60 protein-coding genes (2 of these 60 cut by a window edge) are annotated in these 57,671 nt (G+C 39.4%); 35 read left to right on the top strand and 25 right to left on the bottom strand.

Features of this window, described 5'->3' with window-relative positions; genetic code table 11:
- The 9 genes from nusA to BMW42_RS05285 all read left to right on the top strand — a co-directional run.
- Positions 1-1,354, top strand: the 3' portion of a protein-coding gene (gene nusA, locus BMW42_RS05245) for a transcription termination factor NusA (RefSeq protein WP_035266021.1). 131 nt of this gene lie to the left of the window's left edge; only the last 1,354 of its 1,485 coding nucleotides appear in the window; its start codon lies off the left edge, out of view; the stop codon is at positions 1,352-1,354.
- Between the two features lie 14 nt (positions 1,355-1,368).
- The gene (gene infB / locus BMW42_RS05250; RefSeq protein WP_035266024.1) at positions 1,369-4,083 is read left to right on the top strand and encodes a translation initiation factor IF-2; all 2,715 of its coding nucleotides are present in this window, start codon (positions 1,369-1,371) and stop codon (positions 4,081-4,083) included.
- A complete protein-coding gene (locus BMW42_RS05255) occupies positions 4,083-4,487 on the top strand; it encodes a ribosome-binding factor A (RefSeq protein ID WP_035266025.1) in 405 nt (134 codons plus the stop codon). The genes infB and BMW42_RS05255 overlap by 1 nt, the downstream gene beginning before the upstream one ends.
- A gap of 151 nt (positions 4,488-4,638) precedes the next feature.
- Entirely contained in the window at positions 4,639-5,229 is a 591-nt protein-coding gene (locus BMW42_RS05260) for a LemA family protein (RefSeq protein ID WP_092766659.1), read from the top strand.
- 24 nt (positions 5,230-5,253) lie between these two features.
- Entirely contained in the window at positions 5,254-6,324 is a 1,071-nt protein-coding gene (locus tag BMW42_RS05265; protein WP_092766774.1) for a TPM domain-containing protein, read from the top strand.
- Complete coding sequence (locus BMW42_RS05270) at positions 6,318-6,878, top strand: TPM domain-containing protein (RefSeq protein WP_092766660.1); 561 nt, start codon at positions 6,318-6,320, stop codon at positions 6,876-6,878. The genes BMW42_RS05265 and BMW42_RS05270 overlap by 7 nt, the downstream gene beginning before the upstream one ends.
- Positions 6,879-7,060: 182 nt before the next feature.
- Positions 7,061-7,531 carry a pilin gene (locus tag BMW42_RS05275; RefSeq protein WP_092766661.1) on the top strand — a complete coding sequence of 157 codons (471 nt, stop codon included), beginning with the start codon at positions 7,061-7,063 and terminating at the stop codon, positions 7,529-7,531.
- Positions 7,532-7,676: 145 nt separating this feature from the next.
- Positions 7,677-8,882: an O-antigen ligase family protein gene (locus BMW42_RS05280; RefSeq protein ID WP_171260679.1), complete on the top strand. Its 1,206-nt coding sequence runs from the start codon at positions 7,677-7,679 to the stop codon at positions 8,880-8,882.
- Positions 8,883-8,944: 62 nt separating this feature from the next.
- Positions 8,945-10,567 carry a PglL family O-oligosaccharyltransferase gene (locus BMW42_RS05285; protein WP_092766663.1) on the top strand — a complete coding sequence of 541 codons (1,623 nt, stop codon included), beginning with the start codon at positions 8,945-8,947 and terminating at the stop codon, positions 10,565-10,567.
- A 36-nt stretch (positions 10,568-10,603) separates the two neighbouring features.
- Here the strand turns inward: BMW42_RS05285 and bfr are convergent, their stop codons facing one another.
- The 6 genes from bfr to gmk all read right to left on the bottom strand — a co-directional run bounded on the left by bfr (position 10,604) and on the right by gmk (position 15,389).
- On the bottom strand, positions 10,604-11,068 hold the full coding sequence (bfr, locus tag BMW42_RS05290; protein WP_035264352.1) for a heteropolymeric bacterioferritin subunit Bfr: 465 nt from the start codon (positions 11,066-11,068) through the stop codon (positions 10,604-10,606).
- Positions 11,069-11,297: 229 nt separating this feature from the next.
- On the bottom strand, positions 11,298-11,492 hold the full coding sequence (locus BMW42_RS05295) for a bacterioferritin-associated ferredoxin (RefSeq protein ID WP_035264349.1): 195 nt from the start codon (positions 11,490-11,492) through the stop codon (positions 11,298-11,300).
- Between the two features lie 153 nt (positions 11,493-11,645).
- Positions 11,646-12,029, bottom strand: coding sequence for a RidA family protein (locus tag BMW42_RS05300; RefSeq protein WP_035264336.1), 384 nt, complete (start codon positions 12,027-12,029; stop codon positions 11,646-11,648).
- 76 nt (positions 12,030-12,105) lie between these two features.
- Positions 12,106-14,208, bottom strand: coding sequence for a RelA/SpoT family protein (locus BMW42_RS05305; protein WP_092766664.1), 2,103 nt, complete (start codon positions 14,206-14,208; stop codon positions 12,106-12,108).
- Between the two features lie 203 nt (positions 14,209-14,411).
- Entirely contained in the window at positions 14,412-14,693 is a 282-nt protein-coding gene (gene rpoZ / locus BMW42_RS05310) for a DNA-directed RNA polymerase subunit omega (protein WP_035264331.1), read from the bottom strand.
- A gap of 75 nt (positions 14,694-14,768) precedes the next feature.
- Positions 14,769-15,389, bottom strand: a complete 621-nt coding sequence (gmk, locus tag BMW42_RS05315; protein WP_035264330.1) for a guanylate kinase — start codon at positions 15,387-15,389, stop codon at positions 14,769-14,771.
- Positions 15,390-15,523: 134 nt separating this feature from the next.
- Between gmk and ispH the strand changes: the two genes are divergently transcribed.
- The 12 genes from ispH to rplS all read left to right on the top strand — a co-directional run bounded on the left by ispH (position 15,524) and on the right by rplS (position 26,282).
- On the top strand, positions 15,524-16,474 hold the full coding sequence (gene ispH, locus BMW42_RS05320; protein WP_092766665.1) for a 4-hydroxy-3-methylbut-2-enyl diphosphate reductase: 951 nt from the start codon (positions 15,524-15,526) through the stop codon (positions 16,472-16,474).
- A gap of 155 nt (positions 16,475-16,629) precedes the next feature.
- Positions 16,630-17,061, top strand: coding sequence for a pilus assembly FimT family protein (locus BMW42_RS05325; protein WP_092766666.1), 432 nt, complete (start codon positions 16,630-16,632; stop codon positions 17,059-17,061).
- Complete coding sequence (pilV, locus tag BMW42_RS05330) at positions 17,061-17,579, top strand: type IV pilus modification protein PilV (RefSeq protein ID WP_228143086.1); 519 nt, start codon at positions 17,061-17,063, stop codon at positions 17,577-17,579. Before BMW42_RS05325 ends, pilV begins: the two co-directional genes overlap by 1 nt.
- Positions 17,579-18,616 (top strand): PilW family protein, encoded by a 1,038-nt coding sequence (locus tag BMW42_RS05335; protein ID WP_035264319.1) that lies wholly within the window; start codon positions 17,579-17,581, stop codon positions 18,614-18,616. The genes pilV and BMW42_RS05335 overlap by 1 nt, the downstream gene beginning before the upstream one ends.
- On the top strand, positions 18,613-19,356 hold the full coding sequence (locus BMW42_RS05340; RefSeq protein WP_092766668.1) for a PilX N-terminal domain-containing pilus assembly protein: 744 nt from the start codon (positions 18,613-18,615) through the stop codon (positions 19,354-19,356). Before BMW42_RS05335 ends, BMW42_RS05340 begins: the two co-directional genes overlap by 4 nt.
- Positions 19,357-19,368: 12 nt before the next feature.
- A complete protein-coding gene (locus BMW42_RS05345) occupies positions 19,369-23,040 on the top strand; it encodes a PilC/PilY family type IV pilus protein (protein WP_143047398.1) in 3,672 nt (1,223 codons plus the stop codon).
- A 9-nt stretch (positions 23,041-23,049) separates the two neighbouring features.
- Complete coding sequence (locus tag BMW42_RS05350; protein WP_092766670.1) at positions 23,050-23,547, top strand: type IV pilin protein; 498 nt, start codon at positions 23,050-23,052, stop codon at positions 23,545-23,547.
- Positions 23,531-23,995, top strand: coding sequence for a type IV pilin protein (locus tag BMW42_RS05355; protein ID WP_171260680.1), 465 nt, complete (start codon positions 23,531-23,533; stop codon positions 23,993-23,995). Before BMW42_RS05350 ends, BMW42_RS05355 begins: the two co-directional genes overlap by 17 nt.
- A gap of 144 nt (positions 23,996-24,139) precedes the next feature.
- Complete coding sequence (gene rpsP, locus BMW42_RS05360; RefSeq protein ID WP_035264308.1) at positions 24,140-24,397, top strand: 30S ribosomal protein S16; 258 nt, start codon at positions 24,140-24,142, stop codon at positions 24,395-24,397.
- 18 nt (positions 24,398-24,415) lie between these two features.
- Entirely contained in the window at positions 24,416-24,964 is a 549-nt protein-coding gene (gene rimM, locus BMW42_RS05365; protein ID WP_092766671.1) for a ribosome maturation factor RimM, read from the top strand.
- A gap of 26 nt (positions 24,965-24,990) precedes the next feature.
- Positions 24,991-25,731, top strand: a complete 741-nt coding sequence (trmD, locus tag BMW42_RS05370; protein ID WP_092766672.1) for a tRNA (guanosine(37)-N1)-methyltransferase TrmD — start codon at positions 24,991-24,993, stop codon at positions 25,729-25,731.
- Between the two features lie 179 nt (positions 25,732-25,910).
- Complete coding sequence (rplS, locus tag BMW42_RS05375) at positions 25,911-26,282, top strand: 50S ribosomal protein L19 (RefSeq protein WP_004787066.1); 372 nt, start codon at positions 25,911-25,913, stop codon at positions 26,280-26,282.
- 60 nt (positions 26,283-26,342) lie between these two features.
- Here the strand turns inward: rplS and BMW42_RS05380 are convergent, their stop codons facing one another.
- The 7 genes from BMW42_RS05380 to BMW42_RS05410 form a co-directional block, all read right to left on the bottom strand.
- The gene (locus BMW42_RS05380; RefSeq protein ID WP_092766673.1) at positions 26,343-27,308 is read right to left on the bottom strand and encodes an esterase/lipase family protein; all 966 of its coding nucleotides are present in this window, start codon (positions 27,306-27,308) and stop codon (positions 26,343-26,345) included.
- Positions 27,309-27,465: 157 nt separating this feature from the next.
- A complete protein-coding gene (locus BMW42_RS05385; protein WP_092766674.1) occupies positions 27,466-28,443 on the bottom strand; it encodes a lipase family alpha/beta hydrolase in 978 nt (325 codons plus the stop codon).
- Between the two features lie 228 nt (positions 28,444-28,671).
- The gene (locus BMW42_RS05390) at positions 28,672-29,646 is read right to left on the bottom strand and encodes an esterase/lipase family protein (RefSeq protein ID WP_035264290.1); all 975 of its coding nucleotides are present in this window, start codon (positions 29,644-29,646) and stop codon (positions 28,672-28,674) included.
- A gap of 158 nt (positions 29,647-29,804) precedes the next feature.
- Positions 29,805-30,794 carry a lipase family alpha/beta hydrolase gene (locus BMW42_RS05395; protein ID WP_081403225.1) on the bottom strand — a complete coding sequence of 330 codons (990 nt, stop codon included), beginning with the start codon at positions 30,792-30,794 and terminating at the stop codon, positions 29,805-29,807.
- Between the two features lie 221 nt (positions 30,795-31,015).
- A complete protein-coding gene (locus BMW42_RS05400) occupies positions 31,016-31,999 on the bottom strand; it encodes an esterase/lipase family protein (protein WP_092766675.1) in 984 nt (327 codons plus the stop codon).
- Positions 32,000-32,281: 282 nt separating this feature from the next.
- Complete coding sequence (locus tag BMW42_RS05405; RefSeq protein ID WP_092766676.1) at positions 32,282-33,268, bottom strand: lipase family alpha/beta hydrolase; 987 nt, start codon at positions 33,266-33,268, stop codon at positions 32,282-32,284.
- 37 nt (positions 33,269-33,305) lie between these two features.
- The gene (locus tag BMW42_RS05410) at positions 33,306-34,346 is read right to left on the bottom strand and encodes a lipase secretion chaperone (protein WP_092766677.1); all 1,041 of its coding nucleotides are present in this window, start codon (positions 34,344-34,346) and stop codon (positions 33,306-33,308) included.
- A gap of 146 nt (positions 34,347-34,492) precedes the next feature.
- Here BMW42_RS05410 and truB point away from each other — a divergent pair, with 146 nt between their 5' ends.
- The 3 genes from truB to BMW42_RS05425 all read left to right on the top strand — a co-directional run bounded on the left by truB (position 34,493) and on the right by BMW42_RS05425 (position 36,785).
- A complete protein-coding gene (gene truB, locus BMW42_RS05415; protein WP_092766678.1) occupies positions 34,493-35,398 on the top strand; it encodes a tRNA pseudouridine(55) synthase TruB in 906 nt (301 codons plus the stop codon).
- A gap of 12 nt (positions 35,399-35,410) precedes the next feature.
- On the top strand, positions 35,411-36,178 hold the full coding sequence (locus BMW42_RS05420) for a sulfite exporter TauE/SafE family protein (protein ID WP_092766679.1): 768 nt from the start codon (positions 35,411-35,413) through the stop codon (positions 36,176-36,178).
- 148 nt (positions 36,179-36,326) lie between these two features.
- Positions 36,327-36,785: a hemerythrin domain-containing protein gene (locus tag BMW42_RS05425; RefSeq protein WP_035264279.1), complete on the top strand. Its 459-nt coding sequence runs from the start codon at positions 36,327-36,329 to the stop codon at positions 36,783-36,785.
- A 35-nt stretch (positions 36,786-36,820) separates the two neighbouring features.
- Here the strand turns inward: BMW42_RS05425 and BMW42_RS05430 are convergent, their stop codons facing one another.
- From BMW42_RS05430 to serA, 3 genes are all read right to left on the bottom strand, one after another.
- Positions 36,821-37,699 carry an EamA family transporter gene (locus BMW42_RS05430; protein ID WP_092766680.1) on the bottom strand — a complete coding sequence of 293 codons (879 nt, stop codon included), beginning with the start codon at positions 37,697-37,699 and terminating at the stop codon, positions 36,821-36,823.
- A gap of 113 nt (positions 37,700-37,812) precedes the next feature.
- Positions 37,813-38,682, bottom strand: a complete 870-nt coding sequence (locus BMW42_RS05435) for an EamA family transporter (RefSeq protein WP_092766681.1) — start codon at positions 38,680-38,682, stop codon at positions 37,813-37,815.
- A 135-nt stretch (positions 38,683-38,817) separates the two neighbouring features.
- Positions 38,818-40,050 (bottom strand): phosphoglycerate dehydrogenase, encoded by a 1,233-nt coding sequence (gene serA, locus BMW42_RS05440; protein WP_035264273.1) that lies wholly within the window; start codon positions 40,048-40,050, stop codon positions 38,818-38,820.
- Positions 40,051-40,402: 352 nt separating this feature from the next.
- Here serA and BMW42_RS05445 point away from each other — a divergent pair, with 352 nt between their 5' ends.
- The 3 genes from BMW42_RS05445 (at position 40,403) to BMW42_RS05455 (ending at position 42,914) form a co-directional block, all read left to right on the top strand.
- Positions 40,403-41,812 carry an FAD-binding oxidoreductase gene (locus tag BMW42_RS05445; protein ID WP_035264271.1) on the top strand — a complete coding sequence of 470 codons (1,410 nt, stop codon included), beginning with the start codon at positions 40,403-40,405 and terminating at the stop codon, positions 41,810-41,812.
- A 77-nt stretch (positions 41,813-41,889) separates the two neighbouring features.
- Positions 41,890-42,318 (top strand): hypothetical protein, encoded by a 429-nt coding sequence (locus BMW42_RS05450; protein WP_092766682.1) that lies wholly within the window; start codon positions 41,890-41,892, stop codon positions 42,316-42,318.
- A gap of 236 nt (positions 42,319-42,554) precedes the next feature.
- Positions 42,555-42,914 (top strand): hypothetical protein, encoded by a 360-nt coding sequence (locus tag BMW42_RS05455; protein ID WP_228143087.1) that lies wholly within the window; start codon positions 42,555-42,557, stop codon positions 42,912-42,914.
- A gap of 61 nt (positions 42,915-42,975) precedes the next feature.
- Here the strand turns inward: BMW42_RS05455 and BMW42_RS05460 are convergent, their stop codons facing one another.
- Positions 42,976-43,704: a YoaK family protein gene (locus BMW42_RS05460; RefSeq protein WP_092766683.1), complete on the bottom strand. Its 729-nt coding sequence runs from the start codon at positions 43,702-43,704 to the stop codon at positions 42,976-42,978.
- Between the two features lie 305 nt (positions 43,705-44,009).
- On the opposite strand from BMW42_RS05460, the gene BMW42_RS05465 reads away from it, so the two are divergent.
- Both BMW42_RS05465 and BMW42_RS05470 read left to right on the top strand, forming a co-directional pair.
- Entirely contained in the window at positions 44,010-44,891 is an 882-nt protein-coding gene (locus BMW42_RS05465) for a pirin family protein (protein ID WP_092766684.1), read from the top strand.
- A 171-nt stretch (positions 44,892-45,062) separates the two neighbouring features.
- Positions 45,063-46,286: a chloramphenicol efflux MFS transporter CraA gene (locus BMW42_RS05470; protein WP_092766685.1), complete on the top strand. Its 1,224-nt coding sequence runs from the start codon at positions 45,063-45,065 to the stop codon at positions 46,284-46,286.
- A 29-nt stretch (positions 46,287-46,315) separates the two neighbouring features.
- Here the strand turns inward: BMW42_RS05470 and BMW42_RS05475 are convergent, their stop codons facing one another.
- The 4 genes from BMW42_RS05475 to BMW42_RS05490 all read right to left on the bottom strand — a co-directional run bounded on the left by BMW42_RS05475 (position 46,316) and on the right by BMW42_RS05490 (position 49,453).
- A complete protein-coding gene (locus BMW42_RS05475) occupies positions 46,316-46,606 on the bottom strand; it encodes a DUF3817 domain-containing protein (protein WP_092766686.1) in 291 nt (96 codons plus the stop codon).
- A 267-nt stretch (positions 46,607-46,873) separates the two neighbouring features.
- Complete coding sequence (gene sodC / locus BMW42_RS05480) at positions 46,874-47,446, bottom strand: superoxide dismutase family protein (RefSeq protein WP_092766777.1); 573 nt, start codon at positions 47,444-47,446, stop codon at positions 46,874-46,876.
- A gap of 126 nt (positions 47,447-47,572) precedes the next feature.
- The gene (locus tag BMW42_RS05485; protein ID WP_035264258.1) at positions 47,573-48,682 is read right to left on the bottom strand and encodes an AI-2E family transporter; all 1,110 of its coding nucleotides are present in this window, start codon (positions 48,680-48,682) and stop codon (positions 47,573-47,575) included.
- 126 nt (positions 48,683-48,808) lie between these two features.
- Complete coding sequence (locus BMW42_RS05490) at positions 48,809-49,453, bottom strand: ParA family protein (protein ID WP_092766778.1); 645 nt, start codon at positions 49,451-49,453, stop codon at positions 48,809-48,811.
- 132 nt (positions 49,454-49,585) lie between these two features.
- On the opposite strand from BMW42_RS05490, the gene BMW42_RS05495 reads away from it, so the two are divergent.
- Entirely contained in the window at positions 49,586-50,053 is a 468-nt protein-coding gene (locus BMW42_RS05495; protein ID WP_092766687.1) for a Holliday junction resolvase-like protein, read from the top strand.
- A gap of 31 nt (positions 50,054-50,084) precedes the next feature.
- Here BMW42_RS05495 and BMW42_RS05500 read toward each other — a convergent pair whose 3' ends face one another.
- Positions 50,085-50,717, bottom strand: coding sequence for a class I SAM-dependent methyltransferase (locus tag BMW42_RS05500; RefSeq protein ID WP_035264378.1), 633 nt, complete (start codon positions 50,715-50,717; stop codon positions 50,085-50,087).
- 244 nt (positions 50,718-50,961) lie between these two features.
- Between BMW42_RS05500 and BMW42_RS05505 the strand changes: the two genes are divergently transcribed.
- Together BMW42_RS05505 and BMW42_RS05510 are read left to right on the top strand one after the other, a co-directional pair.
- Positions 50,962-51,528: a hypothetical protein gene (locus BMW42_RS05505; protein WP_171076732.1), complete on the top strand. Its 567-nt coding sequence runs from the start codon at positions 50,962-50,964 to the stop codon at positions 51,526-51,528.
- A gap of 79 nt (positions 51,529-51,607) precedes the next feature.
- The gene (locus tag BMW42_RS05510) at positions 51,608-52,045 is read left to right on the top strand and encodes a protease inhibitor I42 family protein (RefSeq protein WP_092766688.1); all 438 of its coding nucleotides are present in this window, start codon (positions 51,608-51,610) and stop codon (positions 52,043-52,045) included.
- Between the two features lie 49 nt (positions 52,046-52,094).
- Here BMW42_RS05510 and BMW42_RS05515 read toward each other — a convergent pair whose 3' ends face one another.
- Together BMW42_RS05515 and BMW42_RS05520 are read right to left on the bottom strand one after the other, a co-directional pair.
- Positions 52,095-52,670: a hypothetical protein gene (locus BMW42_RS05515; protein WP_092766689.1), complete on the bottom strand. Its 576-nt coding sequence runs from the start codon at positions 52,668-52,670 to the stop codon at positions 52,095-52,097.
- Positions 52,671-52,723: 53 nt separating this feature from the next.
- Positions 52,724-53,497: a class I SAM-dependent methyltransferase gene (locus BMW42_RS05520; RefSeq protein ID WP_092766690.1), complete on the bottom strand. Its 774-nt coding sequence runs from the start codon at positions 53,495-53,497 to the stop codon at positions 52,724-52,726.
- A 121-nt stretch (positions 53,498-53,618) separates the two neighbouring features.
- On the opposite strand from BMW42_RS05520, the gene BMW42_RS05525 reads away from it, so the two are divergent.
- From BMW42_RS05525 to BMW42_RS05535, 3 genes are all read left to right on the top strand, one after another.
- Complete coding sequence (locus BMW42_RS05525; RefSeq protein ID WP_092766691.1) at positions 53,619-54,881, top strand: hypothetical protein; 1,263 nt, start codon at positions 53,619-53,621, stop codon at positions 54,879-54,881.
- Positions 54,882-55,186: 305 nt separating this feature from the next.
- On the top strand, positions 55,187-55,927 hold the full coding sequence (locus BMW42_RS05530; RefSeq protein WP_092766779.1) for a TetR/AcrR family transcriptional regulator: 741 nt from the start codon (positions 55,187-55,189) through the stop codon (positions 55,925-55,927).
- Between the two features lie 70 nt (positions 55,928-55,997).
- A complete protein-coding gene (locus BMW42_RS05535) occupies positions 55,998-56,951 on the top strand; it encodes a 2-hydroxyacid dehydrogenase (RefSeq protein ID WP_035264243.1) in 954 nt (317 codons plus the stop codon).
- A gap of 111 nt (positions 56,952-57,062) precedes the next feature.
- Here the strand turns inward: BMW42_RS05535 and BMW42_RS05540 are convergent, their stop codons facing one another.
- A protein-coding gene (locus BMW42_RS05540) for a hypothetical protein (RefSeq protein ID WP_143047399.1) crosses the window boundary here: on the bottom strand, positions 57,063-57,671 show its 3' portion. It continues 24 nt past the right edge of the window; only the last 609 of its 633 coding nucleotides appear in the window; its start codon lies beyond the right edge, outside the window — the gene reads right to left on this strand; its stop codon occupies positions 57,063-57,065.

Raw genomic sequence — 57,671 nt, forward strand, 5'->3', positions numbered from 1 at the left:
TTCTGAAGAAGCACAGTTGCGCGTTGAAATCGATCGTAAGACTGGTGAATACCGTACTTTCCGTCAATGGACTGTAGTAGCAGATGAAGATCATGAAATGCCTGCATGCCAAGACGCGATTTCTGATGTGGATCCAGCGAAATGGTCAATCGGTGATGTGCGTGAGCTTGAAGTAGAATCAATTGAATTTGGTCGTATTGCAGCTCAAATCGCGAAGCAAGTTATTGTTCAGAAAATTCGTGAAGCTGAACGTGCGCTTATTGCAGATGCATATGAATCTAAAGTTGGTGAGTTAATTTACGGTGAAGTAAAGAAACAAACTAAAGATGGTTTCATTATTGACCTCGGTGAGAATGCGGAAGCATATCTTGCACGTGAAGAAATGATCGCAAAAGAAATTTTACGTCCTAAACAGCGTGTAAATGCGATTTTATTTAACGTAAACCGTGAAGGTCGTGGTGCGCAGCTACAACTTTCTCGTGCTAAGCCAGAAATGTTAATGGCCTTGATGAAAAAAGAAATTCCAGAAATTTCTGAAGAAATCATCGAAATTAAAGCTGCTGCACGTCAACCGGGTGTTCGTGCTAAAATTGCAGTGAAAACGAACGATCATCGTATTGATCCAGTTGGTGCATGTATTGGTATGCGTGGAACACGTATCCAAGCTGTACAGCAAGAATTGAACGGTGAACGTATTGATGTTGTAGTTTGGTCAGATGATCCAGCTCAATATATCGCAAGTGCTTTAGAGCCAGCAGATGTATCGGGTATTGTGATTGATGAAGAAGAACGCACAGCAGATATTATTTTTGCTACAAGCGATCAATTGGCGCGTGCAATTGGTTCTCAAGGTCAAAACGTACGTTTAGCTTCTGAGTTAACTGGTTACAAGCTCAATATGATGCTTGAAGAAGAGTACCGTGCTCGTCAACAAAATGAAGCACAGCAATATCTCGATATGTTTGTAGGTCGTCTTGATATTGAAGAAGACCTTGCGATGGCATTGGTAGAAATGGGCTTTACTTCACTTGAAGAGATTGCTTACGTTCCAGCTGAAACATTTGATGAAATCGAATTAGATGCAGAAACGGTTGAGCTTTTACAAAGCCGTGCGAAAGAAGTTGCATTAGCAGATGCACTGAAAGAGCAAGAAAATATTCAAGAACCGAGCGAAGAGCTTCTAGCGATGGAAGGAATGAGTTCAGAGCTTGCTTATGCATTAGCGGCTCGCGGTGTAATCACAGTAGATGATTTAGCAGATCAGGCAACTGATGATATCTCTGATATCGAAGGTTTAGGTGCTGAGAAAGCAGGTCAATTGATCATGAAAGCACGTGAATCATGGTTTAATTAACGAGGAGGTCATACATGACGGATAAGTCAATTAAAGAGTTAGCAGTCAGCGTAGGTCTTCCAGTTGAAAAACTATTAGATCAGGTGCGAGATGCTGGGTTGCCTCAATCTAAGGCAGAAGACACAATCTCAGTAGAACAGCAAGACCGTTTAGTCGCTCATTTGAAAAAAGCGCATGGGCAAGACAGCGGCAGCGCAGGAAAAATCACGTTGAAACGTAAAACTACGAGTACTGCAAAAGTAGCAAGTACATCAGGTAAAGCTAAAACTATTAACGTAGAAGTTCGTAAGAAGCATACGTTCACTAAGCCAGATCCTGAACAAATTAAAGCTGAAGCATTGGCAAAAGCAAAAGCTGAAACTGAAGCAAAAGCACAGCAAAAAGTTGAAGTTAAACCAGCTCAAGCTGAAGAGAAGGCGCAACCTGCAGTAAGTAAAGCGAAAGCGAACTTAGATGCAATGCGTGCTGCAGCGAAACAATCGAGTGAGAAGCAAGAAGTTGCTAAAGCTGCGGTTGTGGTTAAGCGCAAGTCAACAAATAAACCGATTGTTAAACAAGCAACTAAGCCAACTGAAACTGCAGAACAGAAAAAAGCACGTGAAGCTGAAGCTGCTAAATTAAAAGCAGTCGAAGAAGCAGCACGTCGTAAAGCAGCTGAAGAAGCACAACAACGTACGCTTGAACAAATGCGTCAGATGGCTTCTAAGTACTCTAATGAAGATGCAACTGCAACGATTCGTGTGGTCGATGATTCTCCATTGGCTGCTGGTCTTGTTGGTCAAGCATACGAAGATTCATTCGCGAAAGAAGACCGTGACATTAAGCGTGGTAATAACACACCAGGTGCACGTTCTCCTAAGAAAGGTGGTCGTCGTGGTCAAGAAGAGCAATCTTTCCGTGACAACTCTCATAAACGTGGTTTGAAATCAAGCCAAGCTAATAAACATGGTTTCGAGAAGCCAGTTAAAAAGCAAGTTTATGATGTTGAAATCGGTGCAACTATTGTTGTTGCTGACCTTGCTGCAAAAATGGCGATTAAGGTTCGTGAAGTAATTAAAACACTCATGAAAATGGGTGAGCTTGTCACTCAAAACCAATCAATCGACCAAGATACAGCAGTTCTAGTGGTTGAAGAAATGGGTCATAACCCAGTTCTAGTATCAGATACTCAAGCGGAAGATAACTTGCTTGAGGCGGCTGAAGAAGCACGTGGTGCACAAACAACGCGTCCACCAGTGGTTACTATCATGGGTCACGTTGACCATGGTAAGACATCGCTTCTTGATCGTATTCGTCGTGCGAAAGTAGCGCAAGGTGAAGCGGGCGGTATTACACAGCATATCGGTGCTTATCACGTTACAACGGATAAAGGTATTATCACGTTCTTGGATACTCCGGGACACGCAGCATTTACTGCGATGCGTTCACGTGGTGCGAAAGCAACTGATATCGTTGTATTGGTGGTCGCAGCTGATGATGGTGTTATGCCACAAACAGCGGAAGCGATTGACCATGCTCGTGCAGCAGGTACGCCAATCATTGTTGCAATCAACAAGATGGATAAAGAATCTGCTGATCCAGATCGCGTATTGAATGAATTGACAACTAAAGAAATCGTGCCTGAGCAATGGGGTGGTGATGTCCCTGTAGCGATGGTTTCTGCGCACACCGGTGCAGGTATTGATGAACTTCTTGACTTGATCTTGATCCAATCTGAACTTCTAGAGCTTAAAGCTTCTGAAGAAGGTGCGGCACAAGGTGTTGTAATCGAAGCACGTGTTGATAAAGGCCGTGGTGCGGTTACTTCGATTCTTGTTCAAAATGGTACATTAAAAGTAGGTGACCTTGTTCTAGCTGGTGCATCTTATGGTCGTGTACGTGCGATGACTGATGAAAATGGTCAACGTATTAAGTCTGCAGGTCCATCGATTCCAGTTGAAATCTTAGGTCTTCCAGAAGCGCCAATGGCAGGTGACGAAGTTCTTGTTGTAAATGATGAGAAGAAAGCACGTGAAGTGGCTGATGCGCGTATGGATCGTGAACGTCAAAAACGTTTAGAGCGTCAATCTGCAATGCGTCTTGAAAACTTAATGGCTTCAATGGGCAAAAAAGACGTGCCGATTGTGAATGTTGTTCTGAAGACAGATGTTCGCGGTACATTGGAAGCGCTTCATGTTGCATTGGCTGAACTTTCAACTGATGAAGTGAAAGTGCGTGTCATTGGTTCAGGTGTTGGTGCGATCACTGAGTCTGATGTGACACTTGCAGAATCTTCAGAAGCATTCTTATTAGGCTTTAACGTTCGTGCAGACAATACAGCGCGCCAAAAAGCCGACGCAGATGGTATCGACATTCGTTACTACTCAATCATTTACCAATTGATTGATGATGTGAAAGATGCAATGAGTGGTAAGCTTGCACCAGAACATCGTGAAACAATTCTTGGTGTGGCTGAAGTACGTGAAGTATTCCACTCGAGTAAGTTTGGTGCTGCAGCAGGTTGTATGGTTCTTGAGGGCTTATTACACCGTAATAAACCAATTCGTGTCTTACGTGATGACGTGGTTGTGTTCCAAGGTGAACTTGAATCACTTCGCCGTTATAAAGAAGTGGTTGAAGAAGTTCGTGCTGGTATGGAATGTGGTCTTGCAGTCAAAGGCTATAAAGACATCAAAGTGCTCGATAAAATCGAAGTCTATGATGTTCAATTAATTAAACGGAGTCTTTAATGGCGGGTAGTCAACGTCTTAAGCGTATGGCGGACACGGTTCAGCGTGAATTGTCTGAACTTATCCGTCAGGAGCTGAAAGATCCACGCTTAGGTGGTCTTGTGACCATCTCAGCGGTGAAAGTGAGCCCAGATTTAGGCTATGCTGAAGTTTATGTTACTGTCATGGGACGTGAACTTGGTGATGAGCAAAGTGAAGCAGCAAATAAAGATACTCTAGATGTTTTAAATAAAGCATCAGGTTTTCTGCGTCATGAGCTGAGTCGTCGTATTAAGACACGTATCACACCTCGTTTACGTTTCCATTATGATAAAACTAATGCATACGGAAACTACATGTTTGGTCTAATTGCTGAAGCTGTGAAGGACTTACCTCCAGCTGACGATAAAAAAGACGAAGAGTAATTTCAAACAAAAAGCCACCTTAGGGTGGCTTTTTTTATCTTAATGTTTTTATATAAATTAAAGCCATAAAATAAATGCTACATTCAATTTTGAATTTGCGTATACAATATTTTTAATTAAACAAATACAAATAAATAATGAGGTTGATGTCATGCAAATTTTAAAAAAATCAGCTGTTGTGCTCGCATTATCAAGTTCCTTGCTTTTCACAGGTTGTGGGTACAATACACTTCAAGCGAAAGATGAAGCGGTGACTGCATCATGGTCTGAGGTACAAAACCAATACCAGCGTCGAGCAGACCTTGTTCCGAATTTGGTGAATGTAGTTAAAGGATATGCAAAACATGAAGAACAAGTTTTAACTGAAGTCACAGAGGCACGTGCAAATGTTGCAGGGCTCAAAGTTGATAAAGAGGTTCTTGAAAATCCTGAACTATTCAAGCGTTATCAAGAAGCGCAATCGCAAATGACAAGTGCATTATCACGTTTGCTGGCAGTGACTGAAAACTATCCAGATCTTAAAGCGAATGAGCAATTCCGTGATTTGCAGGTACAATTAGAGGGTACAGAAAACCGTATAGCAGTTGCGCGTAATCGCTATATTTCTACCGTCCAAGATTACAACACCTATGTTCGTCAATTCCCACAAGTCGTAACTGCGAAAGTCATTGGCATGGATGCAAAAGAAAACTTTAGTGCTGAAGCGAGTGCACAAAAGGCACCTAATGTTTCTTTTGATTAAATCAATGATTAGAAGTTGATGAATATGAGCATGAGAACTCAGCATCTTAGACACAATAGTATGAAATTGCTTTCATGGCTATTTGTCTTTGTGATGACCTGTACATTGCAAATGGTTCATGCAGAAACTACAACAGCAGTAGATCATGAGTCTGACGCGATTGTGCTGGGAAAAGTGATTCTACCCAATTCAGCAAATCCATCATCAAGTGCTCAGCAAAATAAACCAACTCCAGTACCTCCTGTTACTGTTTCAAATGATATGCAGGAAGGAGACACACAACGTCAACTCCCTACATTAAATGAACCTGTGATAGATCAGGCGAATATACTTTCTCCTCAAGAAAAGTCAGAACTCGATACAATAATTCGCGGTCTATATAGCGAGGGTAAGGCTCAAATTGGGATCGTCATCGTTCCAACAACTGGTCAGGAAGGTATCTTTGATTTTGCAATGCGGAATGCACAGACTTGGGGGTTGGGTTCTGCTCAACAAGATAATGGCTTGTTAATCGCGGTGGCAATCAATGATCGAAGATTACATATCGCAACTGGCTATGGATTGGAAGGTATCATTCCAGATATCGTTGCGAGTCGAATCATTCGTGAACAAATCACGCCTTACTTTAAAGTCAATCAATTTGGACAGGGTTTAATTTCAGGAGTCAGAGAAATTGAACGAATCGTTAACCTTGATCCTGAAATTGCCCAACAAGCCGCTGAAGAACTGAAACTTAGACAAGAACAAGCCTTAAAAGCACAATATGCAAAAGAAAAGACATTTAACACGGTATTATTCATTTTGATTGCTGGTGTGATTGGTTCTTTTATTATTGGTAATCGTTTAAGTGCTTCGGTCGCGGGTGTTACTGCTTTTGCTGCGAGCATGATTTATGGTTCAGGGATTTTAATCAGCTTGATTGTGGGCATTGGAATTTTCTTTTTATTATTTACATCCATCGCACAGTTGATTTTCCAAGCATTTTTATCTGGTGGAGGACGCGGCGGCAGTGGCGGTCGAGGCGGATTTGGCGGTGGTGGATTTAGTGGCGGTGGTGGTGGCTTTGGTGGGGGAGGTGCGTCAGGCTCATGGTAACAAAAACTGAAACGACAGAAATTATCACTGAACCAAAGTTGCAACAAGCATCTCAACCGAGCTTCAAGCGTTGGATTAAGCATTTTTGTTATTTGCCTGCGTCTAAACGTTATTTTTCCAAAATGGATCAAAATGCGATTGCAGAGGCAGTGAAACAAGCGGAGCAAGGTCATGTTGGAGAGATCCAAGTGGTCATAGAGGGATATATTCCATGTGCCTTGGCTTATTCAATGAATACTCGTCAGCGCGCCGAACAACTTTTTGCTGAATTAGGTGTATGGGATACAGAATTTAATAGTGGTGTACTGATATATTTAAATCTATGTGAGCAGAAAGTTGAAATTGTGATTGATCGTGGAATTCAAAAGGCCACAACGCAACAGGATTGGCAAGCAATCTGTGATCACATGATTAATGAGCTAAAAAATAAAAATTATAAACAGGGTGTTATTGTTGGCGTGATGGAAGTCGGGGAAATTTTGAATCGTTTTTATGATGATAAAGTGCGAGATTTAGCAAATGAGCTCGGTAATCAGCCAATTATTTTAAATTGATTTAAGAAAAGTGACAAAAAATGTCACTTTTTTACATAAATTAACATTAAAAATAAATTTGAAAAATATTTATTGGCAACCTTGAAGCGTTGTCCGAAAATAGCATCAGTTAGTTAGCAACAACAAAATCTATTTTGGGGATAGGTTGTTAACTTTGAACTTAAAAAATTAGGAGAGATGTTATGAACGCTCAAAAAGGTTTTACTTTAATCGAGTTAATGATTGTTGTTGCCATTATCGGTATTCTTGCTGCGATTGCGATTCCTGCTTACCAAAATTACATTGCACGTTCACAAGTTACAGATGCAATTAGTTTAGCCTCAGGTTTAAAAACTCCAGTTATTGAAGTTATGAGTCAAACGGCTACTTGTCCTACCAACGGAAATAATGGTATTCCTGCAGCTGCAGATATCTCAAGTAAATATGTAGCAAGTGTGACAGTTGCACAAAAAACTGCTGCTGCTGATGGTAAAGCTCCAGTATGTACTATTACTGCTCAATTCAAAACCTCTGATGTGAGTAGTGGTCTTCAAGGTAAAGAATTAGTACTTACTTCTGTTGAAAATGGTGGTTCAACTGATTGGACTTGTACATCTACTGGTACAAACAAAATTGATCAAAAATATTTACCATCATCTTGCAAGGCTTCTTAATAGCTAAATATGAGAGAGCATCTAATGATGCTCTTTTTTTATTGCTGAATTAATGGGTATTAGTATTTTTGTATTTTTGTATTTAGTGGTAGTGCTATTAGGATTTCATTTGGGTTGGGTCGCGAACCCATATGATGAATCTAGAGTGCTACAAATCATCCTAGCTCTAGTTTTAGGTTTGTTTTATCTTTTTAAAAAAGAGAAAAAAGAAGTCACTGTAGATAAAACATTGCTATTTTTTTTTATTCTCATAGCTTTGTGGTGCGCTGTTGGAAACTGGTTTCAAGTTGTAGATTTAATTCTATGGTTAAATTTAGGCTTATTATTTTTTATTTTTAATAAATTTGATTTTCATTCAGAAGTAACTAGAAATTCGCTCATTTTATTAATTATTTTCGCTTTATTTATACATTTGTTTATACCATTAGTATTTTATGAATTTATAGTGAATGGAAAATTTTATAGTTGGCAAATGAATTCAAGTTCAATTCGTATATTGAATAGTGTAATCGTTCCAATCTTTTGGTTAAGTTTCTTTGTTAAAAGACTAAATAAATATATCAATATTCTCTATCCATTCATTTGCTACTTTTTTGGATTAGGCTTGTTCGTTGATGGAGCTAGATCAGCTTTATTGAGTCTAATTATACCTCTAGTTTTGTTGTTCATTTTAAATCAAGAATATAGAAAAGAAGTCTCTAAAACTTTTATCTGGTTATTTTTCGCATTTATAACCTACCAAAGTATTTATTACATTTATAATTTCATTCATGAAATTGAGCGGTCATTGAATATAGCAAGGTACTCAAGTTCACACCGTTCTGAAATGTGGACTTTTATGTTTGAGCAATGGAAGAAAAATCCTTTATTAGGAACAGGTGGGGGCTATTTAGCACAAATTCAGTATCAATATGGTCATCATATCCATAATGTTTATTTGAGATTAGTTTTTGAATGGGGGATATTGGGCATTATCGCGCTGGTATGGTTAGGGTATCATTTTATGCGTTTATTGAAATCTAGCGTTGATGTTGTGCTCAAAATGGGTGTTTTATCAATTGCAATTGATGCGATGTTCTCAGGCAATTTTATTTATCCGGTTTCTCAAGTGATTTGCGTACTTTTTATTGCATTAACTTTTAGTCAAATGAAGACACAAGTAGCGACTAATTCGAAATATGTAATTAAAGAAAAATACCTTTTTTTGCCAATTTTTATTCTCTATTGCCTACTGGTTATTACACATCTTGGTTCGGATATTATTTGTGTGGGGTGTGGAAGTGCTGAAGGTCGAGCAGCCCCATTTTTTTGGGAACATGGCGGTAGTACAAAATTAGAAAGAGTCGTATAAATTTGACGCTTTCCATTTAATAAATGATTTAAGATAGCTCAAACATTTTTTTAAACCTTGTTATGAAATACTTTGTACTTGCGATTTTTTCGTTAGTGATGGCTTGGCTCCTCCCATACCATCGCTCGCCTTGGCCGACTTTTGGCTCAGAAATACTAACTTTTATTGCAGCATCATTTTTATTGTTAGGCTTTGCAAAGTTTAAACTAAACATACCAAAACCACAGCTCCTGTTGCTGCCTTTCTTAAGTATTCCACTTATTCAATTTATTTTCGGACAGAACATCTATTTCAGCAATGCTTTATTTAGTTTTGCTTATATTCTGTTCTTTATGTTGATGGTGATTGCTGGATATCAACTTTGCCTCGAGCAGAAAAAGAGAGAACAAGTATTTAAAATTACCTGTTTAACATTTGTTTCAGTCGGAGTTATCTCAGCTATATTTGCTGTGCTACAGTGGTTGGATATGCATACCTTCTTTTCAGGTATTATTTATTCATTTAACGGCAATCGCCCGTATGCGAATTTAGCTCAGCCGAATAATTTAGCGACATTACTCATTCTAAGTTTATTAAGTAGTATTTATCTATTTGAAAAGAAAATAATTTCTAGTTTTTTTCTTGTGCCAATGTCTTTAATCACACTGTTTGGTGTGGTGTTAGCACAATCTCGAACAAGTATTATCGTTTGCGCTTTTATTGTGATCTATTGGTTAATCAAACAAGTCAAAAAACAGAATCGATTTTCTCATATCCATCTCGCATTATGGGTTGGCTTATTTATATTACTTTCATCCAATTTAGCATCTCTTGATCAATGGCTTTTTGCTGTTACAGATACTCAAACTGCTGTTCAAGGCTCAGCAATAGTGGCAAAAGGTGCAGGTGATATTCGTCTAGATATGTGGCAACAAATGATAGCTGCAATTCTGCATCAACCATGGTGGGGGTATGGATGGAATCAAACAGGCTTAGCACAATACTATATTACTGATACCTTCCAAGTTTCACTTTGGTATAAAAGTGCACACAACATGATTCTAGATCTGTTGGTCTGGAATGGTTTGATTTTAGGTGGGTTTATTCTTCTGTACTTTACAGCTTGGCTACTGTGGCTCAATAAAGGGGTGAAGGATAATATCTCGATCATTGCAACATTAATGGTATGTGCGATTCTCATTCATGGCATGTTAGAGTTTCCTTTACATTATGCTTATTTTCTACTTCCAGCAGGTTTCTTACTGGGCATCATTCAGGCGCAATATAAAAATTTGCCTTCAGTAAAAATGAATGGTCGAGTGTTCGCAGTGATTGCTCTTATCACGATTGTGGGGGCTTTAGTTACGACACGGGATTATTTTTTATATAAAGAGCAAAGTGTACTCGCATCAAAGACTGAAGCTTTAACAGTAGATCAACAACACACCATGCAAAAGCAAATTTGGTTGATTACCCAATTTAAAGAGCGCGTGTGGTGGATCGGATTAGATCCTAAAACTGAAATGACAGAACAACAACTTGCTGATCTAGAGCGAATGGTTGCAAACTTGGCATCAAAATATGATTTACATAAGTATGCACAAGTGTTGGCTTTTAATGGGAAGGAGCAAGAAGCGAAGCATCAGTTATGGATTTTAGAAATATTGCATAAGCAGCATATTGAGTATGATGAGTTATTGAAATAAAAAAATCCCCAAAAGGGGATTTTTTTATTTCAATCATTAAATTTGGCTTTGAATATAATTCTCTACACCAACTTGATCGACAAGATCGAGTTGAGTGGTCGCCCAATCTAAATACTCTTCTTCTTTTTCTAAAATCTCTTGTACTAAATCACGTGTAACATAATCGAGTTGTTCTTCTGCTAATTTCACAGCAGTTTGAATCGTTTCAATATTTTCTTTTACTTTCCGAACATCGCATTGCAGCACTTCAATGGTGTGTTGACCAATATAGAGCTTACCCAGATGTTGAAGATTTGGAAGACCTTCTAAAAATAAAATGCGTTCAATGATTTTATCTGCATGCTTCATTTGGCGGATAGATTCTTTATATTCCGCTGAACCGAGTTGTTCGATGCCCCAATCATTAAACATGCGTGAGTGTAAAAAATATTGGTTGATGGCTGTAAGATGGTGGTAAAGCACCTGATTTAACTGATGAATAACGTCACGGTTGCCTTTCATGATCTTAGCTCCAAACTCAAAATTCAGCCTATCATAGAAGGCTATCGATAGAGATTATCTTAACCCAACTTGCTAAAGTCTGACGAGTAATTTATTGAACAGCAAATGAAAATCGCAATCAAATACACTTTTTCAAAAAATAACCCCGCTGAGTCAAAGCGGGGGGAGAAATTGGAAATCTGAATTATAGTTATAGAATGAGTTCTTATTATTTTTAGCACATTCTGAATTAAGCGGCGATTGAAATTCTGGCAGCTATTTCAGCAAGTTCTTCATTAATAATACTGCGTGCTTCAGGAACACAGCGTCCGCAACAAGTGCCTAGATCAAGCAAGTCACGAATTTCACGATAAGATTCAGCGCCATTTGCCATAGCATCTTTAATATCTTGATCTGTAATTCCACGACATAAACAAACGTACATTTCTGCTCAACCACAAGGATAAATGCGATAGTTGATATTATTGATAATTATTATCGTTTGTCAATGAAATTCATTTAAAAATGCTGTTTAATTCATCGATTTTCTAGATAAAAAAATACCACCTCATAGGTGGTATTTTTTAAGATATTGAAATTATTTAGAAATAATCACAACACCATCCATTTCAACCAGTGCGCCTTTAGGTAAACTTGCAACGCCTAATGCTGCACGCGCTGGATACGGCTGAGCGAAATATTCACCCATAATTTGGTTTACCAATTGAAAGTGAGATAAATCAGTGAGGAAAATATTCAGTTTGGCAATATCAGCTAAAGAACCACCAGCAGCTTCACAAACTGCTTTTAGATTATCAAAAACACGACGAATTTGAGCTTCAATGCCCTCAACCAATTCCATGCTATATGGATCTAATCCAATTTGTCCTGAAAGATAAAGTGTATCGCCGACAAGAATGGCTTGAGAGTAAGTACCAATTGCAGCAGGTGCATTTTCAGTATGAATGACTTGGCGGGACATCTATTTCTCCATTATTCAAATCTAGCTTCATCATAAAGGATGAACACTATAGGTGAAAGCTCTAATCTGTATTTGTTTAGCAGGCTTGTGAGACTTCTTCAACGGCAAGAGGGGCTGACATGCGTGAAATACGCGGAAAACCAAATTGCATGCGGAGTTCACGAATGATTTGCGCAATTTGCTGACGACTATGAACAACAATACTCAGATAGGTTTTTGATTCGTATTGTCGAACGGACTCGATTCCGATTTTTGATTTACGACAGATATAAATCAGTTGTGAAATTTGCTCATCACTTAATAATAGATCGATACACAAGTAAGCATTGAAGTTGATTTCTGATTCACCTTCATCTTTCCAGTGCAACGGCATAATATTTTCAGGGTGTAACTGTTGTTCGTGTAGAAGGTTCTTACAGCGAGCACGGTGAACAATAAGACCGCGGCGAGATAAATGTCCCTGAATAGGGTCGCCTAGCACTGCATTACAACAATGGGCATATTTTACATCTACACCATCAGTACCTAAGATCAGGCGACTTGATGCTTGATCTTGATGATGATCTTGAGCAAAGAGATGGTTCGCCACAAGTTGTGGGAGCAAATCACCTACAGCAATTTGTTCAAAAAGTTGATTCTTGCTTGGAATATGGCGCCATTGTAATAGTTCAGTCCAATTTTGATCGGTTAGATCATGAATAGAGGTATTAAATAACTTTAATGCACGATTTAAGGCTTGTTGACCGACAAGGCGCTGTTCATCAATATCTTGATCTCGCAAAATATTTTGAATAGAGCGTCTGGCTTTTTGAGTGTTGATAAAGCTCAGCCAATCCGGGTTGGGTGAAGCGAGAACATCGGTAATCACCTCAATGACTTGACCACTTGAGAGTGGTGTAGAAAGCGGTTTGATTTCACCATCAATTTTACAGCCGACGGCATGGTTACCTAAGAACAAGCTTGCAGAGTAGGCGAAATCTACTGCTGTAGCTCCTTGTGGTAACTCATGTAAGTGACCTTGAGGAGTATAGACCCATATTTTTTCTTGATGTAAATAATCCAATAGATCATTAAACGTGGTCTTAGCACAATCGCCACCGACTAAGGTATGCAAATTCTGCATAGATGCCTGAATGGCAGATCGGCACGTTTGAGGAGCATTTTCACCTAATACCACCCCAAATCGCGCAGCCTTACGCATAAGTTCAGTTTGTATGGTGAGCGAAAGCGTTGTTTTCTCGCCTTTCAAACGCAGCATCAAGGATTGATTGCCACCAGGGAGAGGGCGGCGGATATGATCTTGGTAATTTAAAACTTGGAAGTTATCTTTTAACAATTCAACTAAACGATCGCAATCGGCAATGGTCTGGAGTACGATTTCAAACGCATGACTATGTGTGAGTTCTTGAAGGTTAATTTCGTTTTTAACAAAGTGGCGTAATAATTCAATGTTATTGTTTTTCTTTTTAATCCGCCCAGGAATATTGGAGTTTTCCAAGAGATCGCTCAAATGTTTTTCCCAAATGGCTTGGTACTTACAGCGTTGAGGTTTGGTTTGCACCAAAGCATTTTGAACATCATTGAACATATCTAGATCAAGATTTTGATAGCAGAGGTGTTCAAGATTGTCAGCCATTTCATTCATGCCGACCAAACGTGCCATTGGCACGAATATATCAAAAGTTTCTTGTGCAATACGGGCACGTTTATCTGGTCTTAAAGCTTCCAAAGTCGTCATATTGTGGTAACGGTCTGAAAGTTTAATGATGATCACACGAGGATCTTGTAACGTGGCTTGTAGGATTTTTCGGAATGAGGCTGCTTTATTATATTCTTTGTCACTAGAGTGGCTTAATTTCGTAACACCATCGACCAGCTCAGCCACTGTTTTGCCAAATTTTTTAGTAATGTCTTCTTTGCTAAAGTCGGTATCTTCAATAACATCGTGCAGTAGTGCTGCCATTAACGTTTCTGGGTCTAGGCGCATATGCGCCAGAATACAACTTACGGCTATCGGATGCAGAATATAGGGTTCACCGCTTTTGCGTGTAATACCATCATGCGCCATGTCAGCATAATCGCAGGCCACAAGTACTCTGTCGACGTCCTTTTCAGATAAATACGCGTCGATGATGACTTTTAGCTGTTGCTTAGCTTGGCTGACCAATGGGCCTGGCATACTACACCTTTGAATCCGTGGAAGAGAGTAAAAAGTAAAAGACTTTACTAAAAATTCATATTGCTACAATGCTCTATTTTTAAATAGAGAATAGCTCTAATTTTTTTAACAAATTTTTTCAATTTTGTCGAATCATTCTCTAAAAAAAATCAATAAAAAAGCCTAGTCATTGGACTAGGCTCTTTTAAATGCAGGGCTTAAGCTTATTGGAAAGAAAAACCATCTAAGTTTAAGTTATTTGCAGAAAGTGCTAAATCTAAGCTAGACGTTTGATAATCTTGCTCACGCTGTTTCAAGATATCTTTAGTGACATGACCTTCAGCGATTTCACGTAAAGCAACCACTGTTGGTTTGTCATTGTCCCATTCTACAGTTGGTTCGATACCTTGACGAGCAAGTTGACGCGCGCGTTTGCTTGCCACTAGTACAAGCTCAAAGCGGTTGTCTACATGGTCTAAACAATCTTCAACGGTTACGCGTGCCATAAGAGTTCTCGTATGTATGAAATTTTTTAACAGACTGCGCAGTATAAAATGCTTTGTCTATAGACTCAAGTTTAATCACGAATTCGGTGTGATTAATTTTTGAATTAAATCTTTATGTCGGTGAGCCTGTTGTGATAATGAAAGACGGTTCGCATTAATGACAGACTCAAGATCATGTAAAGCTTTATTAAAATCATCATTCAAGATGATGTAATCGAAGTTTACGTACTGTTGCATATCTTCTACCGCACAACTTAAGCGATGTTCAATCACTTCAACAGAATCTGTACCGCGGTTTGATAGGCGTTGGCGAAGATCAAATTGAGTAGGTGGAAGAATGAAAATTTGTTTTGATTCAGGAAAAAGTTTGCGAACCTGTTCTGCACCTTGCCAATCAATTTCAAGTAAAACATCATGACCTTTTGCAAGTTGTTCTTTTACAGTCGCTTGTGAAGTGCCGTAGTAGTTACCGAAAACTTCCGCGTATTCGATGAAACCACCTTGATTCACTTGCTCAATGAAAGATTCTTTGCTGGTAAAGTGATAATGCACACCATCTAATTCACCAGGACGTTGACCTCGAGTAGTGTGTGAAACAGAAACGTGTAAATTGCTTACGCGCTCAAGTAGGGCTTTAACTAATGATGTTTTGCCAGTTCCAGAAGCAGCTGAAACGACAAACAAGAGACCCGACATGATATTTTTCCTGATATGATAAAATATCTTCTCTATTTTAGAGCAGAGTGCTTTTAAACTAAATAGCAATTCGCATTTGTTTTAAAAAATATTCTGATTCATTGACCAAATTTTAGCGATCGTTTGAGGGTCTTATGGAAATTGTTTTAGCTAATCCACGTGGTTTCTGTGCTGGTGTAGACCGCGCTATTGCGATCGTTAATCGTGCACTTGAAAGCTTTAATCCTCCGATTTACGTTCGTCATGAAGTGGTACATAACAAATTTGTTGTGGACGATTTACGCCAACGTGGTGCAATTTTTGTAGATGAATTAGATGAAGTTCCTGATGACAATATCGTGATTTTTAGTGCACATGGTGTATCAAAAGCTGTACAACAAGAAGCTGAGCGCCGTGGATTAAAAGTATTTGATGCCACATGTCCTCTCGTGACAAAAGTGCATATCGAAGTCACAAAATATGCGCGTGAAGGGATTGAAGCCATTCTGATTGGTCATGAAGGGCACCCAGAAGTTGAAGGCACCATGGGTCAATATGATCTAAAAAATGGTGGTGCAATTTATCTGGTTGAAGATGAAGATGATGTTGCTGCTTTACAGGTGAATAATCCTAATAAGTTAGCATTTGTCACTCAAACGACACTTTCAATTGATGATACTGCAAAAGTCATTGATGCTTTACGTGCTAAATTCCCAGCCATCCAAGGGCCACGTAAAGATGATATCTGTTATGCAACTCAAAACCGTCAAGATGCGGTCCGTGATTTAGCGACTCAATGTGATGTCGTTTTAGTGGTTGGCTCTCCAAACTCCTCGAACTCTAATCGTCTTCGTGAGTTGGCAGAGCGAATGGGTAAGCATGCTTATCTCGTAGATAATGCGGATGAGCTGAAAAAGGAATGGTTTGCTGAAACCACTAAAATTGGTGTTACCGCAGGTGCTTCAGCACCTGAAATTTTGATTAAACAAGTGATTCAGCGTCTACAAGATTGGGGCGCTACGTCACCACAGGAATTAAATGGGCGAGAGGAGAATATAACCTTTAGCTTGCCTAAAGAATTGAGAATTCAAGTTACTCAAGCTTAATAATGAATTATCAATGACATAGCAGGGTAAGTGAGCAGATTGTAAAAAAGTGTGATATTATCCTCATTTTAATACCATTTGTCATAACTGTGTTGGCTTTATTATTATAAAATATTACTTTTGTAACATTAATAAATAAATACAAAAGTTTGAATATGAAAGACTTACAACGGGGCTTTACCATTATTGAGCTGTTGATTACCACAATTGTGCTATCAATCACAGCAACCATGGCTATTCCATCTTTTAAAAATATTGTTGCGCAATATCGCCTAAATTCAGATGTACGTGAATTATCAAGCGTGCTGATGATGGCGCGTAATCAAGCAACATTGTTAAGAAAAGATGTGACTGTAGATCTTCAGTCGAATCAATCAGATAGCAATACAATCTTTCATTGGACACCCAAAGCGCAAAATAAATTGACTTCATCACAAGAAAAAGTCACATTCTGGATGGATGGGGGAATTTCTGACTTTACATCTGACATAAATTTTTCTATTTGTAATAAGGTGTTAGGTGTTTCTAAAACGATAGCAATTACAAGAATGGGAACACAATATTTAAAAGCAGAGGGGACATGCTAATGCGTGCTGCGCAACAGGGGGTAGGAATGATTGAAATTCTAGTTGCCTTATTGGTTTTGGCCATTGGGGTATTGGGGTTTTCATTTTTACAAATGCGCGCAATTGATGCTTCACATGAAGCAATGTCTAAATTACAAGCCATGAATTTAGCGCGTGACTTATCTGAGAAGATACGTGCGAACTCAAATGCTTATACTCAGTATCAAGCCAGAATAAATGCAGAAACACAAACAACTACAGCCAAATCATGTGTGCAAAAAGGAACGACGAATCCATGTGTTCAAGCAGCCGATTTTGCCCATTATGATGCTGCCCAGATAATAAAAAATGCCAATGGTCTTGGTATGAGTATCAAAATGCCGAATTGCCAAGTCAGTAATAATTTGCAATCTCGCCGATGCATTTACGTAGCATGGGGAAAAACCAAACCTATTGATGATGCTTCTGCAAAAGATGCATGTACCCATGGTGGAAGTTATTTACCAAAGGCGCAATGCATTGTTATGGAGCTTTATTGATGCAGCATCGTAGGTATACGCAAAAAGGTTTGACGCTAGTCGAGCTTATGATCGCTTTGGTGCTTGGATTATTGATTACCGCTGCTGCGGTACATCTGTTTTTTACAGGGCAGATGGGATTCACGATGCAGAAAGGGATGTCGGAGGTTCAAGATAACGGCAACTTTGGTCTGCGCTTTCTTACTTATGAAATTCGTAAAGCAAATTATGGTCAAGTAAATATCATTAATGATCGTTTGACGCATGGTGGCATTGTTATCACTTCAGCTCAGTCTCCAGTGGTGCCTACATCTGGTGATTTGGCATTTAATGCGACCAATATTCCCGTCAATATTTCACGAAATATTCCAAATACGGAGGTTGTGCCTGTATCGCAATCTGGTATGCCGAGTAATATAGAGTTGGTTTCAGCTGAATCTTCACAACCTGCTCAAGCGGGAATGAGCGACCAATTGGTCATGCAGTTTTATGCTGATACACAAGGAGTGGATTGTGAAGGTAATAATTACGATGCTGGACGATATATTGTTCAACGTTTTTTTCTACGTAAAGATGCAAATGCAAATATTCAAAAAGAACCACACGATGCATTGGTCTTGGCCTGTGAAGCAGGGTGGTACACGCGTAACAGCACTCAAATTTTAAAAAATTTTAATAATAAACAGACTGTCTTTGGAACAACGAATGGTGAAATTTTGATGCATCGTGTTGATCACTTTCACTATCTGTTGGGGATTTCTAATGACGATAATACGGCACAGCAAAGATATATAAGTATTGAAGATTATAAAAAGCTCAATGTTTATCCACGTCCACGCATCAATTCAATACAAGTCGGTTTATTAGTAAGGTCATCTGAGAATGTAGGTCAAAATCAAGCAATTTCTCCTCATCAAGAATTCGAAGTTCTTGATCAAAAAGTAAAATTAAAAAAAGCACAAAAAACCGTCGCGACTAAATTTATTCGACAAGTCATTACGCAAACGATCGCGATTCGAAATGGTATGAGTGTGATGGATTCAGCGGAGGGCTTATGATTCAACATCAACGTGGTGCAACGCTGATTGTGGTACTGATTATGTTAGTTCTGCTCACCATTATTGGTACTTGGGCGATTCGACAAAGTATGGTGAGTTTGAATATCACCACCAACAGCCAAGCGCAACAATTGTTAATGCAATCTTCCGATACTGTTTTTTATCGATTGGGGCATGGCGGCTATGCTGCCTCCAGTGGTAACCCTCTGAGCTTAATTGGTTACTCGATTCAGAATGAAGGTGACGAAGTCATATTCTGTTTTAGAAACCAATCCAATAGTGCGATGTTTAATGTTTCCAACAGTAGTGTATTGCGTTGGAATGAAGCAATGAGTGATGTCTCAGTCGATGGTGTTTCTGGGTTTTGTTCCTTATCAAACGATGGGGATTATGCCAGTGCTCGTAAGGCGCAATTAACTCAGGTGTCTGTAATCGTAAGCCCTCCATCAGACAGTGATCATGATATCCCACTTTCAAACGCAAACGTTGGAACTGACACTGAAAGTATAGGACAACCTTCTGATACAAAAAAAATAACAGTCTATTCAACATCGCTCTTACCCGCATTGTCTTCGACAGATTTAACGGATGAAATCCATCTTTGTTTGCGCCGACCACATACAGCACCATTGGTGGGTAATGCACAAACCATTTCATCTTGTTTAAAGGATATTGGTGTGCCGTATAACACCCAAATTCAAAGTTACATTTTTGATGCTTATCAGCGCGCTGAATCTTAATGGGGATGTGTTGTGAATAAAAAGATAAAGAATCATTTTACAAAAAAGATGATTGCGCAAAGTATTGCAGTCGTGATGGCATTGGGTGCGATCCCAATGCAATTGAGTGCCAGTGATCTACAAATTTATCAAAATCCTGTAGCAAAAAATAATCCGATTATCATGTTGGCGATTGATAACTCGATGAGTATGAGTGCAGTAGATGCAACTTATAAAGGTCAAAGTGTTAGCCGTTTAAATGCCTTAAAAAACTCATTGGTAGATGCCTTAAATGCAAAGGACTTATCAGGAAATTATCGTATTCCAGATAATGTTTATATTGGGGTGTCGGTGTTTACGTCAACGGGTGAAATAGGGACAACAGAAGATTGGTTAAGCTATGGTGAAAATGCTCGTTCATCTAAAATCTTACTAGAAGCAAAACAACTTACACCTGCTCACCGTACGGATTTAATCAATAAAATTAATAGTATTGGAGCCGTAGGTAGTACGCCCACACCACTATTACTCTCAGAAACTTATGCGTATTTACTAGGAAATCGCACCTTTGGGGCTAACCTAAAAGGCATCGATTTACTTCCTTCATCTAAATATTCTAATTATAGCCGTGGTTTATCTGGAGCATCATTTGCGCCAGCGGACATTCGCAAAGCGGATGGTAGTTATAGAGCGCCACTCAACAAGTTGAATAACAGTGATGCCCAATGTAGTACGCAAGGTGTTTTTTTCTTAACAGATGGGGCGCCAGTTGGTTTGAGACCAAAGACGGTACTCCCTGTCATGCAAAATGCGTTGGCAGATGACAGCTTTACTTGTGAAGGCTCGCCCTTAAAAGATGTCTATTACAATTACGGTAATGCCAAAGGTGCCAGTGGTGCCGCGACCTTCAATGGCGAGTTTAAGGAAATGGCGACGCAGCCATATCGTTTTTATGAAGATGATATTGGTAATGCTGTGTCAGCCAATCAAACCACCTGGCAAAACCGTAGTTCATGGGCTTGCGTAGGTAAGATGGTTCAGCGTTTGGCAAATCAAACGCAGATGACCAGCGATGCGAATCAGAAGCGTGTTTATACATCTACTGTAGGTTTTGGTCCCTTATTCCAAAAGCATCCACGAGAAACCTGTCGTGATTATGACAATGACGGGCTATACGATCATTGTACATTTGATAGTAGCTATACAGGTTCTGGAAATGACATTTCCAATAGTATGAATGCTCAAGCATTAAAACAGTTGGGGAATGTGATTGGTAAAGGGGATACTTACGGGACTCGCCAAGAAATTGGGGGGTATACCCAAGCGACTTCTGGTGAAGATATTCAGAATGCATTGAATACCTTCTTGGTTGCCGTCTCTCATGGTAACTTTGAGGCTGCTAGTTTTGGTACTTATGTGGTGCCATTTGACCGTTTATCAACAAGTTCAGCATATCCTTATGTGTTCGCACCGCAGTTTCAACCACAGGTGAGCACAGCAAATTCGGTATTGGCTTCCACACATCAATTATGGTTAGGGAACTTAAAGAAATACAGTATTAACGCTCAAGCTGTGATGATTGATCGTGCGGGGAAAGAGGTACTTGATCGATCAGGTGCAATACGAACCAATACGCAGGATTTTTGGAACAATACTGGAATAGATGATGGTTTGAGTGCAATTCAAGGGGGCGTGTTCTCTCGGATTGCCACACCTTCACCACTAGCAGGTGTTACTGCTACAGACAAAATAAAAACGCGTCCGTTATTCACCAATGCAACGATTGCCACAACGGGTGATCAAGCAAAACGATTGGTAGGTTCTGAGAATGGACAACTGACGAAATTAACGACACAGAATGTGCTAGCCGCGACCTATATTGATTCAACCAAGTCGGGGTGGCGACAAAATGTATATCAACCCTATTTACTGTCGGCTTTGGGTTATCGACTTGATAAAAACTACTTAAGTAGCTTACCTGCTGGATACATTTGGAATGATCTAAATAAGGTTAAAGATCTTAAGGTGATGCAGCAAATGGGAGGCGTTGTTCACTCGGAACCATTGTTGGTGACGCTCGAAGCAAAATATAACGCGGGGTCTGGTACCATTTTAGCGAATACCCGTAATGCGACTCATCGAAAAGATTACGTGGTATTTGGGACGATGCAAGGATTATTGCATGTTGTGGATCAAGAAACTGGTGAAGAGGCATTTAGTTTCTTAGCTCATGAAATGGTTCAAGATCCAAGTCGACGAGACGCGTTACTTGAACAGTCCAATACATTATTGTCATCTGCGCATCCTATTTATGGCATGGATGGATCATGGACTTCAGATGTTCAATATAAGATTGATCAGAACAACAATAAGTTTATTGCTGCGAAAGCCAACATTTATGGTGGTATGCGCATGGGTGGGCGTAGTTATTATGCCTTGGATATGAAAAATCCGAACCAACCTGAATTACTTTTCCATGTTGATCCAAGTTCTGGAACGATAAAGAGTAAATCAACATCAGTGAGTGGCACAAATCAATCAGATGCCTTAAAAGCTATGGGATATAGTTGGTCTAAACCTACCATTGCTAAAATTCGTTTTGACGGCAAAGTTAAAACGGTCATGATTGTGGGTGGTGGCTATGATATGGCCTATGAAACGGATGGTTATCAGCCTCAATCTGCATTAACTGGTCAACGAGCTAATCAAGGGGCGGGCGTCTATATTTTTGATGCTGAAACGGGCGAATTATTGTGGAATGCACGCTATGGCAACCAATCGAATCAAACCAGTGTTGATGTTAAGCATGCTGAGATGAAATATAGTGTGGTCAGTCAAATTAAAGCATTTGACCGCAATACGGATGGTTTGATCGATCACCTATATTTTGGTGATTTAGGTGGGCAAGTGTGGCGCGTCGATCTCAATAATCGTCTTGGAACGAATACAACCGCGTTTGGACGAGTGACACGTCTTGCTGATTTTAGTACGTATCACCAACGTTTTTATGAAATGCCTGCTTTGACCATCCATGATCTGAATGGTGAGCGATTTGGTGCGGTGAGTATTGCGTCAGGAAATCGCAGCTTTCCATTAAATACCAGCAATATTTATGACAATCGAGTCTATGTGTTACATGATTATGACTTGGCACAACCGAATTTGTTTCAAGCGAATTTTGCTAAAACACAAAACCTTACCGAAGCTCATTTAACTGCATGGTCTAATTTATCAGGTACAACAGTGCCACATCTGATGAACCGTAATAAGCGTGGTTGGTTCTATGTGTTGCAACGAACAACGGCTAAAAACGAAACAGCGAATACTGGTACAGTTAAAGCATTAAATGGTTATATTGCGATCGCAAATAGTCCAAGTCATTCAGATTTATATGTGTCTTTATACAATCCAAATGATGCATCGTCACAACAACCGAACCAATGTACTGGGGGCATTAAAGGAGCAAGTCGTACCTTAAAGCTTTGCTTGCCGTATGGTGTTTGTGGAGATGCTGGATCAACGTTTAATCTTCAAAATAAAATTGTGGCAGAAATCTCAGACACTAAGTCTGATGGGATTAGTAAGCTAAACAGCGTACCTATTGTCCAGAATGGTAAAAAGAAAACGACTTTGCTGGGCGGTGGTTATACCAACTACATCACAACCAAAGTGCTGAAAGCTTATAACTGGTTTGAGCGTCAGTAGGTGGTTACCATGAATCAAAAAGGTTTTACGCTGATTGAGTTGATGGTTGTTGTAGTGATAATTGCCATATTGATGACAATCGCAGTGCCATCATACCAAAGTTATTTAAAACGTAATGCTGCTGCACAGGCTCAGCAAGAAGTATCCAAAATTATTGAACAACTTGAACGCTATAAAAGTCGCAGTTTTTCCTATCGAGGTTTTGATGCGAAGTATATTTACGATCAAGATACATCAATGACGAGTATTTCCCTGCCTGATGCGAAGAAACCAAAATATGTGATTAGTATTGCCGATATCAGTGAAAAAACACCTAAAACCTTATTAAGTTCAGATCAGGGCTTGGGACGGGCATGGGGGATTCGAGCTGTACCAACGCAGACAGACTATGATGCGTTTTTGGCGACGAGTCAGGGTATTCGTTGTAAAACAGAATATTTGGTGGAAAATGACTTAAAAGAAGTCAATGCATATACAGGATGTGGTGCAAATGCAAAACAATGGTAATTCAGGATTTACTTTAGTAGAGATCATGATTGCAGTGGTCATCATTGGAATTTTAGCCATGATTGCCTATCCGTCCTACCAAGAATATGTTCGTAAAACTAAACGTGTCGAAGTAAAAACCACATTGGCAGATATTGCAGCTCGACTTCAGCACTATCAGGTTGCGAATTACAGTTATATTAAATCGGATGGCAAAGCAGTCACGTTGGCTGAATTGGGATTTCAGACCAATGCGCAAAATCGAGTTGAAGTTCCGCATTATGATCCTGTCTATACGGTTGGTATATCAGATGTAACCAACAACAGCTGGGTGTTGAGTGCAGTGCCTGTGAGTGGAAAATTGATGCAAACAGATGGTCACTTTGTCATAAATGAAGCCAATGAAAAATGTTGGGTGAAAGCAGCTTCTTGTACACCTTCTTCAAGTACAAACTGGGATGGAAAATAAATTTAAATTCAAAAATGTGGATAAATAATTTTTGAGCTTTCAATCGGATCAAAGTTCACGTAAAATACTGCCCTCTATGAAAGGGGTTTGAAATGTATCGATGGTCGGTGCAGGGATAATCCGTAAAAACTATAAGGTTCTATCATGGTTGTTATTCGTCTTGCACGCGGTGGTGCTAAAAAACGTCCGTTCTATCAAATCATCGTGACTGATAGCCGTAATGCACGTGACGGTCGTTTTATCGAACGTATCGGTTTCTTCAACCCTACAGCTCAAGGTAAAGCAGAAAAACTTCGTTTAGATGCTGATCGTTTCGCTCACTGGGTTGCTCAAGGTGCTCAACCTTCTGAACGTGTTGCTTCATTAGCTGCTCAAGCTAAAAAAGCTGCAGCTGCTGTTTAATACGGTAGAAGCTAGCCCATGACACCAACACAGAATGTTCCCGAAGATCGTATTCAGATTGGACAGCTACGTTCAGCTTATGGATTAAATGGGTGGCTCTGGGTCTATTCCAATACAGAACCTATGAGCAACATATTTGACTATCTGCCTTGGTACATCGAGACCAAAGCAGGTTGGCAAATTGTAGATGTGAAACGTTGGAAGCCACATGGTAAAGGCTTAGTTGTTTCGCTGAAAGGTGTGAGTGATCGTACTGCAGCAGACAATTTAGTTGGCGCAAATATCTGGATTTCTAAATCGCAACTGCCTCAACCAGGCGTGGACGAGTATTATTGGTCTGATCTAAAGGGTCTAACAGTGTTAGGTCTTGATGATGAAGAGCAAGAAGTCAATCTTGGTCAAATCCACGAGTTGTTTGAAACAGGTGCTAACGATGTGATGGTAGTTCGCGCAACTGCTGACAGTGTCGATGGCGAAGAGCGAATGATTCCATGGCATAAAGATGTGGTGCAACGCGTTGATCTCGAAACTGGTCGTATCTATGTCAATTGGGGCATAGATTACTAATATTTTCGGAAATACGGGAGTCTGCGATGTTTTTTGCAGTCATTACGCTTTTTCCTGAAATGTTTGAAGCGATTACAAGTTTTGGTATTAGCGGTCGCGCAGCGAAACGCGATTTAATGCAAATTCATTGTATTAATCCTCGTGATTTTGCAACAGGGAACTACAAACGAGTGGATGAGCGTCCATTTGGTGGTGGTCCTGGTATGGTGATGATGGCTGAGCCATTGGCAAAAGCAATTCATCGTGCCAAAGAGCTTGCAACGCAAGCAGGTGCTGTTCATGTACCTGTGGTGTATATGTCGCCACAAGGTAAAACCTTAAATGAACCTTCAGTACAAGATTTCGTGCAATATGACGGATTAATTGTATTGTGTGGTCGTTATGAAGGTGTTGATGAGCGTTTGATCCAAAAATATGTTGATCAGGAATGGTCTATAGGGGATTACGTTTTATCTGGGGGAGAACTGCCTGCGATGGTTTTATTGGACAGTATTATTCGGAGACTTCCGGGTGCAATGTCTGATGAACAATCACACGTTCAAGACTCATTTGTAGATGGTTTACTCGACTGTCCGCAATATACAAAGCCTGATCATTTTGAAGGTTTGGATGTGCCTGAGGTACTAAAATCAGGTCATCATGCAAATATTGAAAAATGGCGTTTTTTGCAGCGCTATCAACGAACGCTTGAACGTCGACCTGAATTGGTTGAAAAAGTTGAGTTGACTAAGCAGCAAAAGAAATGGCTCAAAGATTCGCAAAAATAAATCTTTTAGATTTATTTAAGCAAATATGACCTCAAGCATATTGCTTGAAGTATTAAATAGGCTCTTTATGCATTGAAGCGGTCAAGCATAAAGGGAAAGTCAATCGGGTCTATGCGCCTTAGCCTCTAGCCCCAGTGGATATCAGACCTCTTCTGACCCACACATATTGGAGATACCCCATGAGCGGTAAGCATCCTTTAGTACAAGCTGTAGAAAATGCTCAGCTTAAACAAGACATCCCAGCTTTTGCACCAGGTGACACAGTAGTTGTCCAAGTAAAAGTAAAAGAAGGCGACCGTGAGCGTTTACAAGCGTTCGAAGGCGTTGTAATCGCTAAGAAAAACCGTGGTTTGAACTCTGCGTTCACAGTACGTAAAATTTCTAGCGGTGTTGGTGTTGAGCGTGTTTTCCAAACTCATTCACCAATCGTAGCTAAAATCGAAGTTAAACGTCGTGGTGACGTTCGTCGTGCTAAACTTTATTACCTACGTGAACTTTCTGGTAAAGCTGCACGTATTCGTGAAAAGTTACCAGCTCGTAAACAAGGTTAATTTTAGCCTTGCTTCGAAGCAAAAAAATGCGCCTTTTGGCGCATTTTTTATGATCAAAACTTACAAACCTTGAATCTTCAAACGATTGGCATGTTGTCTAAAGATTGATACTGGATCAGGAGCAAAGAAGCCTTTAAGCCCAAGTATTTGATTGACTTCATCAAAATGATTTAAGTTGTAATTATCACGAATTACTTTGCCGTATTTAGCACTACAAATAGGCACGAGACCATCGTGATTGCGTTCATTAGGCATAATCGCTGTCCCTAAGACAACAATTGCGGTATCTAAAATATCGAGAACATTGGTCACCTTTGAAGAACCAATCCAAGAATAATGATATACGCCGTTAGCCGTTTGTGATGAACCGTTAGAATTACAGTCTTTCGGGAGCGCAGCAGAAGGGAACTTTTGATTAAATTCTAAAGAACCTTTTACAGAAAGATCATACATGGATTGTTCGTAATTAACGCTAAGACTTGGATTACCTTCCATAATTGAAATTGCAGGTGCCAAAATATCACCAATAACTAATTTTGCTACACTATTAAGCACTTTACTATTTACGAAAGTATCTCCTAGGGGAGAGCCCTTAATACTGCCTGCAACAGCAGTTAGAGAAGCAACTTTCTCAGGAGCAATGGCTTCAACGTAACGTACAGTAGGTCCTCCATGACTATGGCCGATCAAATTGACCTTGTCTTTACCCGTAATAGCTAAAGCTGTTTCTACTTGTTGTAACAGTTGCTCACCACGAACCACAGTTGATTCGACAGGAGACATTTGAGCGACAAAAACACGTGCACCATTTCGTGCGAGGTCAGGGGTAATTTGATAGAACTGATCTAAACCGAAATGTTCTGTACCAATGCGGCTAAAACTTAATGCAAAGCCATGGGCCATTACAATAGGGTACTTAGTTTGCGCATAATTGGTATTTACGTATTTAGCTTCGACATCGATCAGGCCGGAAGCATATGTAAGTTGAGATAATCCTACCAGACTTAGCAGAAGTGCTGGGATCATTTTTTTGTTTTCATTTTTTCTTCCTTAAAAAGACAATATTTATTGTCAAAAAATATTGTAAAGAAAAACTAAACAAAAATAAGATAAATCCGACTAAAATTTGATCATTATTAACCTAAACACAAAGGGTGAAAAATTCACCCTTTGTGTTTAGGTTTTATAGCCCTTGGAGTTTAAGTCGATTTGCATGCTGACGATAAACATCTACAGCACTTGGTGCAAAAATGCTTTTTAAACCAAGTAGATGGTTAATTTCATCTAAATGATTCCATTTATAATTATCACGAATGACCTTGCCAAATCGAGCAGAGCAACGCCCTACAATTCCATCTCCATCTTTTTCAGCCAAAAGAGAAGAAGTTAACATGCCATAATCAGATGGATCTAAAGCGGTATTAAATGGAGAGTTACCCATAAATGAATAATAATGAGTATTGTTGACACGATAAGTCCCTTCACCACATTGGGTTGTAGGTACACCATTTGGAAAATTCTGACTAAATTTGAGTGATTCTTTCGTTCCTAAACTTTGTAGGGCTGCTTTAGCATCATAAGGAAAGACTTTTGGATCAAGACCAGATGCGAATGTAATCACTGGCGATACCAGATTGTCAAAAATCGCGCGAGCAGGTGCTTCTAAAATATTACCTACCAGAACACCTTCTAGTATATCAGCCATTCTTGCTCCTTGATTTCCAGAAGCAATTGTCGTAACAGATGCGACATGATCAGGTATAACACCTGCAATATATCGAACAGTCTGACCACCATGACTATGTCCGATTAAATTCACTTTTTGCTTGCCGGTAATGGCAAGTATCTCTTCAACTTGACTCAGTGCTTGTTCACCTCGCACTTCACTTGAGTTCATCGTTGAAACACGTGTTTGCCAGATGTTTGCACCATTTCGAGCAAGATCAGGAGTGATCTGATAAAAGTAGTCAACACCGACCATGCTACCAAAGCCAAATAAGCCATGGGCAAGCACAATAGGGTATTGGGTTTGTGCATAATTTGATTTAGGTGTTTTGACGGTATGGTTAACGGCTAAATCTTTAATTTGCGTTGAGGCTTGTGCAACAGGAAGAAAACATGAACCTATGCATAGGCTCATGACTATTTTTTTTAGTTTCATTTTCGATACTCATTCAGTGATTCGTTTATTTTTATGATTCAGGCGATATCCATCGCCATAATTTAAGATACTAAAATTGTGACTTAAGTCTATAAAAAAGAGATAAAGTGCAAATTTATTGATATAAATTGGATGGGTGACTCATTTATAGGATAGATATGTCATGCTAATGAGGGCTATTTAAACAGTCTGGACCCATCTAGAGATGAGTGCAGACAAAAAAATATATTAGAGACCTTGTTGTTTAAGCCGATTTGCATGTTGACGATACATCGAGACTGGATCTGGCGCAAAGACACTTTTTAAACCAAGCACTTGATTGACTTCATCTAGATGATTCCAATTGAGATCATCACGGATGGTTTTACCGAATTTTGCACTACAACGTGAAACGAGGCCATCATTCTCTTGACCACCATCAATTAATAGACTGGTAATTTTTAAAGCTGAGTCTACATCAAGTGGGTTTGTGACCGTTCCGATACCCGTAAAGGAATAATTATATATTCCTTGTTCACGATATAAACCTTCAGAGCATGAGTTTTGAGGAACGCCTATAGGATATTTTTGATTAAATATTGCTGATCCTGCTAAGCTCAAACTATTGGCTCCCGCAAGTGAGTCGTGAGGGAAGGATGCTGGATCAAGTCCCTGTGCCCAAATAATAGCTTTAGACAGTAGATTGACTACAGCCACAATTGGTGTTTCAAGGATTGGTGCTGTATCACGAATTTTTAATATAAAATCAGACACTGGTGAGCCTTGATGTGGCGCCCCAATCGCTGTCATTGATGCGACTAATTCAGGTCTTACACCTGCGACATATCGAATTGTGGGCCCGCCGTGAGAATGACCGATTAGATTGACCTTAGGCGATCCAGTGAGTGCAATGACTTCTTCAACTTGATGTAAAAGTTGCTCACCCCGAATTTCTGATGAGTTAAATGGCGATACACGGGAAGCCCATACATTTGCACCGTTACGGGCGAGATCAGGTAAAATTTGATACCAATAATCTACACCGAGTGGATCAGTGCCAATACGGATAAAACCAGACATTCCGTGACTAAATACGATTGGATACTGGGTTTTTGCATAGGTAGTTTGAAATTTTGAAGTCACTTGTTCAGGTGCTGTAGCAGCGTAACTCGTGCCAATTAAACATGCGAAAGAGAGGCATGTCCCCAAAATAAATTTTCTCATCTCTATTCCTTAGATGGATTGAAATACTCGACAATTTCCGTTGTCACAATAAGAGTATAGCGAAGCAAAAGGAAAGAAAAGTGGATTTAAACTTTAGGGAACAATTTTTAAGATAAGCCTCCATAATTTCGTGATGAGCGTATGGAGGCTTGAGAAGATTATAGTCCTTGAAGTTTCAAACGATTTGCGTGTTGTCGATAAACCGATACTGGATCTGCTGCAAAAATGCTAGTCATCCCCATCATTTGATTGACCTCATCTAAATGATTCCAACGGTAATCATCCCGAATCGTTTGTCCGAAGCGAGCACTGCAAACTGGGACTAAACCATCATTTGCACCTTCCTTAGATACAATGAAAGATGCCGCTTGCATTGCATAATCTGATGGATCAAGGGCATTGGTAAACGGTGTATTACCAGTAAATGAATACATACGCATGCCATTGACTTGATATGCACCCTCACCACATTTTGTGGTTGGTACACCCGCAGGGAAACGTTCTGTAAATGCTAATGAGCCTGCTGTAGATAAACTTTTAGCCGAGGCAAGCGAATCATGTGGCAGGCTTTTCGCATTTAATCCTTGTGCCCAAACAATTGCTCCCGAGACAAAATTCATCGCTGTCGCAAGCACAGTATCAAGTCCTGTTCCTTCTGAACGCAAGATAAAGTCTGCCATAGGTGATCCTTTATTCACACCAGCGACAGTGGTCATGGATGCCACATGTTCAGGAATTGTTCCACCAATATAACGTATTGATGGTCCACCTTGACTATGCCCAATTAAGTTCACTTTTTGTGCACCAGTAATGGCTAAAATATCTTCAACTTGTTGAAGCAATTGCTCTCCACGAATTTCGTTGGAGTTGAATGGAGATACTCGTGTAGGCCAGACATTAGCACCATTACGCGCTAGATCTGGCAGGATTTGGTGCCAATAATCTAAACCAAAGCTCTCTGTACCAAGACGGACAAATCCTGTTAGTCCGTGTGCAAATACGATTGGGTATTTAGTTTTTGCGTAGGTATTGTATTTGCCAAGTGTCGAGGTTACAGGTTTCACTTCTAATGCAGAAGCATTAGATAATTGAGTCGTTAAGCAAGCTGCAGACGTAAGTAGGCACGCCATAATTTTGTTGTATTTCATCATCATCCTCAACTTTTTATTATCAAACCCTAATCCTAGAGTTAAATTGATTATAGTGATGTAAATCACATTTTAAATATCGAATAGATGAATGGTAAATTTTTAAGGTTAAAAAAGAGAGGTAGATTTGATCAATGAACTATCTTGATGAAGATTTGAATCTGCTTTCAAATCCAGCCTAATGAATTTGAAAGCAATTACTCAATTAAAGAGCTAGAGATTTAAAGTCCTTGTAATTTAAGGCGGTTGGCGTGCTGTCTATAAACTGCAACTGGGTCAGGAGCAAAAAATCCTTTAATTCCGAACAGCAAGTTCACCTCATCTAAATGATTCCACGGAAAGTCATCACGAATAGTTTTACCAAAATGGGCACTACAAACTGGAACGATGCCATCATTTTTTCCTGCTTTATGAACCGACAAACGGTCAAGTAGAACCATGACAGGGTCACCTAGATCCAAGGCATTCGTAAAAGGCTTGTTTCCTGTCATTGAATATAAATGAATTCCTTTTTCTTGATAAGCACCTTCGCCACAGTGGGTTAATGGTAAACCGAGAGGGAATTTTTGATTAAACAAGGCAGTTCCTTCAACAGATGTACTCACACCAGCGGCCATCGCATCATGTGGGAACGTATCAGCAGGAAGACCTTGTGCCCACATAATGACTTTACCAAAAGTGCTGATGAGAACATTCAGTAGCTCTGATGTTCCTGTTTTATCTGCGATTTTTAATACATCTGACGCGATGATTGTACCTTTGTTGGCACCGGCTACAGTCATCACTGATGCAACATGTTCAGGCATTACACCTGCGGCATAACGAACAGAGTTTGCACCATGACTATGACCAATCAGATTGAGTTTGTCAGCACCAGTAATCGCCATGACTTCTTCAAGTTGTTGAACATATTGTTCACCTCGGACTTCAGAAGAATTGAAAGGAGACATTCTAGCCGCCCATGTGTTTGCACCGTTTCTCGCTAGATCAGGTAAAATTTGATACCAGTAATCCATGCCTAGACTTTCAGTGCCCAAACGTATAAATCCAACCATTCCATGAGCGAATACAATAGGATATTTCGTTTTGGCATAGTCAGATTTGACACTTGAAACTTTGATCTGTTGAGCTTGAGTAGCATAAGTTGTCGTAGATGTTAGACATAACGCTGTCACCAGCGAGCCTAGAATGTGTTTTATTTTCATTATTATTCCTAGTTTTTAGTGAATCTATGATGTTCTTCCAGATGAACATACAGAAGACCTTAAAAGATGTTATTGAATGCAACAAGATACAAAAAATGCCAATTTAGCTTGCCGAATTAACATATAAAAAGCAAAAAAGAATCAAAAGTTGAAATAATTAAAGGATTTAATCATTAGCAAATGTGTTCAAAAAGCATTATTTAAATTTTGTCGAGAGTCGCTGATGGTCGGAAAAGCTATTCTGATGAATAGCTTTCCATTTGACTGCGCTATTTTGTGCGTCTAGAGTCCTGTCAGTTTCAAACGATTGGCATGTTGGCGATAAAGTGAAATAGGATCTGGGGCAAATAAACCTCTGAGACCGAACATCATATTAGCTAAATCGGTATGATTTAGTTTGTAATCATCACGAATCACACGTCCAATATGCGTGCTACAGCGCCCAACCATCCCATCATTATCTTTATTGCCATACGCTAAAGGCCCGAGCTGCATTAAAATGGTATCGATATCTAAGAGGTTGGTGGTTTGTGCAACACCAGTCCAAGAATAATAAAAGATTCCGTTGTCTATTGGGCTGCCTAAACGAGTACAACTTGACGCGAGAGCTTTTGTTGGAAAACGTTCATTAAATGCAGCAGAGCCTGTTTCAGTTAATGATTTCATCGAAGCATCAAAGCTGATCGGCATATCAGGACGACCTTGTGCATAAGCAATTAATGGGGGAATGATGTAATCCCCTAAAATATTAAATATTGTTCGAGTTGCTTCATTATTTTGAATTTTATCTGCGACCATAGAACCTCTGAAAGTCCCTCCTACACCAGTAACAGAAGCAACATAGTCGGGTTTTACTGCTGCAACATAACGTACAGTCGGTCCGCCGTGCGAATGACCAATCAGATTGACCTTTTTCTGCCCAGTGATCGCAATTACTTCTTCAACCTGAGAAATTAATTGTTCTCCTCGAAATTCAGTCGTATGAGCAGGTGAGAGTTGTGCTGCAAAAACGCGTGCACCATTGCGCGATAGATCAGGTAAGATTTGATACCAATAGTCAATATTGAATGTTTCATTGCCTATGCGAGACCAGCCTAACCAACCGTGTGTCATCACAATAGGATATTTGGTTTTTGCGTAACTACCGATCTTTGTCTCATTTACTTCGAGTAATCCCGGACCTGCGTGGGCAGTGAATGAGCTTGATAAGCATAGCGTTATGACGAATGCTAACGTCGTAGGTATCAATTTAAGTTTTAAGTTTTTCATCGTTCTTCCCTGTGAATGAATGTGTTCCTTGAAAAGATTAATCGGCAAAAGGAAGTTGACCGCCTTGATCATGAACTTGCTCGAATGTTTCTACCCGAAGTTGCTCTTGTGAATTATTAAAATGTTGAGAACGGAGGCGTTGTACAGCTTCCTGCTTTGCACTAGAGCTCATATTACTTTTTACAATGCTGTCACGTTCAGATAAATATTGATTGACCTTGCTTTTCCAATTTGAGCGCTGTCCATCAAGATTTTCTAGACGTTGTGTTGCTTCAGGACCGACTAAACTGAGACGCATTTGACGAATTTCTTCTGCACTACCACCACGAGCTTTAATTTCTGCAGTTAATTGACGAAGATCTTCGAGTTGAGAAAGTTGTTTTAAATTTTCTTTCCAATCTTCAGGTAGATCATTGAACAGTTCTTTTAATTTATCGGCTTTTTGTTTTTCAGATAAATTTTTATCTTCCATGACACTCATGCGAGCCAAGGTATAAGCATGATATTCATCTTCGATACCAAATAAACCTTCAATTTCATAGTCTGAAAAAAATTGTTTACGTAATGATTTCATCTGATTAAAAATAGCTTTGTAATACTGCGCACTTTCTTTGTCATGGTTTGGTGGTGTTAGGTCTCCCATTTTTTCACGATATTGAACATAACGTGACCATAAATCTGTCAGTTGACCTAGTAATGGTTCTTGATAGGTGCTTTGAGCAAATTTAATAAAATCAGCCTTGATTTGCGGAATCTCTTTTTCACCGTATTGGGTAATAAAAAACTCAAAACAGTTCTTAGTATTTTCATTCACAATCAAACGGTTGGCATTATCGGTTTGGATTTGACAATTGATTTGAATATCTTGCTGACTTTTACTTGCAAAGCTAGAACCATTCACGGTTGTACTTTGTTGTAGCGCCATATTTTCTGATTGAATTTCGGCATCTTGTGCTGCTCGTTGTGAGTTTTCAACAGATTCAGCTGAGTCAGGTTTCAACCATTGAAAGAGAAGAAATAAAACGACCAGACAGGCCACAATCAGCAGAGTAATTTTCAATTTAGCTTTTGAATTCATTTCACATCCTATGAAATCATTTAGTTATTATTAATGGTGTAGAATAATTTGCCACAAATGTCACATTTTATGCATAAAAATTTAATCAATATTCGATAAATGGATTTGATAAAATAGCAGTATTTTACTGATCTGAATATTATCTAATGTCTGCTAAATCTCCAAAAATTACTCGACGTCATATAAGTGGTGTATTTCTACTCAACAAACCTTTGGGGATTAGCTCAAATGCAGCATTGCAAAAAGTGCGTTGGCTCTATCGTGCTGAAAAAGGTGGTCATACTGGCGCTTTAGATCCATTAGCATCAGGCTTACTCCCGATTTGCTTAGGTGAAGCGACCAAGTTTTCACACTTTTTACTGGAATCTACTAAACGTTATCAAACGACGATTCAATTGGGAAATAGTACAACTACAGGTGATGTCGAGGGTGAAGTTTTGCTCGAGGCACAACCGATTGAACTTAACGAAGATAAAATTCAAGGCGTGATTCAGCAATTCGTTGGAGACATTCAACAAGTTCCTCCAATGTATTCTGCTTTAAAGAAAGAAGGTCGTCCTTTGTACGAGCTGGCACGTAAAGGAATTGAAATCGAACGTGAGGCTCGTCCAATTCATATTTTCGCGATTGAACTAATGTCTTTCACTCAAGATTCAATTACTTTGGATGTGACATGCTCAAAAGGAACGTATATCCGAGTATTGGGAGAGGATATTGCTCAAGCTTTAGGAAGTTATGGGCACTTAACATATTTACATCGTATTCAAACTGGACATTTTGGTATTGTGCCAGAGTACACCATTGAATACTTAGAAAGTCTAACTGAACAACAACGTGAAGCATTGTTGTTACCTGCTTATGCGCCTGTCGATCATTTTCCAAAGGTTCAAGTACCAGAAGGTCGTGCAGAATATTTCTGTCGTGGGATGGAAAGTAATATTGATCATCCTGCCGAATCTCAAGTCCTCGTATTTGATGAAAAAAAGTGTTTAGGTTTAGCTGAAATTACTGATAAAAAACGTCTAGTTCCTAAACGTGTATTAAATTTATAAGCGAACTCAATTATGGAATTAGACATCATCCTCAGCCTGATTTTTTTTGCATTTTGCGCAGGCGCGATTGATGCAGCAGTCGGTGGTGGTGGTCTCATTCAGATTCCAGCATTGATGAGTGCTTTTCCTCATATGGCGCCAGCAACATTATTTGGCACCAATAAGCTAGCTGCGGTTGTTGGAACAGCAACATCCGCGTGGACTTTCGCTAAAAAAGTTAAGTTTGAATGGAAGTTATTACTGGTGGTGGCGATATGTGCTGCCATCAGTTCTTTTGCGGGAGCTGCCAGTGTTTCCATGATTCCGAAATCAATCTTGCAGCCCTTTGTCTTGGTGATGCTGATTGTGATGGCAATTTACACATTGTCAAAGAAGGAGTTTGGACAGGTTCATATTGCACAAACGGTAAACACTAAAATTCTGATCTTGGCTGGAATAGGAAGTTTGGCGATTGGGTTTTATGACGGATTATTCGGTCCGGGAACAGGAAGTTTTTTTATTTTTTATTTTATTCGATATTTACAAGTCGATTTTTTGCATGCAGCAGCTTTGGCCAAGATTGGTAATGTGATGACCAATTTAGCCGCTCTTACATTCTTTATTCCTGCAGGCCACATTTTATTTGCAGTGGGTGCCATGATGGCTGTTGCTAATATGATTGGTTCGATTGTGGGGGTGAAATTGGCGCTTAAATACGGTAGCGGTTTTATTCGTATTCTGTTTTTAATTCTGGTATCTATTTTAATTGTTCGATTAAGTTATCAGATGTTCTTAATGTAAACCATTCTCAACATTAAACTTTTTTATACAAATCGCTTCTTAAACCTATCTCGAAGTTATCGCCTAAGCTCTTATAGTAAGTTGAGTGTTTTGAAGATCATTCAAGTTTTTCTTTTTTCAAATCATATTTATAAGACAGGATAACAAGATGAATATTTTTGAAGCTTTACGTGAAAGTCATGATGTTCAACGTGAACTTGCTGAGAAGCTGGTTCAAACTTCAGGGGATACGCCAGAACGCCGAACATTATTTGAGCAGCTAAAAAATGAATTGTTTGCTCATGCAGTGGCAGAAGACCGATACTTCTATATTCCACTGATGATGACCGATTCAGGTTTGAATATTACGCGTCATGCATTAGCTGAACATCATGAAATGGACGAATTACTTGAGCAACTCACCGAAACTGAATTCAGTAATCCAGGATGGTTAGCCATCGCGAAAAAATTGTCAGAAACCGTTCATCATCATCTTGAAGAAGAAGAGCATGGTTTTTTTCAGCAAGCAGGAAAAATTCTAGAGGATAAACAAAAAGAGAGTTTGGCTAAAAAATATCAAACTGAATATAAGAAATATAAGAAATTAGATAAAGACAGCTTGGTTTAATCCCATGATAAAAAAGATGGCATGTGCCATCTTTTTTATGTTTCTATACCATGTGATTTCATTCTAGCAGCGCGATAAGTAACACCAATTGATGCAATCATAATACAACCCAAAGCAACGGCTTGTAATAAGGTAATGTGTTCATTCAACAGTAACCAACCTGTCAATGCACCTAATGCTGGTGACAAACTTGATAGCGTTCCATAAGACATTTTACTTAAATTCTTTAATGCCAATAAATCCAATGCATAGGGAATGGCTGTAGCCAAAAGCGCAATGACGATGGCTTGTGACCAATATTCAAATTGAACTAATGCGGATGGATTATGAACCATACTGATCGGTAATAATGTCAACGCTGAGAGGACGATTGCAATGCTGAGAGCATGCATGCCGATATTCTGCCGAACGACTTTCTGTCCAAAATAAATATAGAATGCCCAACAAATGCCTGCACCAATGGCCATAGCAGCACCAAGATATGAAAAGTTAGTCGCATTGGCATCTTGCCAAGGCACCATCAGTGCTACACCGAAAATTGCCAGGATGACCCAAATGTAATCACTTCGTTGTTGAATTGATAGTAAAGCCAAGGTGAGTGGTCCTAAGAACTCAAGTCCTACTGCAATCCCTTGCGGTAGTTTTCCTAATGATGCATAAAACAAGACATTCATCAAAGCGACTGAACCACTATAAAAGAGAAGATCTTTCCATTTTAAGTAAGGAAGGCGACGAAGAATTTTCCATGAACGGAACATTAATACAACCATAATTGATGCAAAGCATAGACGTAAAGTGACCACAGTAAATGGATCTAAAACTTCAAAAAGCTGCTTTGCGAAGGATGCACTAATTTGATAGGCGATCATGGATAAGACCATGAACAGCACGGCAGTGAGTTGAGCATTTGGCATTGGGAAAACGAAGCCGAATTAAAAAGAGTGAGACTGCTCAAATTTTAACATTATTATGATGACCACAGTGCTTCAATCCATCATGGAAAATGTAGTTTAAATTAAGTATGAGATCATTTTTGTTTGGCGTGTTGAGTGGTATAGGTACAGCCAATTGAGGCACAAATGATGGTAAACAATGCTAGCCATTGATTCCATAACAATTGCTCACCCAAAAATACAAAACCAGATAATGCGGCAACAGCTGGTTCAATACTCATCAGGGTACCGAAACTTAATGCTGTTAGATTTCGTAGTGCAATCATTTCTAAAGTAAAGGGTAAAGCACTGGCGAGTATCGCTAAAGTGATGAATAAAATTAGATGATTAATTTCAAATACGCTTGCTGGCAAGCCGATACTGAGGGCGATCGGCATAAGAATGATACTTCCAACAAACATGCCTAAACATACGGTGTGATTACCTGAAACTCCCGAAGGCCGCTGACCAGCAATAATATAAAGTGCCCAACATGCGCCAGCTGCCAACGCAAAAAATACACCAAGTAAATCCAAAGGTTGTTTGGCTTGGTCAAAGGGAAATAAAAGGATCAGTCCAATAATGGCCAAACTAACCCAAATAAAATCAAACTTTTGACGCGCATAATATAAGGCCACACTGAGTGGACCAATAAATTCAAATGAAACTGCTAAACCGAGTGGAAGACGATCAATGGCAAGATAGAACAACATATTCATGCCAGCTAATGCGACACCATAACTGACAATGGCTGTCCATTTAATTTGTTTAAATTGAATTTTCCAAACTTGAAAAATAAGCGCCAAAATCACAGCACTAAATGTCAGACGTAGAGCTGACACAGTAATGATCGGGAATTGTTCAAATAAAACTTTTGCTAATGAACCACTACTTTGTAGACTGATCATGGCAATCAATAACAAACCGAGTGCTTGTAACTGCGGGTTTATTTTTAACAAAGACATGGTTTTAAATGTATGGTGGTTAGATTAGAAAGGGATATCTTTCATCTAAGTTGGCGGAGCCAACGTCAACTCAGATGAGACACCATAAAAAAACCACAGCTCGAAAAAGCTGTGGTTTTCCAAATGTATTAGAGATTAGAACAATACGCGAGCGCGGATTGTACCTTCTACGTTATGAAGTGTATCAAGTGCTTCAGCAGAAGCTGTAGCATCAACGTCCATGACTAAATAACCCACATCACCTTTGGTCATAAGAGACTGACCAGAGATGTTAATCCCGTGTTCAGCAAACAGGTTGTTAATTTTAGACAACACGCCTGGAATGTTTTTGTGAATGTGAAGTAAACGGTGTTTACCTTCAGTCAATGGAAGCGCAATTTCAGGGAAGTTAACTGCTGACAATGTCATACCTTTGTCAGAGTAAGCAACGAATTTCTCTGCAACTTCTAGACCGATGTTTGCTTGAGCTTCCATCGTAGAACCACCCACGTGCGGTGTTAAAATCACGTTCGGGATATTACGTAGTGGAGAGATAAACTCTTCACCGTTCGCTTTAGGCTCTTTCGGGAATACGTCAACAGCAGCACCAGCCAAATGACCTGATTTCAGAGCATCAGCTAAATCTTCAATTACTACACATGTGCCACGTGCAGCATTGATGAAGATTGAACCTTGTTTCATCTGAGCAAATTGCTCTTTGGTCATGAAATTACGTGTAGAAGGGACATCTGGCACGTGTAGTGATACAACATCAGCATTGGCAAGAAGTTCGCCCATTGAGCCAACTTGGCGAGCATTACCTAAAGGTAATTTTGTTACTGTATCAAAGTAAATCACTTTCATACCCATGCTTTCAGCAAGTACAGAAAGTTGTGAACCAATTGAACCGTAACCCACAATACCTAAAGTTTTACCACGTGTTTCAAATGAACCTACTGCAGATTTGTTCCAACCACCTGCATGTGTATCTGTAGATTTTTCAGGTACACGACGAAGGAGAAGAATAGCTTCAGCTAATACAAGTTCAGCAACAGAACGAGTATTTGAGTATGGTGCGTTGAACACTGGAATACCACGGCTCATCGCAGCATTCAAGTTCACTTGGTTTGTACCAATACAGAAACAACCGACCGCGATCAATTTATTCGCAGCTTCAAAAACTTCTTCAGTTAATTGTGTGCGCGAACGAATACCGATGAAGTGAGCATCTTTAATCGCTTCTTTCAGCGCTTCACCTTCAAGCGCAGTTTTACGATAGTCGATGTTGGTGTATCCAGCAGCATTCAAAGTGTCGATTGCGTTTTGGTGAACGCCTTCTAACAATAGGAAACGAATTTTATCTTTAGGCAAAGAGAGATGTTGGCTCATTACGGCTCCGCTACAAAGGCCAAATTTAGTGGCAGTATGATAGCATACGTGAGCGTGCTATATACATTTCCTTTATGACTTGAGCTATGGATATTTTTGCAAGATATAGTCCTTATCAGACAAACTGCGGTTGAATTAACTGCATCATATCTAAGTAACATTCGCAAAATGTCTGATTTTATCGGGGTTTCATGGGAAAATGCTTTATAATGCACAATCGTGAAATTGACTCATCCAGTCGTGGTGATATTTTCTTCACATTCGCTTAACAAATACGCTTTTAAAATCTTGATTAAAGGTTTGTTTTTTAAGCAATCTACAACTTGTATCTTTCTTGCTAGGTCTGCAAACGATGAATGCTCCAGTTGCTTTAACCCCAGAGTTATTGACTCAATTAACGTCAATTGTTGGTGAAAACCGTATCAAAACTGATACGGACAGCCTACAAAATTGGGGACGCGATCACACTAAACATTTTGATCCAAATCCATCAGTCATCGTTTTTCCTTCGACGACTGAACAAGTTCAGGCAATTGTGAAACTAGCAAACCAATTTAATGTTGCTGTGACACCATCAGGTGGTCGTACTGGTCTTTCTGCAGGTGCTGTCGCTGCTAACGGTGAAATCGTAGTCAGCATGGACAAGATGAACCAAATTTTGGAATTCTTCCCAGCAGACCGTATGGTGCGTGTACAAGCAGGTGTGGTGACTGAGCAACTTCAGAATTATGCTGAAGAGCAAGGTATGTATTATCCAGTTGATTTCGCTTCAGCTGGTTCATCACAAATTGGCGGTAACATCGGTACTAATGCTGGCGGTATTAAAGTCATTAAATACGGTATGACACGTAACTGGGTACTCGGTCTGACTGTAGTCACTGGTAAAGGTGATGTGCTGCGTTTAAACAAAGGCATGATCAAGAATGCTACAGGTTATGCGTTGCAACACCTATTTATTGGTGGTGAAGGTACTTTAGGTTTAGTGACTGAAGCGGAAATTAAACTTGAGCGTCAACCACAAGATCTGCAAGTAATGGTGCTCGGTGTACCTGACTTTGATGCAGTGATGCCAGTTCTTCACGCGTTCCAAGCGAAAATTGATTTAACTGCGTTCGAGTTCTTCGGTGAACTTGCGATGCAAAAAGTATTGGCAAATGGTCACGTGCAACGTCCATTTGAAACCGAATGCCCATTTTATGTATTGCTTGAGTTTGAGGCGCCATTTGAACCAATTATGGACAAGGCAATGGAAATCTTTGAGCATTGTATGGAACAAGGTTGGGTACTTGATGGCGTGCTTAGTCAAAGCTTAGACCAAGTAGAAAGCTTGTGGCGTCTGCGTGAAGATATTTCTGAGTCAATCGCACCATTTATCCCATACAAAAATGATATTTCAGTGCTCATCACACACGTACCTGCATTCATTAAAGAAATTGATGCAATTGTTGCTGACAATTATCCTGACTTTGAAATCTGCTGGTTTGGTCATATTGGCGATGGTAACTTGCACTTAAATATCTTAAAGCCTGAAAATTTAACCAAAGATGAATTCTTTGCGAAATGTCAGGTGGTGAACAAGTATGTATTTGATACTGTGAAAAAGTATGATGGTTCAATTTCTGCGGAACATGGTGTAGGTATGACGAAGAAGCCATATCTTGAGTACACACGTTCAGCTGAAGAAATTGAATATATGAAAGCACTCAAACAAGTATTTGATCCAAATGGGATTATGAATCCAGGTAAATTATTTGATTTGTGAAACAAAATCTATCTATAAATAAGGTCTAAAAAACAGCATGCTTGTCATGCTGTTTTTTTATTTCATGAGAAATTTTAATGTTAAAAAGAATAATTTTTCTAAGTGCAATTGCACTTTCACTTAATGCATGTATAGGTCAAAAACAGTCGAATGAGATCAATACTAAAAATCATAATTCTGTAACTGGTCAAGTAGAAACGTCGAAACAAAATGCCAATTCTGTTCAAAACTCTCCTTTAGATCAAGTGTATCGGAAAATTCAAAGCTTTGAAGATATGAGAACAGTAGATTTACAACAGGAATTCGATACACCTGAATCTGGAAAATCTCATGCAAAAGTAACTGTCACCTATGGTGGACTAGCGGATGACTCTGTTTCTGCACAACGTGAAACTTACCAATTTGAATACATTAATAGTGAGTGGAAAGAAATATCAAAAGATGAAACTTGGAAATGTGGTCGTGGACCAGATACTACAAACTTTCATAATAAATTATGCCCTTAAAAATTTACTTTCGAAATTTTCCATAAAATTGTTACGAGCGTCATTTGAACTGTTTAAATTCAAAAATGTAGCATCAATATGCTGCATTTTTTATTCGTATTTCTCGTTCTATTAATCATTTTTAATGAGCTTTAGAAAAAATAACATACATATCTGTTCTTTTTTGTCACAACAGTTCAGAACATCATATGTAAAAGATCAATGGCGAACTGAGTAAAACAATGATGATGAAAATAATGACCACAGTTGGTCTAGTTAGTATGATGCTCACGGGGTGTGCTACTACGAAAAATGTTATTTCTAAAGTACATGGGAATGACACTCCTTTAGAGCAAGTCTTGAAGCTACATCCTGAATTACGCAATGAGCTTGCGACTGTTGAATTACGTCAGTATTTTAATCGTGCCGAAGCACCGACCGTAGCCGAAGTCAAAGTGACACAAACAGGCTTGATGGATGACTCAATTGCTGCCGAGCGCTTTATCTATAGTTTTAAATTGAACGATGGTAAATGGCAGCAAGTTAATAAGAAAACTGAATACAAATGTGGGCGTGGAAAAAATACAAAATCTTTCCAAACTGCGCTTTGTCCATGACATCAGACCAGAAATTCGGTTTAAAAAGGCATAGTGAGTTATGCCTTTTTTATTGCGTGCATTATTGAGTCGAATAAGGATGAGCAGATGAGAAGCGCCACTCACGATAGCAAATATAGCCCATCGCTAAAATGGGAAAAATCATACATAAGAAGCCAAAGAACATATAAGTAATCGCACCTAATATTGCACCTGAACTGAAGGATAAAATAGTCGGTAAGATTTTTAGAATATTTTGTTTGGCAACTTGTTTGCGTTCTTCTGATACATGAGGCGCCCCATAAGCAATAGTACAATCAATGGTCAGTTGAGCAAGATTGCCCGTCATTAAGGTTGAGGTAGCCATTGTAGATAGTAATGTTCGGATAATGGCATTTCGAATTCCCATTGCAGCAATGCCCAATGTTGCGGTAAGTATTGCGCCAAATTCAGCCAAAGTATAAAACGGGCTGAAATTAAGTCCCGCCAGCATGAAGAGCGTTAACAGTATTGTCTCTGCAATAAAGAACCCAAGTAAGATGTTCGGATATTTGTCTTTCCAACGTTGTTCACACCATGCGGTAATACCAATCGTAAATACGAAAATGCCAATAAAAAGAGCCCACAGTCCTAATCCTCCCAGGATCGTTTCTTTGCCTGCAGTCACGATATAGCCAGTAACATGATTGGTATAAATGCCAAATAATGAAATAAATCCAACGGTATTTAGCCAACCACCGACGAGAGATAGAATCGAAGCTTCATGATGATGTCGCCAGCGATTTTTAATTGGTATGTAGCATTTTGACATAGTTCTAAAAGCTCAAGGTGCACTGAGAGATTACATCGACAAAACAAGTGTTTTATCGAGTCTGCAGATCCTTTGCTTTGTGGAATTAATCCACATGAACATTAAGTAATTAAAAGTTTCATATTGATCAGTGGTGAATGTTCAGATTAGATGATTTCTAACATTTTATATGTTTCAAATTGCATCAAATTTTGATGACAAAAATATTTCAATTGATAAAACACAACTGAAAGCATCATAAAATTAACGTAGAGGGAAATCTAAAACCCCATTAAACTAAAGTTATTCAATAAATAAGATAAAAAATGAAAACACTCGCTTTTATCCATCGTAACGACAGTCATTTTTCAGTTGGAGACTTTAATCCGGTCGTGTCTGTTTTTTCACACTATGAACTCGGAAATACAGTATCCCCATTTTTACTTCTCGATCATATTGGTCCCGGTATGTTGAAACCCTCTCAACTGCGTAAAGGTGTTGAAGAGCATCCGCACCGTGGTTTTGAGACAGTCACTTTTGTGTATGAAGGTGAGTTAGAGCATTGGGATTCGCAAGGTGGTGGAGGTGTTATTCAGAAAGGTGATGTACAGTGGATGACTGCTGCATCAGGCATTATTCATAAAGAAAAATTTAGTGAGTCATTTTCCCGAGAGGGTGGACGATTTGAAATGATTCAGCTGTGGGTGAATTTGCCAGCAACTGCAAAAAAATCGAATCCGCGTTATCAAAGCTTACTTAAATCTAACATCCCAGTTGTAGATTTAGCTCATGATGCGGGTACTGCGCGTGTCATTGCTGGTGCCTTTATGCAAGTGCAAGGACCAGCATTAGTCCACAGTCCTTTGCTGGTTTTGGATTTGGATTTAAAAGCAGGTCACACACTCACATTACCAGCAGGACATTTGGATACCACACTGATGTATATGCGCCGTGGTAAAGTTGAATTTGGTACAGATGATGAATTACTGACTGATCAGGGAATGGCAGTATTTTCAAGTCATGGTGAAAACGTTGAATTCACCACATTGTCTGATAGCAAAATTTTATATCTCATGGGACAGCCACTAAATGAACCTTTAGTCGGGCGTGGTTTTTATGTCATGAATACGCAAGATGAGATTGTTGAAGCGATTGAGGAAATGAAGCATGGTACTTTTTTGAAAAGCCATGCAATTGATGCCAAATGATGTCAATGTTTGGGTGAGAAATTGATTTAAAATAAAGGCTAAATTTTCGTTTAATTTTCAGACTTTCTTTCTCAATTCAGGGTTACAAAAACGCAAAACTTTGTCATGGCATTGTGATGCATTTTACGTAAACTACGCTTCCAAAAAATATTCAAACATGTGAAAAAAAACATGCAAAAGGTGAGTAAAGCAACCTTAAGTCGGGCAACAATTATGTTTCCTTTGGCATTGGTGCTCTTCGAATTTTCAGTCTATATCTGTAATGATCTTGTACAACCTGCGATGCTTACGATTACACGTGAGTTTGGTGTAGGCAGTGAGTGGGCGCCATCATCCATGTCTTTCTTTTTATTGGGTGGAGCATGTTTGGCGTGGTTTTTAGGTCCGTTATCAGATCGCTTAGGTCGTAAAAAAGTACTCCTTGGAGGTGTTTTCTTTTTTGTGGTCTGTTGTTTGCTCATTTTATTCACCCAGTCTATAGAGCAATTTCTTGTATTTCGTTTTTTACAAGGGATTGGGCTGACCATTATTTCAGCTGTGGGTTATGCTGCCATCCAAGAAATTTTTGAGGAAAGAGATGCGATTAAAGTCATGGCTTTAATGGCGAATATTTCATTGATCGCACCATTACTTGGTCCTGTGCTAGGCGCATTTATGATAGACCATGTGTCTTGGCATTGGGGTTTCATTGGGATTGCCTTTTTAGCAGCCTTAAGTTGGTTTGGTCTTAAAGCAAAAATGCCTGAGCAGCATTTGAGTATTCCTAAGCAACCATTAAGCTATGTATGGGATGACTTCAAATCCATTTTTAAAAATAAAAAATTTATGGGCTTGGCTTTGTCAGTACCCATGGTCTCAATTCCACTGATTTTGTGGATCGCTATGTCACCTGTAATTTTGGTCGAACAGCTCGGTCTGACCAATATGCAATATGGCTATGCACAGGTGCCTGTATTGGGTGGTTTAATTATTGGAAATATAGTCTTGATTCGTGTCATTGATCGCTATGCGGTAGGAAAGACCGTGCTAGTTGCATTGCCGTTGATGTTGGTTGGAACGCTTATTGTTTTGGCAGGTGCGATTTGGCAGGATTATTTGTTATGGTGCTTAATTATCGGTATGACCTTAATCAGTTTTGGTGAGGGCTGCAGTTTTTCTGTGCTTTATCGTTTCAGTTTAGATGCATCTGAGGTATCTAAAGGAACTGTTGCTGCCGCAGTAGGCATGATTATGATGATTGCATTCTTTGTTGTGATCGAAATTGTACGCATTATGTATGAATCTTACGGCACGATGGTATATGCATTGGCTTGTTTTATCCTTATTGCACTGTGGTTTAGTGCTCCAAGAAAAATTGTTCATCAGATCATGCAAGAAAGAGCCACTTCAGCATAAAAAAATCCTCCTTGTGGAGGATTTTTTAATCATTGTATTTGTTCGAGATGTTTGAGTTTACGATCAAAAATAAAAGGGGCAAAGGGTAGAACGGAAGCTATCAGCCCAAGAATAAATACATTGATAGACCACTTTTGCTTCTCGCATACCACAAATAATACGACTAAAAACAACACAAATAGAACGCCATGTCCCATGCCAATATATTTCACATAAATAGACTGATCTAACATATATTTCATTGGCATGGCAAAAAAAAGCAGTAGTAGGAATGAAATCCCTTCAAGTAAACCAATAATACGTAAGGACTTAATATTCATTCTCAAACCCCACAAAAGAAGACATCCTATTTTACCTAATCGTTGTTGTAGCAAAGTTAGAATCTATGTGGACTAGATCGCATTGTTTAAGGGAAATATAATTTATAATAATCGTTTTTTATGATAGTAGATTTAAAAATAAGCTAATATGTCAATCATGTCTATAAAGATGGATATGAAGTGATACTCACAACATTTTATAGATCATCAGCGAAATAAAAAAGGACTAAGCTAGAGCTTAATCCTTTGATGAGTCTTGGGTGTAGCTTAGCGTATAACACCACATGCTACACGATCACCCCCACCACCTAGTGGTTTAGGTTGGTCTGAATAATTGTCACCACCTGCATGTACCATGATGGATAGACCTTGAATATCTGCAAGTGTAAGACGTGGTGCAATCACTTGTGTTTTTGCATTGCCTGACGCGTCAACGTTCAATACAGGTAAGTCACCTAGATGACCATCGTTTGGCGTACCATGCCCAGGCGCTTGATTTGGATTGTAATGTCCACCAGCGGCAAGCGCAGCACCCATTTTGCCATCTTTTTCAGCAGGTTCACATGAGCCTTTTTCATGGATATGGAACCCGTGATATCCAGGTGATAATTTAGTTAAGTCCGTTGTGATCACAAGACCTTTGTCACTATCTTGGAAGCTAATCGTTCCAATTTGATCATGAACTCCTTGAGCACTCACCGCATTTACAGGAATGGTTTGGATTTTAGAGTTGGATTCTTTGGATGCAGATGTATTTTGCGTTGCTGCACATCCCATAAAGCCTAAACTCAGCAATGCACTGAGCATAGAAACTTTTAATGCTGAAACTTTCGATTGCATTTGCATGCTGTTCTATCCTTGTTCCATGTAAGTGATAACGCATTGAAACAAATTTGGCATTTAGCAACAAGAACGATTTAAGTATTTGATTGTATAGATTTCTTATCAGTAAAAATAAAACACCACTTATGAGAGTGGTGTTTCATTGTCTTGATCGTAGGCCATCGTAGCTTTAGGCACGGGTTCTGGTTCCAGTGTTTCATGTAACCATTCACGCCAAATGGCTAAAAGAATGGCGAGAATTACAGGACCAATAAAGAGTCCAACTAAACCAAAGCTCGCTAAACCACCCAATACACCAAACATGATCAATAAGAACGGAATTTGAGTAGCACCTGAAATGACCAAAGGACGAATGACATTGTCGGCTGTACTCACCACACAAACGCCCCAAGCCATTACACCAATTGCCTCAACGGTCTGACCTTGTGAAAATAACCACAGTGAAACAGCACCATATGCCACTGGAGGGCCAAAAGGAATCAGCGCCATGATAAAGGTCATAATGGTTAAAAGCATTGGATTTGGAACACCAGCAACGTAATAACTGATTCCTGCCAATATCGACTGTGCAACGGCAGTCAAACCAACACCATATACTACTGCACGCGTTGTTTCAGAGATCGTGTCGATATAATGTTGGATACGTGGACCAATGACTTTCTCCATCGCTTTACTGACCTGTTGAACAATCGTTTGTCCATCACGGTAAAAGAAAAATAGAGAGAGCATGGCAAAACCAAGTTTGACTAAATTTTTGGTAATTTCGCTAATCACGAATTTACCGTAATTTAGATGTCCTTGAATCCATACACTAATATTACTGAAAAGTGCATTTGGGTCGGCATTGATGTCACGTACAATTCGAGAAACTTCTTTACCTACAATGGGTAACTCACGTATCACGTCAGGAACGGTGATATGACCAGAAGCCAGTTGGCGCTGTAAATCAAAGAATAAGTTTCGGCCTTCATGTTGAAGTAAGAAGATAGCAAAGGTGAACGGTAAACCGACAACGAGTGCCAATAAGAACGTCATAACAGACGCACCCAATGTAGGTCGATTACCACACCAAGCGAGAATACGTTTGTATAAAGGCCAAGTCATATAGGCGATAATACAAGCCCATAACACAGGTACGATAAAGTATTTGACAATGTCATATCCCAAATAAAGCAGAATAAAAAACAAGCCAAATAAAAGTACACGCTGTAAAGTTGGATTAAAATCTTGCACTAAAGTCTCTGATCTATATTCTTGATTTTCAAACTTATCTGCCGCACATCTGATTCATTTCGAGTATGCATTTAACATCATATATGAAAATGAAAAAAAAGTGCGATGACAATCTGTATTCTTTATTTAGAACCAATCACTTGGATCATCAATTAAAACATCTAACAAGGGTTGCCATTGTTGTTGTATTGATAAATAAGTTTTTTGATTTTTATCAAAAATGTTGAGACCCTGCATCGCCAATTGACCATAAGCTGTTCGTTCAGAAATCCAAGCAACAGGTTGTTGATCAATCTTGGCAAAGAACTGTTGAATCTCTTTAGCACTCTGACTATTTGGTTTGACACGATTTGCCACCAAATGAACTTGAACTTTACCTTTCCGAATACGTTTAATGTCATGGATGTGTTTTAAGAAGCGACGCGTGCTGTCGATATCAAAAAAAGAAGGTTGCAGAGGTGTGACCACTGCATGACATTCTGCAATTAATTGTTCAGCGTGTTCACCTGTTAATGCGCCTGGAGCATCAATAATCAGATAATCAAGATTCTTCGGTGCATCACCAATCGATTTTTCATGGCGCCAATCTAAACTTTGAATGTGCGTTGCTGATTCTGGGCGCTGTTTTAACCATTGCAATGCAGATTTTTGATTGTCCGCATCCGCCAATGCGACTTTATAACCTTTCTGTGCGAGTGCTGTCGCCAGCGTAATCGCAGAAATTGTTTTTCCACAGCCACCTTTTTGGTTGGCAATCAGTATCGTTTTCATGAGTTTAAAATTATACATGCTTCAAATAAGGTCTAATCTTAGCTTAGCATTAAAATCAGCCAAAACGCGCATACATGACAAAAGTTTAGTTCTTGTTTAAATTGTCCGCATAACAAGTCATAGAGAACGTCAATGTCCATTTGGATGGCAATATTAATAGGCGCCTGTATTGGCGTGGTAATCACCACAATGATGTTGAGCTCAACCCGCAATGGCCGTATCAAAGCAGAATATGAACAATATATTGCAGAGCTTGAACTTGAGCATCAACACGCATTAGCTGCTGCTCAAAAACGCAGTGTAAATACCAGTCGTGCGGTGTTGAAAGGTAAAATGGCTGAACAATTAGCACCGATTATGCCAGAATTTCAATATTTACCCAGTGATGCTAAATTCTTAGGTGATCCTGTCGACTATGTGGTATTTGATGGATATACAGATTTCCGTGATGGTGATGGCGCAGCAGAAGATATTGAAGTTGTATTGATTGATATTAAAAGTGGTGGAGCACGGCTCACCAAAGGTCAGATGGCAATTGCGAATGCAATTGCCGAAGGGCGTGTGCGTTTTGAGACGATCCGTATCGACTTTCAAGACTAGCTTGGATCAATAATCCACTACTTAGAAGTGATCAGTTGGTTTTAGTCGCTCGAGCAAGCATCATGCGACGGCCTACTTTGGGCACTTCTTCTGCTTCGAAATAATCGAGTTCAGAAATCTCAAAGCCAGCATCAAGCAGTGCTTGCTCGATATTTCTGTTCAAATGACAACCATCAGCAATCACTTTCTGTACTGGCGTTAAAAGATCTTGAAGACGCTTTAAACTCTTTTGCTGTTGTGCATCGTAAGCGACATGTTCAACCAAATGCAAAGTGCCACCGATGCGTAATACACGTTTAATTTCATGTAGAACTTGTTGAACATGACTCACACTACACAATGTCCATGTACTGACGACATGTTGAATAGATTGATCTTCAAAAGGTAAATTTTCCGCTTTAGCATGAACATGTTCCACATGGAACGGTGCATCTTGAATACGCTGTTCAGCTAATTTGTATACATCTAAACTCGGTTCAAGCGCATAGAGACTGTCCACAGCTTGATAAAATGGCAGGTTAATTCCTGTACCAAAACCAATTTCTAATACCTCACCTTGAATCGGAAGCAGAAGACGGCGTCTGCTATCCATCATACTTGGTAACTGCATGACTTGATTCAGAATATGAGGGAATACTCGTTGCTGATAAAATTTGTAGATCATTTTTGTTCTTAACATCTTCCATTATTTGATTATTTTACACGTTGAATACACTTTTAACAGTAGACAAAATTGTGACTAAATCACGATAGATTGTTACTGTTCATCAATTTCCTTTTCAGAATGAAGTTCTAAGATAGATCATATAGATGTAGGTTAAATACAATTCAGTCGGATGTTGTCCATAGTAGATGTATGTGCTGCGGTTGGGTTGTTTTTGATACTTAGCAAGAAGGATGGATGTCTGTTGAAAAAGTTAGTTCTCGCATTATGTATCGCCCTTGGTGGTGTTTCGGCTTATAGCTCTGCCAGTGTGAAGTCGAGCGACTTTAATATTGCCAATGGTTTGCCCCCAGCTTCGGCAGATCAAAAAATTTCGGTACTGGAACCTTTTGAAGGGGAATTTCGTATTCTTGGTTCAAAAGAATATACCGATGATCCGCAAGCCCAATTTTCACCCATCGACTATGCCGTGACCCGCGGTATTTTCACAGAACCTGAAATTGCACGACAAATTTCGATTAATCAGTATGACCGCTACTTAAATTGGAAAATGGCAAAACCACCGATTCACCCACGCTTAGCAACACAGTTGGTGAGTAACATGCACATTATCCCGGCTAATCCAGAAATTGCGAAAGAGATTAAGAAAGTTCAACGCGGTGATCTGGTGCGCTTAGAAGGGGAATTGGTGCAAATTAATGCCAAAGATTTGGTGTGGAAGTCAGCTTTGGATTGGAATGGTATCGGCGATGGTGCATGCAAATTAATTCGCGTCGAATCAATTGAATGGTTAGAAAAGCGCAATATTTAAACAGGATTTGAGATTGATGAGTTTGAAATGACTTTCAGCTCAAAGTCTTCATCATTAGAGAAATGAGAGAGTGTGGATCATGAGCGTTGGCAAGACATCCTTTTGGATAAGTTTATGTATTGGCGTACTCGGGAGTAGTCTTGCCTCATGTCAAAATCCAGTCTCTGAAGTGCAAGCGGAGTCCCATCACTATACTGATCAGCAAAATTGTCCTGCACTATTGGTGATGAAAGTGGGTGAAACCTTAGAATTTAATGCAGCAGAAAATCCAAGTACGGGTTATCAATGGCAAATTATGCAACCGCTTCATCTCTTTAAAGTTGAAGAACAATATTTGGCGACTGAAAAATCAAAAGCGATGGTAGGCGTTGGAGGTGAAAAGACAGTGAAGCTGACTGCGCTAAAGCCTGGTCAGGAACTCATTGAATTGGCGTATGTGCGACCTTGGGAAGTTGCTCAAGACCGTACTCAAACAGATGCCCCAACATCGTGGCAATGTCGAGTACGTATTTCTTAAGCAGGCAGAAGACTGTTTCTAAAATTGTGCTGTACTTTTACTATGTACGCTATTGTTCTTTCGTGACACTAGTATTTTGACTCCAATGTTGGAGTTGGGCTTTCGCAGTATAATAATCACTCATATTTCGAATTGCATCTTTAGGATTTCGAAGCTCATCTTCGGGAGACTGTTCGAGCTCTTGATAGACCTCAATCTGATTTTCCCAGTATTGATAAAATAAGCCTTGAATATATCTACCTTGTTCCGTCTTAAGATCTAATTCTTTCAACATATTGAGGGAGGACTGAATGAGATCTCGTTTACGCTGAAACTCCATATCCGCATTTAAATTGCCATCTGCTTTTAATTGCTGAAGTTCTGCGTCTAGCTCATCACTTAATTGCTCAAAACTTTGCTCATATTGATTCAGCAAAGCAACGTCATGTGCGTCATTTGGAGTAGATTCAAACGATTTGATCGGCTGAGCTTCGATCTGTGTTTTCAATTCAACGGATGGATCAACGGATTCTTTTTGTTCGGTCTGAGGGTTTTGTTCTGTTTTTTGGCATCCAATGAGCATGAAAGGTATATTCAGGCAGAGTGCAAATATCGAAAGTCGAATAGGGTGAAGATTTGCCGTCATGAGAGTCAATCCTCTGTTGGTTTTTTTAATGAATGATCGAGATTAAGTTTAGTTTATCGCGCACGATAGTGATAGGCATAAGTGATATAAGGAAAGGAAACCTCATCATGGGGCATGAGTCCCGTATGTTCAAATACGATCGATTCAAATGCTGTCTTCATTTTTGCTTGGTCTGCCGCTGACATTGCCGCAATAAAACTGGTAGATAAGAGTCGTTTGCTGATGACCTGTTCAACACTGCCGACTTGATGCTGAGTGAAGGTGCTTAAACTTTGGAATTCAAATAATTCTTGCTGCTGAAATACATTTTGCCATTGGTTGCTATGAAAGCGTGGCGTATCGGACTCAAAAGGTGCGATGTAATCTGCCAATGCTTTGACCCAATCCACTGAGATATCTCGTTGGTTCCAGACTAGACCTAAATGTCCTTGAGGTTTAAGAAGGCGATGCATTTCTTGCAATGTTTGGCGTTCAGCAAACCAATGAAATGACTGTGCGCATAAAATAGCATCAACACTATGCGTTGATTGCGCAATTTGATGGCTTGATGCTTGTAGTGTCTTCACCTCAGGATGTACTATTTTCAATTGTTCGAGCATTGCTGGAATCGGTTCAACGGCGATTATGTTCGAGGTGACTTGTTTTAGATAGTGCAGGAATTTTCCTGTCCCTGAACCTAAGTCAATCGCAACTGCATCAGGATGAAGATTCAATTCATCTTTCAACCACGTGACGATAGCCTGTGGATAATTTGGTCGGACTTGTTGATAAAGTTCAGCCGCAGAACTAAACCCATTTTCAGCAGCAGGATGAAGTGAATGTGTCATATTTTGCGCTTTTTAATCTGAACAGTATCTATAAAATATGACACCGACAATGTGATGTAAGCAAGTGAACGATTGATTCATTTTGCAAACCAGATGATGAGAACCCTTTTTTGGAATTGCAATGGATAAGCAAATAGTATTTGAAGACGAACACATCAGAGCAATTTATTTAAAAGGAACAACAGAAACATTGGTTCTCTCTTTTGGTGACTTGATCAGTCGTGCCAAAGGCAATGCCATTAATGCTGAAAAATCCTTAGCCAAATATGACTACAATGTCATAGGTATCATGCCAAAACAAAAGTCATGGTTCCCATCACAGAGCATGCACGCTTTAATCGAGCAAATATCACCTTTGTTGAATCAATTTCAGCGTGTCGTGGCTTATGGTGGTTCTATGGGCGGCTACGCAGCGATTAAGTACAGTAAGCGATTAGGCGCAGCACGTGTGGTCTCTATGGTGCCACAATATTCAATTAATCCTGCTGAAATCGAAGACCGCCGTTATACTGATTTTTACGATCCTAACGTCAATGCTGACATGCAAATTGACGCGACAGATATTGCGTCCGATGCAGAATATATCGTGGTTTATGATCCTTACTTTGATCTGGATCGCGAGCACTATGAAAAGATTAAGCCACTTATTCCTCAACTCAATACACTACATTTACCTTATACAGGCCATGATGCGGTTGCTGTATTAGCAAATTCTGCGTTATTGCATGATTTTATTGAACATGAATTTGATGCAACCTACTTTTATCGCCAGATTCGAGCAGTTAAAAAGAACAGTAAATTTTACTATCGAAGCGTGATCGCACATCTGCTTGGCACCCACAATGAAGCATTAGGTAATATTTTAAAAACCATCGATCTACAACTAGACAGTAGCTTTTTTGATGCCAGTCTTAAACAGACGATTACCCGTATTTTGCTGACCAATAAACGAGTTGATGAGCAAGATCTACAAAAGCTCGGTATTTCGATTCATTTGCCGTTTGAAAATAAAACACAACTTCATGACAGCTTTGGCAAAGTGTTGGTCTTTAACGTGATCACCCAAAAACTAGAAAGCTATGAACAACATGTGATTGATATTAATGGTAAATATATTATTCCATTACATGTAGAAAGTACTGGATTGGCCCAGATTGAAATTAAAAAACAGCACTATCTCATTTGTATGAATGATCGCCGTGTCACCAAATTGATCAAAATGGATGATGCGCTCAGTGCGGATATGAGCCCTTTGATTGTGAAAAAGGGCGAAGGTTTCTTTAGCATCAGTTATAAGCATCTCTATATGCACTGCGATGAGTTAGGAAACTGTATTTTTGAATCAGATACTGTTGGTGAAGCAGAAAAATTTTCAGTGGAGTAAGGCTGAATTTTTCATAGTTATTGATCAAAGCGCTTCGGCGCTTTTTTTATCTTTAAGTAAAAAAGATAGAGTGTGTGATAGGTCTCAATCTGTCATAAAAAGTGATATTGTTTAAAATTTACCCGTGTTTATTTTGTAACGAAAGCGACGGAATGACTCTGTTTCGTTGCTAAGATCAGGCAATATATAACGAATTTGAATGATTCAAATGATGATGTATTCATGAATATCGGAATATTCATGCATCTTTCACGTGTCTACTTGAGCACAAAAAAACCCATATAAATGGAATTTAGGTGGGACAAATGAATAAAAAGAAAATTGCAAAAACTGAAACAGGAATGAATCCTCCAAAACAATCGCGTACACATCGTCGTGTTATGCAGGTGATTCAAACCGCTGAAAAACTTTTAGTTAAAATGGGCTTAGAGTCAATTTCAATTCCTGAAATTGCCAATGCTTCAAACATTCCAAGAGCGAGTATTTATCAGTTCTTTCCGACAAAATATGATCTGTTGCATCATATGGCACAGTTGCATTTGCAGAAACTAGTAAGCTTGCTCAAGGAAGCTGGTTTAAACGTCATACGCGAACATCCGCACGAAAGTATGGCGGCTTATGGTCGAATGGTGGCTGCAGCTGTGATTGAAACCACTGCCAAGTTTTATAATGAATCTGCTGTGGCACGATTATTAATATTGTCAGGTCCACTGAACCGACAAGTGTATTTACGTCATCAAATGGAACTCAAACAGTTCAGTCAAGATTTAAGAGATGCACTTAAAGCAATTCGGGTAGATGATTATTTACCGCAACAACCTGACAGTATGTTGATCATTATTGAAATGATCTTTACTTGTATGAAACATGGTTATTACACAGAAGATCGGATTTCTGAACGTATTTGTGAGGAGGCGTATCGTTTGGCAACGGCATATTTAAATGCGCTGAAAGAAGATCAATTTTCCCTAAAAGCACAGCGTGCAGCAACGACGCAATCTGAGACAAAAAACCAGTCAAATCAACTATTGTTGACTTACAATTAAGCTTACAATCAGTTGAATTATCATGAAAATCTTGCAGTCGAAATGCAGATAAATATTGCTGAGGTTCAACGTGAAAGCTGTTTTTTTGGATCAATTCTCTCTCGATCAGAATGATTTAGATTTTTCGGGGTGGTATCAAGTCTTTGATGAGGTAACATTCTTTGAGCGCACTGATCCAGATCAAGTGCTTGAACGCATTGCGGATGTAGATGTGGTGGTGACCAATAAAGTGGTGATTACGGCAGACATGATGCAAAAACGACCGCAGCTTAAATTAATTTTAATTTCGGCCACAGGCACCAATAATGTCGATTTAATCCAAGCAAAAGCTCAAAACATTGTGGTATGTAACTGTCAGGCATATGGTACTGCCGCTGTAGCTCAACATACCATGATGTTGATGCTCAACTTGGCAACGTCTTTTATTCAATATGATCGTGCAGTTCGTGCGGGTGAATGGAATAAAGCATCACAATTCTGTTTATTAGATTTCCCCATTGCTGAATTGAATGGTAAGACCTTAGGGATTTTGGGCTATGGTGAACTTGGTCAAGCAGTAGCGAAATTGGCTGAAGCCTTTGGTATGAAGGTGATTGTGGCTCATTTACCAGGACGACCTGCAGCCGCTGATCGTGTCAGTTTAGAAAGCTTGCTGCGTCAATCAGACTTTATTAGCTTACATTGTCCATTAACTGAAACAACACGCGACTTAATTGATGCAGAAGCATTCAGTCTAATGAAAGAAAGTGCATATTTAATTAATTGTGCCCGTGGTGGCATTGTGAATGAACAAGCATTGGCGGAAGCACTAATAAATCGGAGAATCGCAGGGGCAGCGACTGATGTATTGAGTATAGAACCGCCTCAGCAAGGCAATGTGTTATTGAATTCGGATATCCCTAATCTCATTATTACACCACACAGCGCATGGGGAAGCGTTGAAGCACGTCAACGCATTGTGCAACAAGTACAGGAAAACGCAGCTGCATTTAAAGCGGGTCAGCCGATCCGTCAAGTCAACTGAAGTTAAGCGATAAAAAAAGGTACTGTGAGAAGCACCTTTTTTCTTGAAGAGATATAAATAAACTCAACCTAATAAATAAACTCCACTTAGGTTTGAATAAAACGACATGGTTTAACGTGGGACACCTGCATCATTGTCATCTACAGCTGGACTAGAGGTGGTAGCTCCACTATTAGGTAAAGCAACACTTTGACGCTGAATGGTCGGTTCTGCTTCAGGTGCTTGATTTTGACTTGCTAGCGTAGTGTTGGCTGATTGCGCAGTTTCAAGGTTAACTGAATTTTCTTGAACGGGTAAAGCGACCGATGCAGTAGTTGGAGCCGGGGAGGCTGTGACAGCAGGTGCTGTCGTTGGGTTGGGTTGACTCAAACTGCCTCTTTCGATGGGAACACCACCTGCACCGACGAGGTTCTGTTTAGCATGCTGCACAGATTTAACAGCTGTATCTACGCCTTGACGAGCACCGTCACGTAATGCAACCGCTTTTTCATTGGTGAATTCTTTGGTGTTTTGCCAAGCTGAATCGACGGATGGTTTGATTTTAGCAATACCACGCTTGGTCGCATCATCAACGGTGTTGGCTGTATTTTGCAAAGTCTCTTGTGCTTTGACTGCAAGTACTTTGGCTAAATTTGGATTGTCACCGTAAGCAGGATTGTTGCCCGTTAAAGTAGAGTCTTGAGCAAATGTAGTTGCTGAGTATAGCGTAATACAACTTAC

It is taken from the genome of Acinetobacter sp. DSM 11652, assembly GCF_900109815.1.
Classification (GTDB): domain Bacteria; phylum Pseudomonadota; class Gammaproteobacteria; order Pseudomonadales; family Moraxellaceae; genus Acinetobacter.

Coding starts and splice junctions, on each gene's coding strand:
- BMW42_RS05455 (WP_228143087.1), top strand. CDS start 42,555: ATGACCACAGTTGGTCTAGTTAGTATGATGCTCACGGGGTGTGCTACT.
- BMW42_RS05470 (WP_092766685.1), top strand. CDS start 45,063: ATGCAAAAGGTGAGTAAAGCAACCTTAAGTCGGGCAACAATTATGTTT.
- rpsP (WP_035264308.1), top strand. CDS start 24,140: ATGGTTGTTATTCGTCTTGCACGCGGTGGTGCTAAAAAACGTCCGTTC.
- pilV (WP_228143086.1), top strand. CDS start 17,061: ATGCGTGCTGCGCAACAGGGGGTAGGAATGATTGAAATTCTAGTTGCC.
- BMW42_RS05340 (WP_092766668.1), top strand. CDS start 18,613: ATGATTCAACATCAACGTGGTGCAACGCTGATTGTGGTACTGATTATG.
- BMW42_RS05510 (WP_092766688.1), top strand. CDS start 51,608: ATGAGCGTTGGCAAGACATCCTTTTGGATAAGTTTATGTATTGGCGTA.
- BMW42_RS05475 (WP_092766686.1), bottom strand. CDS start 46,606: ATGAATATTAAGTCCTTACGTATTATTGGTTTACTTGAAGGGATTTCA.
- BMW42_RS05260 (WP_092766659.1), top strand. CDS start 4,639: ATGCAAATTTTAAAAAAATCAGCTGTTGTGCTCGCATTATCAAGTTCC.
- BMW42_RS05270 (WP_092766660.1), top strand. CDS start 6,318: ATGGTAACAAAAACTGAAACGACAGAAATTATCACTGAACCAAAGTTG.
- BMW42_RS05390 (WP_035264290.1), bottom strand. CDS start 29,646: ATGAGAAAATTTATTTTGGGGACATGCCTCTCTTTCGCATGTTTAATT.
- BMW42_RS05430 (WP_092766680.1), bottom strand. CDS start 37,699: ATGCCAAATGCTCAACTCACTGCCGTGCTGTTCATGGTCTTATCCATG.
- BMW42_RS05355 (WP_171260680.1), top strand. CDS start 23,531: ATGCAAAACAATGGTAATTCAGGATTTACTTTAGTAGAGATCATGATT.
- trmD (WP_092766672.1), top strand. CDS start 24,991: ATGTTTTTTGCAGTCATTACGCTTTTTCCTGAAATGTTTGAAGCGATT.
- BMW42_RS05450 (WP_092766682.1), top strand. CDS start 41,890: ATGTTAAAAAGAATAATTTTTCTAAGTGCAATTGCACTTTCACTTAAT.
- BMW42_RS05385 (WP_092766674.1), bottom strand. CDS start 28,443: ATGAAACTAAAAAAAATAGTCATGAGCCTATGCATAGGTTCATGTTTT.
- BMW42_RS05520 (WP_092766690.1), bottom strand. CDS start 53,497: ATGACACATTCACTTCATCCTGCTGCTGAAAATGGGTTTAGTTCTGCG.
- BMW42_RS05495 (WP_092766687.1), top strand. CDS start 49,586: ATGTCCATTTGGATGGCAATATTAATAGGCGCCTGTATTGGCGTGGTA.
- BMW42_RS05275 (WP_092766661.1), top strand. CDS start 7,061: ATGAACGCTCAAAAAGGTTTTACTTTAATCGAGTTAATGATTGTTGTT.
- BMW42_RS05350 (WP_092766670.1), top strand. CDS start 23,050: ATGAATCAAAAAGGTTTTACGCTGATTGAGTTGATGGTTGTTGTAGTG.
- BMW42_RS05400 (WP_092766675.1), bottom strand. CDS start 31,999: ATGAAAATAAAACACATTCTAGGCTCGCTGGTGACAGCGTTATGTCTA.
- infB (WP_035266024.1), top strand. CDS start 1,369: ATGACGGATAAGTCAATTAAAGAGTTAGCAGTCAGCGTAGGTCTTCCA.
- truB (WP_092766678.1), top strand. CDS start 34,493: ATGTCTGCTAAATCTCCAAAAATTACTCGACGTCATATAAGTGGTGTA.
- BMW42_RS05515 (WP_092766689.1), bottom strand. CDS start 52,670: ATGACGGCAAATCTTCACCCTATTCGACTTTCGATATTTGCACTCTGC.
- gmk (WP_035264330.1), bottom strand. CDS start 15,389: ATGTCGGGTCTCTTGTTTGTCGTTTCAGCTGCTTCTGGAACTGGCAAA.
- rpoZ (WP_035264331.1), bottom strand. CDS start 14,693: ATGGCACGCGTAACCGTTGAAGATTGTTTAGACCATGTAGACAACCGC.
- BMW42_RS05420 (WP_092766679.1), top strand. CDS start 35,411: ATGGAATTAGACATCATCCTCAGCCTGATTTTTTTTGCATTTTGCGCA.
- BMW42_RS05255 (WP_035266025.1), top strand. CDS start 4,083: ATGGCGGGTAGTCAACGTCTTAAGCGTATGGCGGACACGGTTCAGCGT.
- BMW42_RS05435 (WP_092766681.1), bottom strand. CDS start 38,682: ATGTCTTTGTTAAAAATAAACCCGCAGTTACAAGCACTCGGTTTGTTA.
- BMW42_RS05405 (WP_092766676.1), bottom strand. CDS start 33,268: ATGAAAAACTTAAAACTTAAATTGATACCTACGACGTTAGCATTCGTC.
- BMW42_RS05295 (WP_035264349.1), bottom strand. CDS start 11,492: ATGTACGTTTGTTTATGTCGTGGAATTACAGATCAAGATATTAAAGAT.
- rplS (WP_004787066.1), top strand. CDS start 25,911: ATGAGCGGTAAGCATCCTTTAGTACAAGCTGTAGAAAATGCTCAGCTT.
- BMW42_RS05410 (WP_092766677.1), bottom strand. CDS start 34,346: ATGAATTCAAAAGCTAAATTGAAAATTACTCTGCTGATTGTGGCCTGT.
- BMW42_RS05395 (WP_081403225.1), bottom strand. CDS start 30,794: ATGAAATACAACAAAATTATGGCGTGCCTACTTACGTCTGCAGCTTGC.
- serA (WP_035264273.1), bottom strand. CDS start 40,050: ATGAGCCAACATCTCTCTTTGCCTAAAGATAAAATTCGTTTCCTATTG.
- BMW42_RS05335 (WP_035264319.1), top strand. CDS start 17,579: ATGCAGCATCGTAGGTATACGCAAAAAGGTTTGACGCTAGTCGAGCTT.
- ispH (WP_092766665.1), top strand. CDS start 15,524: ATGGAAATTGTTTTAGCTAATCCACGTGGTTTCTGTGCTGGTGTAGAC.
- BMW42_RS05525 (WP_092766691.1), top strand. CDS start 53,619: ATGGATAAGCAAATAGTATTTGAAGACGAACACATCAGAGCAATTTAT.
- BMW42_RS05425 (WP_035264279.1), top strand. CDS start 36,327: ATGAATATTTTTGAAGCTTTACGTGAAAGTCATGATGTTCAACGTGAA.
- BMW42_RS05530 (WP_092766779.1), top strand. CDS start 55,187: ATGAATAAAAAGAAAATTGCAAAAACTGAAACAGGAATGAATCCTCCA.
- BMW42_RS05325 (WP_092766666.1), top strand. CDS start 16,630: ATGAAAGACTTACAACGGGGCTTTACCATTATTGAGCTGTTGATTACC.
- BMW42_RS05465 (WP_092766684.1), top strand. CDS start 44,010: ATGAAAACACTCGCTTTTATCCATCGTAACGACAGTCATTTTTCAGTT.
- BMW42_RS05445 (WP_035264271.1), top strand. CDS start 40,403: ATGAATGCTCCAGTTGCTTTAACCCCAGAGTTATTGACTCAATTAACG.
- rimM (WP_092766671.1), top strand. CDS start 24,416: ATGACACCAACACAGAATGTTCCCGAAGATCGTATTCAGATTGGACAG.
- sodC (WP_092766777.1), bottom strand. CDS start 47,446: ATGCAATCGAAAGTTTCAGCATTAAAAGTTTCTATGCTCAGTGCATTG.
- BMW42_RS05265 (WP_092766774.1), top strand. CDS start 5,254: ATGAGCATGAGAACTCAGCATCTTAGACACAATAGTATGAAATTGCTT.
- BMW42_RS05285 (WP_092766663.1), top strand. CDS start 8,945: ATGAAATACTTTGTACTTGCGATTTTTTCGTTAGTGATGGCTTGGCTC.
- bfr (WP_035264352.1), bottom strand. CDS start 11,068: ATGAAAGGCAACCGTGACGTTATTCATCAGTTAAATCAGGTGCTTTAC.
- BMW42_RS05305 (WP_092766664.1), bottom strand. CDS start 14,208: ATGCCAGGCCCATTGGTCAGCCAAGCTAAGCAACAGCTAAAAGTCATC.
- BMW42_RS05460 (WP_092766683.1), bottom strand. CDS start 43,704: ATGTCAAAATGCTACATACCAATTAAAAATCGCTGGCGACATCATCAT.
- BMW42_RS05300 (WP_035264336.1), bottom strand. CDS start 12,029: ATGTCCCGCCAAGTCATTCATACTGAAAATGCACCTGCTGCAATTGGT.
- BMW42_RS05490 (WP_092766778.1), bottom strand. CDS start 49,453: ATGAAAACGATACTGATTGCCAACCAAAAAGGTGGCTGTGGAAAAACA.
- BMW42_RS05500 (WP_035264378.1), bottom strand. CDS start 50,717: ATGATCTACAAATTTTATCAGCAACGAGTATTCCCTCATATTCTGAAT.
- BMW42_RS05380 (WP_092766673.1), bottom strand. CDS start 27,308: ATGATCCCAGCACTTCTGCTAAGTCTGGTAGGATTATCTCAACTTACA.